56 protein-coding genes and 4 tRNA genes (2 of these 60 only partly in view) are annotated in these 56,044 nt (G+C 59.5%); 49 read left to right on the top strand and 11 right to left on the bottom strand.

Annotated elements, in window-relative coordinates; genetic code table 11:
* Positions 1-580 carry the 5' portion of a hypothetical protein gene (locus tag ACYZTY_RS20325; protein WP_461955205.1) on the bottom strand. 191 nt of this gene lie to the left of the window's left edge, so only the first 580 of its 771 coding nucleotides appear in the window; its start codon is at positions 578-580; the stop codon falls past the left edge of the window.
* Between the two features lie 378 nt (positions 581-958).
* On the opposite strand from ACYZTY_RS20325, the gene ACYZTY_RS20320 reads away from it, so the two are divergent.
* From ACYZTY_RS20320 to ACYZTY_RS20305, 4 genes are all read left to right on the top strand, one after another.
* Positions 959-1,034: transfer RNA gene (locus tag ACYZTY_RS20320), tRNA-Glu, on the top strand.
* Positions 1,035-1,037: 3 nt separating this feature from the next.
* Positions 1,038-1,113, top strand: a tRNA-Gly gene (locus ACYZTY_RS20315).
* A 105-nt stretch (positions 1,114-1,218) separates the two neighbouring features.
* Positions 1,219-1,294 (top strand) — tRNA-Glu (locus tag ACYZTY_RS20310).
* 3 nt (positions 1,295-1,297) lie between these two features.
* Positions 1,298-1,373: transfer RNA gene (locus ACYZTY_RS20305), tRNA-Gly, on the top strand.
* A 148-nt stretch (positions 1,374-1,521) separates the two neighbouring features.
* Here the strand turns inward: ACYZTY_RS20305 and ACYZTY_RS20300 are convergent.
* The 4 genes from ACYZTY_RS20300 to ACYZTY_RS20285 all read right to left on the bottom strand — a co-directional run bounded on the left by ACYZTY_RS20300 (position 1,522) and on the right by ACYZTY_RS20285 (position 5,581).
* Positions 1,522-3,261, bottom strand: a complete 1,740-nt coding sequence (locus tag ACYZTY_RS20300; RefSeq protein ID WP_461955204.1) for a dipeptidase — start codon at positions 3,259-3,261, stop codon at positions 1,522-1,524.
* 196 nt (positions 3,262-3,457) lie between these two features.
* The gene (locus ACYZTY_RS20295) at positions 3,458-4,096 is read right to left on the bottom strand and encodes a LysE family translocator (RefSeq protein WP_461955203.1); all 639 of its coding nucleotides are present in this window, start codon (positions 4,094-4,096) and stop codon (positions 3,458-3,460) included.
* 1 nt (position 4,097) lies between these two features.
* A complete protein-coding gene (locus tag ACYZTY_RS20290) occupies positions 4,098-4,868 on the bottom strand; it encodes a 2OG-Fe(II) oxygenase (RefSeq protein WP_461955202.1) in 771 nt (256 codons plus the stop codon).
* Positions 4,869-4,954: 86 nt separating this feature from the next.
* On the bottom strand, positions 4,955-5,581 hold the full coding sequence (locus ACYZTY_RS20285; protein ID WP_461955201.1) for an alanyl-tRNA editing protein: 627 nt from the start codon (positions 5,579-5,581) through the stop codon (positions 4,955-4,957).
* Positions 5,582-5,671: 90 nt separating this feature from the next.
* Between ACYZTY_RS20285 and ACYZTY_RS20280 the strand changes: the two genes are divergently transcribed.
* Positions 5,672-6,661: a LysR family transcriptional regulator gene (locus ACYZTY_RS20280; protein WP_461955200.1), complete on the top strand. Its 990-nt coding sequence runs from the start codon at positions 5,672-5,674 to the stop codon at positions 6,659-6,661.
* Between the two features lie 149 nt (positions 6,662-6,810).
* Here the strand turns inward: ACYZTY_RS20280 and ACYZTY_RS20275 are convergent, their stop codons facing one another.
* Both ACYZTY_RS20275 and ACYZTY_RS20270 read right to left on the bottom strand, forming a co-directional pair.
* Positions 6,811-7,218, bottom strand: coding sequence for a PA2817 family protein (locus ACYZTY_RS20275; RefSeq protein WP_008152400.1), 408 nt, complete (start codon positions 7,216-7,218; stop codon positions 6,811-6,813).
* 65 nt (positions 7,219-7,283) lie between these two features.
* A complete protein-coding gene (locus ACYZTY_RS20270) occupies positions 7,284-9,731 on the bottom strand; it encodes an acyl-CoA dehydrogenase (protein ID WP_461955199.1) in 2,448 nt (815 codons plus the stop codon).
* 248 nt (positions 9,732-9,979) lie between these two features.
* Between ACYZTY_RS20270 and ACYZTY_RS20265 the strand changes: the two genes are divergently transcribed.
* The 4 genes from ACYZTY_RS20265 to ACYZTY_RS20250 all read left to right on the top strand — a co-directional run bounded on the left by ACYZTY_RS20265 (position 9,980) and on the right by ACYZTY_RS20250 (position 13,148).
* The gene (locus ACYZTY_RS20265) at positions 9,980-10,639 is read left to right on the top strand and encodes a transglutaminase-like domain-containing protein (protein WP_461955198.1); all 660 of its coding nucleotides are present in this window, start codon (positions 9,980-9,982) and stop codon (positions 10,637-10,639) included.
* Between the two features lie 43 nt (positions 10,640-10,682).
* A complete protein-coding gene (locus tag ACYZTY_RS20260) occupies positions 10,683-11,306 on the top strand; it encodes a glutathione S-transferase family protein (protein ID WP_461955197.1) in 624 nt (207 codons plus the stop codon).
* A gap of 133 nt (positions 11,307-11,439) precedes the next feature.
* On the top strand, positions 11,440-12,372 hold the full coding sequence (locus tag ACYZTY_RS20255) for an ABC transporter ATP-binding protein (protein ID WP_461955196.1): 933 nt from the start codon (positions 11,440-11,442) through the stop codon (positions 12,370-12,372).
* On the top strand, positions 12,369-13,148 hold the full coding sequence (locus ACYZTY_RS20250; protein WP_461955195.1) for an ABC transporter permease: 780 nt from the start codon (positions 12,369-12,371) through the stop codon (positions 13,146-13,148). Before ACYZTY_RS20255 ends, ACYZTY_RS20250 begins: the two co-directional genes overlap by 4 nt.
* Positions 13,149-13,312: 164 nt before the next feature.
* Here the strand turns inward: ACYZTY_RS20250 and ACYZTY_RS20245 are convergent, their stop codons facing one another.
* Complete coding sequence (locus tag ACYZTY_RS20245; protein WP_131062744.1) at positions 13,313-13,831, bottom strand: DUF2062 domain-containing protein; 519 nt, start codon at positions 13,829-13,831, stop codon at positions 13,313-13,315.
* A gap of 135 nt (positions 13,832-13,966) precedes the next feature.
* On the opposite strand from ACYZTY_RS20245, the gene ACYZTY_RS20240 reads away from it, so the two are divergent.
* The 12 genes from ACYZTY_RS20240 (at position 13,967) to ACYZTY_RS20185 (ending at position 25,430) form a co-directional block, all read left to right on the top strand.
* On the top strand, positions 13,967-16,201 hold the full coding sequence (locus ACYZTY_RS20240; RefSeq protein ID WP_461955194.1) for a DNA internalization-related competence protein ComEC/Rec2: 2,235 nt from the start codon (positions 13,967-13,969) through the stop codon (positions 16,199-16,201).
* 98 nt (positions 16,202-16,299) lie between these two features.
* The gene (locus tag ACYZTY_RS20235; RefSeq protein ID WP_219097121.1) at positions 16,300-16,935 is read left to right on the top strand and encodes a MotA/TolQ/ExbB proton channel family protein; all 636 of its coding nucleotides are present in this window, start codon (positions 16,300-16,302) and stop codon (positions 16,933-16,935) included.
* Entirely contained in the window at positions 16,932-17,363 is a 432-nt protein-coding gene (locus tag ACYZTY_RS20230; protein ID WP_461955193.1) for an ExbD/TolR family protein, read from the top strand. Before ACYZTY_RS20235 ends, ACYZTY_RS20230 begins: the two co-directional genes overlap by 4 nt.
* Entirely contained in the window at positions 17,363-18,373 is a 1,011-nt protein-coding gene (lpxK, locus tag ACYZTY_RS20225; protein ID WP_461955192.1) for a tetraacyldisaccharide 4'-kinase, read from the top strand. The genes ACYZTY_RS20230 and lpxK overlap by 1 nt, the downstream gene beginning before the upstream one ends.
* 25 nt (positions 18,374-18,398) lie before the next feature.
* A complete protein-coding gene (locus ACYZTY_RS20220; protein ID WP_010461887.1) occupies positions 18,399-18,584 on the top strand; it encodes a Trm112 family protein in 186 nt (61 codons plus the stop codon).
* Entirely contained in the window at positions 18,581-19,345 is a 765-nt protein-coding gene (kdsB, locus tag ACYZTY_RS20215) for a 3-deoxy-manno-octulosonate cytidylyltransferase (protein WP_461955191.1), read from the top strand. The genes ACYZTY_RS20220 and kdsB overlap by 4 nt, the downstream gene beginning before the upstream one ends.
* The gene (locus tag ACYZTY_RS20210; RefSeq protein WP_461955190.1) at positions 19,345-19,809 is read left to right on the top strand and encodes a low molecular weight protein-tyrosine-phosphatase; all 465 of its coding nucleotides are present in this window, start codon (positions 19,345-19,347) and stop codon (positions 19,807-19,809) included. The genes kdsB and ACYZTY_RS20210 overlap by 1 nt, the downstream gene beginning before the upstream one ends.
* Positions 19,806-20,825: a UDP-N-acetylmuramate dehydrogenase gene (murB, locus tag ACYZTY_RS20205; protein WP_461955189.1), complete on the top strand. Its 1,020-nt coding sequence runs from the start codon at positions 19,806-19,808 to the stop codon at positions 20,823-20,825. Before ACYZTY_RS20210 ends, murB begins: the two co-directional genes overlap by 4 nt.
* A gap of 246 nt (positions 20,826-21,071) precedes the next feature.
* Positions 21,072-21,542 (top strand): (2Fe-2S)-binding protein, encoded by a 471-nt coding sequence (locus ACYZTY_RS20200; protein WP_008152370.1) that lies wholly within the window; start codon positions 21,072-21,074, stop codon positions 21,540-21,542.
* A complete protein-coding gene (locus ACYZTY_RS20195; protein ID WP_461955188.1) occupies positions 21,539-23,860 on the top strand; it encodes a xanthine dehydrogenase family protein molybdopterin-binding subunit in 2,322 nt (773 codons plus the stop codon). Before ACYZTY_RS20200 ends, ACYZTY_RS20195 begins: the two co-directional genes overlap by 4 nt.
* Complete coding sequence (locus tag ACYZTY_RS20190) at positions 23,860-24,843, top strand: XdhC family protein (RefSeq protein WP_461955187.1); 984 nt, start codon at positions 23,860-23,862, stop codon at positions 24,841-24,843. The genes ACYZTY_RS20195 and ACYZTY_RS20190 overlap by 1 nt, the downstream gene beginning before the upstream one ends.
* Entirely contained in the window at positions 24,840-25,430 is a 591-nt protein-coding gene (locus tag ACYZTY_RS20185) for a nucleotidyltransferase family protein (RefSeq protein ID WP_461955186.1), read from the top strand. The genes ACYZTY_RS20190 and ACYZTY_RS20185 overlap by 4 nt, the downstream gene beginning before the upstream one ends.
* A 380-nt stretch (positions 25,431-25,810) precedes the next feature.
* On the opposite strand, the gene rne is transcribed toward ACYZTY_RS20185, so the two are convergent.
* A complete protein-coding gene (gene rne / locus ACYZTY_RS20180; protein ID WP_461955185.1) occupies positions 25,811-29,038 on the bottom strand; it encodes a ribonuclease E in 3,228 nt (1,075 codons plus the stop codon).
* Between the two features lie 700 nt (positions 29,039-29,738).
* Here rne and rluC point away from each other — a divergent pair.
* The 3 genes from rluC to sppA are packed head-to-tail and all read left to right on the top strand — an operon-like array spanning position 29,739 to position 32,364.
* The gene (rluC, locus tag ACYZTY_RS20175) at positions 29,739-30,701 is read left to right on the top strand and encodes a 23S rRNA pseudouridine(955/2504/2580) synthase RluC (protein ID WP_461955184.1); all 963 of its coding nucleotides are present in this window, start codon (positions 29,739-29,741) and stop codon (positions 30,699-30,701) included.
* Positions 30,688-31,350, top strand: a complete 663-nt coding sequence (locus tag ACYZTY_RS20170) for an HAD-IA family hydrolase (protein WP_461955183.1) — start codon at positions 30,688-30,690, stop codon at positions 31,348-31,350. Before rluC ends, ACYZTY_RS20170 begins: the two co-directional genes overlap by 14 nt.
* 24 nt (positions 31,351-31,374) lie before the next feature.
* The gene (sppA, locus tag ACYZTY_RS20165; protein ID WP_461955182.1) at positions 31,375-32,364 is read left to right on the top strand and encodes a signal peptide peptidase SppA; all 990 of its coding nucleotides are present in this window, start codon (positions 31,375-31,377) and stop codon (positions 32,362-32,364) included.
* A 68-nt stretch (positions 32,365-32,432) separates the two neighbouring features.
* Here the strand turns inward: sppA and ACYZTY_RS20160 are convergent, their stop codons facing one another.
* Positions 32,433-33,011 carry a Maf family protein gene (locus ACYZTY_RS20160; protein WP_461955181.1) on the bottom strand — a complete coding sequence of 193 codons (579 nt, stop codon included), beginning with the start codon at positions 33,009-33,011 and terminating at the stop codon, positions 32,433-32,435.
* Between the two features lie 105 nt (positions 33,012-33,116).
* Between ACYZTY_RS20160 and ACYZTY_RS20155 the strand changes: the two genes are divergently transcribed.
* The 17 genes from ACYZTY_RS20155 to ACYZTY_RS20075 all read left to right on the top strand — a co-directional run bounded on the left by ACYZTY_RS20155 (position 33,117) and on the right by ACYZTY_RS20075 (position 46,757).
* Positions 33,117-33,644, top strand: a complete 528-nt coding sequence (locus ACYZTY_RS20155; RefSeq protein ID WP_004371317.1) for a YceD family protein — start codon at positions 33,117-33,119, stop codon at positions 33,642-33,644.
* Between the two features lie 13 nt (positions 33,645-33,657).
* Complete coding sequence (gene rpmF, locus ACYZTY_RS20150) at positions 33,658-33,840, top strand: 50S ribosomal protein L32 (protein ID WP_008152339.1); 183 nt, start codon at positions 33,658-33,660, stop codon at positions 33,838-33,840.
* Positions 33,841-33,844: 4 nt separating this feature from the next.
* Entirely contained in the window at positions 33,845-34,855 is a 1,011-nt protein-coding gene (plsX, locus tag ACYZTY_RS20145) for a phosphate acyltransferase PlsX (RefSeq protein ID WP_461955180.1), read from the top strand.
* A 125-nt stretch (positions 34,856-34,980) separates the two neighbouring features.
* A complete protein-coding gene (gene fabD / locus ACYZTY_RS20140; protein ID WP_008152335.1) occupies positions 34,981-35,919 on the top strand; it encodes an ACP S-malonyltransferase in 939 nt (312 codons plus the stop codon).
* 16 nt (positions 35,920-35,935) lie between these two features.
* Positions 35,936-36,679, top strand: coding sequence for a 3-oxoacyl-ACP reductase FabG (fabG, locus tag ACYZTY_RS20135; protein ID WP_461955179.1), 744 nt, complete (start codon positions 35,936-35,938; stop codon positions 36,677-36,679).
* A gap of 191 nt (positions 36,680-36,870) precedes the next feature.
* Positions 36,871-37,107 carry an acyl carrier protein gene (gene acpP / locus ACYZTY_RS20130; RefSeq protein ID WP_150713999.1) on the top strand — a complete coding sequence of 79 codons (237 nt, stop codon included), beginning with the start codon at positions 36,871-36,873 and terminating at the stop codon, positions 37,105-37,107.
* A 107-nt stretch (positions 37,108-37,214) separates the two neighbouring features.
* On the top strand, positions 37,215-38,459 hold the full coding sequence (gene fabF / locus ACYZTY_RS20125) for a beta-ketoacyl-ACP synthase II (protein ID WP_131062725.1): 1,245 nt from the start codon (positions 37,215-37,217) through the stop codon (positions 38,457-38,459).
* A complete protein-coding gene (gene pabC, locus ACYZTY_RS20120; RefSeq protein ID WP_461955178.1) occupies positions 38,459-39,274 on the top strand; it encodes an aminodeoxychorismate lyase in 816 nt (271 codons plus the stop codon). The genes fabF and pabC overlap by 1 nt, the downstream gene beginning before the upstream one ends.
* Before the next feature lie 3 nt (positions 39,275-39,277).
* Positions 39,278-40,507 carry an endolytic transglycosylase MltG gene (gene mltG / locus ACYZTY_RS20115; RefSeq protein WP_461955177.1) on the top strand — a complete coding sequence of 410 codons (1,230 nt, stop codon included), beginning with the start codon at positions 39,278-39,280 and terminating at the stop codon, positions 40,505-40,507.
* A 19-nt stretch (positions 40,508-40,526) separates the two neighbouring features.
* Complete coding sequence (gene tmk / locus ACYZTY_RS20110; RefSeq protein ID WP_008152325.1) at positions 40,527-41,159, top strand: dTMP kinase; 633 nt, start codon at positions 40,527-40,529, stop codon at positions 41,157-41,159.
* Complete coding sequence (locus ACYZTY_RS20105) at positions 41,152-42,138, top strand: DNA polymerase III subunit delta' (RefSeq protein WP_461955176.1); 987 nt, start codon at positions 41,152-41,154, stop codon at positions 42,136-42,138. The genes tmk and ACYZTY_RS20105 overlap by 8 nt, the downstream gene beginning before the upstream one ends.
* Before the next feature lie 42 nt (positions 42,139-42,180).
* Positions 42,181-42,537 (top strand): PilZ domain-containing protein, encoded by a 357-nt coding sequence (locus tag ACYZTY_RS20100; RefSeq protein WP_461955175.1) that lies wholly within the window; start codon positions 42,181-42,183, stop codon positions 42,535-42,537.
* Positions 42,538-42,551: 14 nt separating this feature from the next.
* On the top strand, positions 42,552-43,337 hold the full coding sequence (locus ACYZTY_RS20095; RefSeq protein ID WP_461955174.1) for a TatD family hydrolase: 786 nt from the start codon (positions 42,552-42,554) through the stop codon (positions 43,335-43,337).
* Positions 43,338-43,679: 342 nt separating this feature from the next.
* Complete coding sequence (locus ACYZTY_RS20090; protein WP_008152317.1) at positions 43,680-44,318, top strand: TetR/AcrR family transcriptional regulator; 639 nt, start codon at positions 43,680-43,682, stop codon at positions 44,316-44,318.
* Positions 44,319-44,456: 138 nt separating this feature from the next.
* A complete protein-coding gene (locus tag ACYZTY_RS20085) occupies positions 44,457-45,425 on the top strand; it encodes a GTP 3',8-cyclase MoaA (protein ID WP_403108147.1) in 969 nt (322 codons plus the stop codon).
* Positions 45,426-45,575: 150 nt separating this feature from the next.
* The gene (locus ACYZTY_RS20080) at positions 45,576-46,181 is read left to right on the top strand and encodes a DUF4823 domain-containing protein (protein ID WP_010461840.1); all 606 of its coding nucleotides are present in this window, start codon (positions 45,576-45,578) and stop codon (positions 46,179-46,181) included.
* A 15-nt stretch (positions 46,182-46,196) separates the two neighbouring features.
* Positions 46,197-46,757 (top strand): DUF1285 domain-containing protein, encoded by a 561-nt coding sequence (locus tag ACYZTY_RS20075; protein ID WP_461955173.1) that lies wholly within the window; start codon positions 46,197-46,199, stop codon positions 46,755-46,757.
* A gap of 60 nt (positions 46,758-46,817) precedes the next feature.
* On the opposite strand, the gene ACYZTY_RS20070 is transcribed toward ACYZTY_RS20075, so the two are convergent.
* Positions 46,818-47,690, bottom strand: a complete 873-nt coding sequence (locus ACYZTY_RS20070; protein ID WP_461955172.1) for an esterase/lipase family protein — start codon at positions 47,688-47,690, stop codon at positions 46,818-46,820.
* A gap of 208 nt (positions 47,691-47,898) precedes the next feature.
* Between ACYZTY_RS20070 and ACYZTY_RS20065 the strand changes: the two genes are divergently transcribed.
* The 8 genes from ACYZTY_RS20065 to ACYZTY_RS20030 form a co-directional block, all read left to right on the top strand.
* On the top strand, positions 47,899-48,615 hold the full coding sequence (locus ACYZTY_RS20065; RefSeq protein ID WP_461955171.1) for a FadR/GntR family transcriptional regulator: 717 nt from the start codon (positions 47,899-47,901) through the stop codon (positions 48,613-48,615).
* Between the two features lie 126 nt (positions 48,616-48,741).
* Complete coding sequence (locus ACYZTY_RS20060; RefSeq protein WP_461955170.1) at positions 48,742-49,617, top strand: SMP-30/gluconolactonase/LRE family protein; 876 nt, start codon at positions 48,742-48,744, stop codon at positions 49,615-49,617.
* Between the two features lie 196 nt (positions 49,618-49,813).
* On the top strand, positions 49,814-50,632 hold the full coding sequence (locus ACYZTY_RS20055; protein ID WP_461955169.1) for an SDR family oxidoreductase: 819 nt from the start codon (positions 49,814-49,816) through the stop codon (positions 50,630-50,632).
* Positions 50,633-50,746: 114 nt separating this feature from the next.
* A complete protein-coding gene (locus ACYZTY_RS20050) occupies positions 50,747-51,751 on the top strand; it encodes a substrate-binding domain-containing protein (protein WP_461955168.1) in 1,005 nt (334 codons plus the stop codon).
* Positions 51,752-51,817: 66 nt separating this feature from the next.
* A complete protein-coding gene (gene araG, locus ACYZTY_RS20045; protein WP_461955167.1) occupies positions 51,818-53,362 on the top strand; it encodes an L-arabinose ABC transporter ATP-binding protein AraG in 1,545 nt (514 codons plus the stop codon).
* 9 nt (positions 53,363-53,371) lie between these two features.
* Positions 53,372-54,340: an L-arabinose ABC transporter permease AraH gene (gene araH, locus ACYZTY_RS20040; RefSeq protein WP_461955166.1), complete on the top strand. Its 969-nt coding sequence runs from the start codon at positions 53,372-53,374 to the stop codon at positions 54,338-54,340.
* Positions 54,341-54,597: 257 nt separating this feature from the next.
* Positions 54,598-55,311, top strand: a complete 714-nt coding sequence (locus ACYZTY_RS20035; RefSeq protein ID WP_461955165.1) for a GntR family transcriptional regulator — start codon at positions 54,598-54,600, stop codon at positions 55,309-55,311.
* A protein-coding gene (locus tag ACYZTY_RS20030; RefSeq protein ID WP_461955164.1) for an ADP-ribosylglycohydrolase family protein crosses the window boundary here: on the top strand, positions 55,308-56,044 show its 5' portion. Its footprint extends 262 nt past the window's final position; 737 of the gene's 999 nt are visible here — the first part of the coding sequence; its start codon is at positions 55,308-55,310; the stop codon falls past the right edge of the window. The genes ACYZTY_RS20035 and ACYZTY_RS20030 overlap by 4 nt, the downstream gene beginning before the upstream one ends.

Below are 56,044 nucleotides of genomic sequence, written 5' to 3'. Positions count from 1 at the left end.
ATTGCACGCCTCGTTCGAAGGCGAGGCGGGCCTGGCCTGGCTGGTTTTGTTGCAGGTATTTCTGACCGAGGTTGTTGAAGAACTCAATGTGCAGCAGGACCAGAATGTGGCGCACTTCGCGGATCCAGTGCTTGGCTTCGTTGGTCGGCAGGAAGCCATCCTGTGCGGCGCGGGTGATTTGGCCGTGCAGGGCTTCGAGCAGGAAGCGCACGTCCTTGGCCTTGGCTTCGGTCTGGATCGGTGCCGGCGGGTTGTTGACCGGGATCGATTCGCCTTGAGCGGCCAGGGCTTCCAGTTCGGTAATCCGCGCCCTGAGGTTGGAACTGGTTTTTTCCAGGTTGAGCAAACGCTGACAGACGTTGAGCTCCAGACGGGTCAACAGCAGCTTGAGCCCGGGTGTCATCAGCTGACCGGGGAAGGTCTCGGTGATTTCGCCACAGCGACGCAGGCGGTCGTTGAGTTCAATCTTGGTGCGGGCCTTTTCCAGCTTGTTGTTTTCCACCACATGGTTCATGTAGCCAATGGCGATCAATAGTGCGATCCCGGCTACGACTAGCAGGGTGATCATGAGTGGTGTCACCGGTAAGACCTCTTTATAGGGTTTGCGATCGAGTGTAGTGGCTTGGCATTTGGGCGCATAGGACCACTCGACGAGTTGAATCGGTTATGGCTGTCTTTATATCGGCCGTCGTTCCACTTATATAAATGCTGGCAACTGTAAATCACATTGCCATCATCTTCGGCGGCGGACTATAACGTCTTGGTGGTTGCCAGAATATAGTCGCCAAAGGTCAGGAGGCGCAAAAGCCTGAAACGCACCTGAAAGCGGGGCGAAGTCATTGATTTAAATAAATTTATATCTGGGGGTTGACGACCCCTCAATCCATCCATAGAATGCGCGCCACTTACAGCGTAAAGCACACAGCGAAACGCGGTAGGGAGTGAATGTTGTACGTGTGTCCCCTTCGTCTAGTGGCCTAGGACACCGCCCTTTCACGGCGGTAACAGGGGTTCGAGTCCCCTAGGGGACGCCATATGCGGGAATAGCTCAGTTGGTAGAGCACGACCTTGCCAAGGTCGGGGTCGCGAGTTCGAGTCTCGTTTCCCGCTCCAATTTTAAGCAGCGTTGCTTTCGGGCAGCGCTGAGTGAAGCCAGAGCCGACATCTTCGGGTGCGGATTTGGGCACTGAAATACACACCATGTGTTTCAGTTAGCGTGTCCCCTTCGTCTAGTGGCCTAGGACACCGCCCTTTCACGGCGGTAACAGGGGTTCGAGTCCCCTAGGGGACGCCATTTGCGGGAATAGCTCAGTTGGTAGAGCACGACCTTGCCAAGGTCGGGGTCGCGAGTTCGAGTCTCGTTTCCCGCTCCATATTTAACGAAAACGCCGCTCAGCAATGAGCGGCGTTTTTGTTTGTGCGTCATTCATAAAAAAAGACCTCAAGGTCCTTTTTTTGTTTGTGTAGGAATCTAGACTTCAACGTGTCGGACCCGCCACAACAGCGGGCCCGAAAAAGCGATCAGAGTTTCGGCAACTGCCCGATGCGCCCCATCATTTCCGTCACGATCTGCAGGTCCAGCAGGAACTGGTCAACCGTCTTGAACTCGTTGTCGGTGTGGCCGGTGTACTTGACCTCGGGCCGGGCCAGACCGAATTGCACACCGTTGGGCAGTTCATGGACCGACGTGGCGCCGGCAGAGGTGCCGTACTTGTGTTCCATGCCCAGGTTTTCGCTGGCCACGGCGAGCAAGGCCTTGACCCATTCACCCTCAGGGTTGCGGTACATCGGTTCCGCGATTGAGTAGTTGAAGGCCACCGCAACGTGGGTCTTCTTGCTCCAGGCGCCTAGTTTTTCGGCGATTTGAGCCTTGAGCTCTTCGGGAGATCTGCCCTTCGGCACGCGCAGGTTGACCGCAAGCTTGAAGGCTTTGTCATCCATGGCGACATAGGTCAGGGAAGTGGTCAGCGGCCCCATGAAGTCATCGGAGAAACCGACTCCCAATTTGCCACCCAGGTAATCCAGTCCCCAGTTGTCCGCTACGTAGCGGGCGGCGTCGGTGATGTGGTTGTGCTTGTGCGCAATTTTGCCGTCGAGGCTGTTGATGAAGGCCAGCATTCTGGACACCGGGTTGACGCCGGATTCGGGCTCGGAGGAGTGGGCGGAAACGCCAGTCACGGTGAGTTTGACGTCTTTGCCGTCGACCTTGGCGTTCACTTCGAAGTCGCCGCCGTTGCGTTTGGCATATTCAGCGCCGGCCTTTTGCAGGCTTGCGGCTAATTCGGCGGGCTTGTCAGTCACCAATGTGACAACGGAAGCCGACGGGATCTGATTGGTGGCCAGGCCGCCAGTCATCGAGATGATTTCCGCGCCTTTGCCCTCAGCCTTGCGCTTGGGGAAATTCGCCATCACCGTGCCGTAACCTTTCTCCGCAATCACCACCGGGTAGCCGCCATCCAGCGCCAGGTTGTAGTTGGGTGTCGGGTTGTGTTCGAAGTAATAAGGAATGGCGTCGCCGGTGGTTTCTTCTGTGGTGTCGACCAGCAGCTTGAAATTGCGCGCCAGCGGCAGCTTCTCTTCCTTGATGATCTTCATGGCATAAAGCGCAACCACGATGCCGTTCTTGTCATCCTCGGTGCCCCGGCCATACATGCGGTCGCCGATCAGGGTGACCTTGAATGGATCGAGTTTGGTGCCGTCTTTCAGGACCCAGTTCTCCGGCGTCACCGGCACAACGTCGGCATGCGCGTGAATGCCCACGACTTCATCGCTGCTGCCCTCAAGGGAGATTTCGTAGACGCGATTGTCGATGTTGCGGAAGTTCAGGTTGAATGCCTGGGCCAGGCCCTTGATCTTGTCGGCGATCTTGATGAATTCAGGATTGTCGTGCTGGTCAACGCCATCGACACGGAAGGTCGGAATGGCCACCAACTCACGCAGGGTCTCGGTGGCAGCACTGCCATATTTCACTCGTGCGTAGAGGCCAAGTAGGCGATGGATTTCGTTCTGCTGTTCAGCGGAAAGGGTCTTGTTGTCGAGGAAGGCATTGATGGCCGGGTCGAGGTCGTCGGTTTTGGCGAGGTCGCTCTTGGCCAGGCCTCCCAGGAACTGCCTGAAATCCGTGACCGATGCGTCGCTGAAGGTCTTGAGGATGGCCGCGCTCTGTTGCGGGGTGATGTTAGCGTGCGCTGTCAGGGTGAACGACGAGAGGCTGGCCAGAATCAGGGTTGAGGCGGCCAGGTGCTTAAGTGTGAAATTCATTGCTGGGGGCATTCCTTTGCAGGCTGTTTGTGAGAAGTTTCTGATCGATGAGACAGAAACGTTTCCAACCTAACACTGTAACGGAGTGTTACGGGAGCCCTGAAGTGGGATCTGTCGCACAGAAATGCAAAAGCGGCGCAGAAACGAAAAAGGCCCGTCAGTCTGACTGAACGGGCCTTTTGCATGGGCGCAGGTTTTACATCGACAGAATCAGGCGCCCCGCGAACAGGATCAGAATCACCCCCATGGTGCGTTCGAACCAATGCCCCATGCGCATGAACAGCAATCGCACCCGGGCGCTGGAAAAGAACAGCGCGACGATCACGAACCACAGCGCGTTCACAAAACACATCCACACCCCATACAGCGCCTGGACCTTCAACGGTGTCGTGGCGCTGATGATCGTGGTGAAAATCGCCAGGAAAAACAGCGTCGCCTTGGGGTTGGTCGCGTTGGTCAGAAAACCGGTGGTGAACGCCTTCAGCAGCGTTTGCTCGACGACCGGCTCATCCGCAACTTTGTCACCTTCAAGCGCAGACTTGGGCTTGCTACGCAGCAGGCTGACACCGAGGTACAAAATGTAAGCGCCGCCCACCACCTTGGCCACGGTCAACAGCCATGGGGTCGTGTGCATCAACGCCCCAACCCCAAGCAGGGTGTAAAGCACGTGCACGGAAATTCCCGCGCCAATGCCCAGCGCCGTGCAAATCCCGACCAGTCGGCCGAAACGCACACTTTGACGGATGGTCACCGCGAAGTCCGGTCCGGGTGCGACCACTGCCAGAAAGTGAATGGTCGCCAGCGCCAGGAACTCGCCCAGGTAATTCGAAAACATCTCAACTCCAAAAAGTAAGGGGTGAAGCATTGCCGCGATAACCGACAAAGAACGACAAGCTCAGCCGCGGATCCGCCACGCCCGGCGTCACCGAGTGCATGCAGCGCGAATTGAACATGATGAAATCACCCGGCTCAGGACGAATCTCCAGGGTCGGAGTGCCGAGCAGGGCCGGGTCGATGCCGTAGCTGTCGCCACGCATTTCGTCGAATTGATCCGGGGAAATGTCGTGGTCCCACATCTGCAGCGCGCCGCCTTCGGTCGGCATGTTCAGGTAAACGTTGCAGGCGAATTGCGCCTCCAGGCTTTTGGCCTGGTAACTGTCCGGGGCGTCCTTGGCGAAAATGTCGTGATGGGCGAGGAAGCACACGCCGGGTTTAACCACGCGGGACAACCCGACATACATCTTGCGACCGTAGAGGTTTTCCAGATGCGCACCCGCCGGCCAGGACTCATCGAGCATGCAGCGCAGGGTGTCGACGGGGGACGAGTAGGGCGCGCAACGATTGCGCAACTCAGCAATGTTGCGGGTGGCGCGTTCGAAATAGTCTTCGATCAGCAGCGGCTGGTTTTCCGCTTCATAAAACGCCATGCCGATGCGACCGATGCTCGGTGCATTGATATAGCCTTCGAAGCCCGGGGCGAGGATCTTGTCGCCAATCTGAATCGCCAGCGGCCGGGGTAACAGGCCTTTGACGCGGATGGCGAGGACTTCTTCGTTGGCCAGTTTTTTTATGCACGTCTCATCGAGACGCTCGACGTCAAGCATCATGTATTAGGTCCATCTATCAGATAGTCAACAGAACCCGCGAGCGCAGGCTCCCCCGGCGTCAGGCGATGACGGCATCGCCCAAAAGCTCAATCCACGCTGTAGTGGACTGACAGCGTTCCCTTTTTCAGTGAAAGGGAAGCGATCGTGACCGTGCCCAAATCCTTCAGGCTACGCACATGGGTGCCGCCGCAGCCGTAGGCGGGCAGTTCACCGAAACCGATTTCCCGGGCGCCTTCGCGCATCGACGTCAGGCGTGGCAGATCATGGGCAACCCATTGCTCGATGCCCTGCTGAAGGATCTCGGCATCCACCTCTTTTGCCGACTCCGCGGGTTTGAACTGCACGCGTCCTTCGCCCGGCCAGTGATGAGCCTTGATCGGCATCCAGCCCAGCGCCTGGACAAAGTGGCCGATCAGGTGGCCGGCCGAATGCATGCGCGAATTGAACTGGCGGCGTTGCTCGTCAATACGGATCTGGGTCATGCCCGGTTTAACCGGGCGGTCGACGAAATGAATGATCCGGTCCAGGTCCTGGATCACGCGCAGCACCTGGCTTTCGCCGATCCAGCCGGTATCAAAAGGCTGACCGCCACCTTGGGGGTGAAACAACGTGGCGCGCAGCACCACTGCAAATTCGTGCTCCTGGGGCGTGCAATCCAGGACTTCCACGTTGGCCTTGAGGTCATCACTATGGAAAAAGAGGCGAAGCGTCATATTCCATGCCCTCATTAAAGTTTCTGTTTTTATTATATGAAGCGTGGAATTGCGTGATAATCCGTTCAAACATCAAAGGACTGTTGCGCTGTGAGCATAAATCTTCCGTTGCCGCTGCTGGGTGAAATGGCGATTTTCGTCAAGGTTGTCGAGACCGGCAGCTTTTCCGAAGCAGCTCGCCAATTGGGTTCTTCACCCTCGGCGGTGAGTCGCAGCATTTCGCGTCTGGAAAAGGCGCTGGCCACACGCCTGCTGCAGCGAACCACACGCAAACTGCGGTTGAGCGACGGTGGAGAAGAGGTGTTCAAGCGCTGCCAGGAAATGGTCAGTGCGGCCAAGTCAGTGATGGAAATCAGCGGACAGTTCACCCATGAAGCGGAGGGGCTGGTACGGGTCAGCGTCCCCAAGGCGGTCGGCCGATTTGTAATTCACCCGCATATGCCCGAATTTCTGCGCCGTTATCCCAAAGTGGATGTAGAGCTGTTGCTTGAGGATCGGCAGGTGGATCTGATCGACGACAATGTTGATCTGGCGATTCGCATTACCGATCGACCACCGGCCGGATTGGTAGGACGGCAGTTACTGACCATCGACCATTTGCTCTGCGCAACACCGCAGTACCTGGCCGAACATGGCACGCCGACGCATCCCCATGATTTGCTCAACCATAGCTGCATCTACTTGGGTGAAACCCCGAGCGATGCACGCTGGAAATTCAAGAAAGGCACCAAGGCTGTGACGGTCGGTGTACGCGGGCGGTATGCGGCGAATCACACGGGCGTGCGACTGGGGGCGGTGTTGCAGCACATCGGGATTGGCAGTCTGCCGTACTTCACGGCGCGTTATGCGCTGGAGCAAGGGTTGATCGTGCAAGTGCTGCCGGACTGGACGTTCCTCGCGTCCTACCACGGCGGCGCCTGGTTGCTGCATTCGCCGACGCGGTATTTGCCGCCGAAGTTGCGGGTGTTTATTGATTATCTGGTGGAGTGCCTGGAGAAGGAGCCGACTTTGGGCAAGCCGGGGAAGGCGGGTAGGGTCGCGGCGGAGTATGAGTTCCCCGAGAGTGATGGGTTGCTATAAGGGACGCCTTCGCGGGCAAGCCTCGCTCCTACAGGTTGTCCGCGAGCCGATGTAGGAGCGAGGCTTGCCCGCGAAGGCGTCCTCGGCAATGCCACAAAAAAAGGCCCGCATGAATAACCATGCGGGCCTTTTGCATTTCTGACCGGTGATCAGTGCTTGCTGTCGTCTTTCGACATCGCCAGCAGCTGTTTTTCCTGGTTCCAGTCGAACGGTTCGTCGTTCTGTTCGGCTTCGAAACGACGCTCTTCCAGGGCCTGGTACAAGTCGATCTCATCATCGGGCATGTAATGCAGGCAGTCACCGGCGAAGTACCACAGCAGGTCGCGCGGGACCAGGTGGGCAATTTGCGGATAGCGGGTGATCACCTGGCACAGAATGTCCTGGCCCAGGTATTGGCTTTCGATCGGGTCGACCGGCAGCAACGCACGCAGTTCGTCAAAGCGCTCCAGGAACAAGGCATGGCTTTCTTCGGGAACCTGTTCGGCCTCACCTACGGCGACCAGGATGCTGCGCAGGTGGTCGAGCAAGACAAGATGATCGGCAACGACGTTGGACACGAGATAAGTCCTCAAGAGCAAAACGGGCGCGGGAGTATAAAGCCCCTGCGCCCCTTTTTACAGGATCAGCGGACCTTTCCGTCGGCCAGCGCCAGTTCATCTTTGTCGAAATCATCGACATCGATCACCTTGCGCCGCGCCGCTTCCGCGTAACGCAGGGACTGCGCCTCACCAGGTTGCAACACCCCAGCCTCCAGCGCGGCATCGATGACATGTTCCCCGGCGGCTGGTTTGACTTGACCGCTTTTCAGCGCCACGTGCAGTTTTTTCTGCAACGGCTGCGCCGCGTTCAACAGGTTGCAGGCGTGTTGCAGGGCACCGACTGCGTCGTCCGCCGATTGCGGACGGTAGCAACCGCCGAGCAGTTCTTCGAGCGTCGGATCGCCCTTGGCTCGACCAATCACCGCGGCGACTTCAGCACCGAGTTTGTCCGACGGCCCTTTGTGGCGACGGCCGAACGGGAACACGATCACCCGCAACAGGCAACCCAGTACCTTGTTCGGGAAGTTGCTCAGCAGTTCATCCAGTGCACGTTCCGACTGACCAAGGCTTTCTTCCATGGCCCAGGTAAACAGTGGCGCCATGTGCTCCGGCGAATCGAGGTCGTGGTAACGCTTGAGTGCGGCAGAGGCGAGGTACATGTTGCTGAGCACATCCCCAAGACGCGCCGACAGACGCTCGCGACGTTTCAGTTCACCCCCCAGCAGCATCATGCTCAGGTCGGCGAGCATGGCGAACGCGGCGGCCTGACGATTCAGCGCGCGGAAATAACCCTGGCTGAGTTTGTTACCGGGCGCGTGTTCGAGGTGTCCAAAGCCAAGGTTCAGCACCAGCGTGCTGGCGGCGTTGCTCACGGCAAAACCGATGTGCTTGAGCAGCAGGCCATCGAACTCGGTGAGTGCCTGATCCTTGTCTTCACGACCGGCGAGGGCCATTTCTTTCAACACGAAGGGATGGCAGCGAATGGCGCCCTGGCCAAAGATCATCAGGTTGCGCGAGAGAATGTTCGCGCCTTCCACGGTGATGAAGATGGGTGCACCGTTCCAGCTGCGACCGAGGTAGTTGTTCGGCCCCATGATGATCGCCTTGCCGCCATGAACATCCATGGCGTGGCTGATGCACTCGCGGCCGCGTTCGGTGAGGTGGTACTTGAGAATCGCCGACAGCACCGACGGTTTCTCGCCAAGGTCCACCGCGTTGGCGGTCAGCATTCGGGCGGCGTCCATCATCCAGGCATTGCCACCGATGCGTGCCATGGCTTCCTGAATACCTTCGAATGCCGACAGTGGCACGTTGAATTGCTCACGCACCTGCGCGTACTGGCCGGTTACCAGGCTGGTGAACTTGGCCGCGCCGGTGCCGACCGCAGGCAGGGAGATCGAACGCCCGACCGACAGGCAGTTCATCAGCATCATCCAGCCTTTGCCGAGCATTTCCTGGCCGCCGATAAGGAAGTCCAGCGGCACGAATACGTCCTTGCCGGAGTTCGGGCCATTCATGAAGGCGGCACCCAATGGCAGGTGTCGGCGGCCGATTTCAACACCGGCGGTGTCGGTCGGGATCAGCGCCAGGCTGATGCCCAGGTCTTCCTTGTCACCCAGTAAATGGTCCGGGTCATAGGCCTTGAAGGCCAGGCCGAGGAGGGTGGCTACCGGGCCCAGCGTGATGTAACGCTTTTCCCAGTTAAGGCGCAGACCGAGTGTTTCCTTGCCTTCCCATTCACCTTTGCAGATGACCCCGGTGTCGGGCATGGCACCGGCGTCGGAGCCGGCCAGCGGACCGGTCAGTGCGAAGCACGGGATGTCGTCACCACGGGCCAGTCGTGGCAGGTAATGGTTGCGTTGTTCGTCGGTGCCGTAATGCAGCAGCAGTTCGGCGGGGCCGAGCGAGTTGGGGACCATCACGGTGGACGCGAGGTCGCCGCTGCGGGTCGCCAGCTTCATCGCGACCTGGGAGTGGGCATAGGCCGAGAAGCCCTTGCCGCCAAACTCCTTGGGAATGATCAGCGCAAAGAAGCCATTTTCCTTGATATGAGTCCAGGCTTCGGGCGGCAAGTCCATGTCTTGCCCGATCTGCCAGTCGGTGACCATCGCGCAGAGTTCTTCGGTCGGGCCGTCGATAAAGGCCTGTTCCTCTTCACTCAGCTGAGCTTTTGGATAGGAAAGCAGCTTGTTCCAGTCCGGGCGACCGCTGAACAGTTCACCGTCCCACCACACGGTCCCGGCATCGATCGCATCGCGTTCGGTCTGCGACATCGGCGGCAGGGTTTTCTGGAACCAGCTAAACAGCGGCGCGCTGAAGAATTTACGGCGCAGGTCGGGCAGCAACAAGGGCGCCGCGACGGCTGCGATCAACACCCAGAAAACCAGCAGCAGCCAACCTGGCGTGTGGCTGAAGGCACCCATCGCGACGATATAGACAGCGACGATGCACAGGGCGGGCAGGGGAGCGATACGACGGTGGGCTAAATAAGCTATCCCGACAATCAGAACCAGTATCCACAACAGCAGCATATTTAATCCTCCGTGAACCAGGGCAAAACCAACCTTCAGAGCTTAGACGGCATCCGCAAAACAGGGTGGTCGGAGCGAGGTGATTGAATTCGTGGGAAACCATCGATGAGATTTGTAGGTTGGGTTGGCAACACGCCAGGGAAATCGTTCGTTTCCTACGCGGCAATGCGCCCATGTTTGGCCGAAACGTCGTTATCTCTGTGCTGAAGGTGTCGCTAGACTCGTGGCTTCCCCAGGAGATTGTTCTCATGCACGAGTATCTGAGTCCCGGCCGCTTCATCGATAGTGACCACCCCTCGGTGGTGGAGTTCGCCGAAAAGCATCGGGGCGCCAGTCGCGACCCGCTTGAGCAGGCGATCAACCTCTATTACGCGGTGCGCGAGGCCGTGCGCTACAACCCCTACACGTTCAGTCGCGACCCGCAGACCTTGCGCGGCAGTTATGCATTGGCGACCGGGGAAAGTTACTGCGTGCCCAAGGCCACGCTCCTGGCCGGTGCCGCGCGACATTGCGGGATCCCGGCCCGCATCGGCCTGGCGGACGTGCGCAATCACTTGTCGACACCGCGTTTGCTCGAGTTGCTCAAGAGCGATGTATTCGCCATGCACGGCTATACGGAGCTGTTTCTGAACGATCGCTGGGTTAAGGCGACGCCGGCCTTCAACCAAAAACTCTGTGAGCTGTTCAATGTGGCGCCGCTGGAGTTCGACGGTATCAACGACAGTGTTTTTCATCCCTTCAACCGCGACGGCGAGCAGCTGATGGAATACCTGGTCGATCACGGCCAGTTCACCGACGTGCCCGAAACGTTCTTTTTCGAGCACCTGGAAAAGTGCTACCCGCACCTGTTCAGCGATAAATTACCTGCACAGTTGGGGGATATGCAGAGTGATTTGAGCCGCGTCTGATCCGGCGTATGCTGCCTGCGCATTCATCCATAAAGAGGCGGTCATGCTGAAGATTTGGGGTCGGAAAAATTCGTCGAATGTCAGAAAACCGTTGTGGGCCGCCGAGGAACTGGGTCTGGCCTATGAGGCTATCGATGCGGGCGGCGCCTTCGGTGTAGTCGATACGCCGCAGTACCGTGCGATGAATCCCAATGGCCGTGTGCCGGTGATCGAAGACGACGGCTTCGTGCTGTGGGAATCGAACGCCATCGTGCGTTACCTGATGGCCAGCCACGCCGAGGGCACGGCCTGGTATCCGGCGGAAATGAAAGCCCGCGCGACTGCTGACAAGTGGATGGACTGGACCACTTCAAGTTTTGCCGGCCCGTTCCGTACCGTGTTCTGGGGCGTGTTGCGCACCCCTGAAGACAAGCAGGACTGGCCCGCCATCAAGGCCGCGATCAAGGAATGCGATGACCTGCTGGCGATGGCCGACCAGGCGTTGGCGGCCAAGCCGTACCTGTCCGGCGACGAAATCGGCATGGGCGACATCCCCCTCGGCAGTTTCATTTATGCCTGGTTCGAGATGCCGATCGAGCGCGCACCACAGCCGCATCTCGAAGCCTGGTACGCACGACTGAAACAGCGTCCGGCGTATAAAAAAGCCGTTATGACCGCGTTGACTTAATACTCACTATCGACACACTTGACTGTACTTGTGTGGCAGCGACACGCACCATTGCGCTCACGCGCCGCGGTTGCATTGCTCGCCGCCCGCCCTTAGTTATCCCTTTCTTCCCTTCTTGGTGCGTAAATCCGATATGAGTTCCGCTCTGTCCATCCGGCAGCTAACCAAAACCTACGGCAACGGTTTCCAGGCCTTGAGTGGTATCGATCTGGACGTCGCCGAAGGTGACTTTTTCGCCTTGCTCGGCCCTAACGGTGCCGGCAAATCCACGACCATCGGCATTCTCTCGACCCTGGTGAACAAGACCAGCGGCACCGTGAATATCTTCGGTCACGACCTGGACAAGAATCCTGCACAGCTCAAGCGCTCCATCGGCGTGGTGCCCCAGGAATTCAACTTCAACCAGTTCGAAAAAACCTTCGACATCGTCGTGACCCAGGCCGGTTACTACGGCATCCCGCCGAAGATCGCCAAGGAACGCGCCGAGCAGTATCTGACTCAGCTCGGCCTCTGGGACAAGCGCGATGTGCCGTCGCGTTCGTTGTCCGGCGGCATGAAGCGTCGCCTGATGATCGCCCGCGCACTGGTTCACGAACCACGCCTGTTGATCCTCGATGAACCGACGGCGGGTGTGGACATCGAACTGCGTCGCTCGATGTGGAGCTTCCTCACCGAGCTGAACCAAAAAGGCATCACCATCATCCTCACCACCCATTACCTGGAAGAGGCTGAGCAGTTGTGCCGCAACATCGGCATCATCGACCACGGCACCATCGTCGAGAACACCAGCATGAAACAGCTGCTCGGCCAGCTGCACGTGGAAACCTTCCTACTCGACCTCAAGAACACGCTGAACGTCGCACCGCAGTTGCTCGGTTACCCGACCAAGCTGCTCGACAGCCACACCGTTGAAGTCCAGGTCGACAAGGCCATGGGCATCACCGCGCTGTTCACCCAGTTGGCGCAGCAGAACATCGAAGTGCTGAGCCTGCGCAACAAAACCAATCGCCTCGAGGAGTTGTTCGTGTCCCTGGTGGAGAAAAATCTGTCGAAGGTGGCGGTATGAGTTCCGAGCTGCAACCCAACCTCGTTGCCCTCAACACCATCGTTTACCGTGAGGTGAAGCGCTTTACCCGGATCTGGCCGCAGACCCTGCTGCCGCCGGCCATCACCATGGTTCTGTACTTCGTGATCTTCGGTAACCTGATCGGTAAGCAGATTGGTGGCATGGGTGGCTTCACCTACATGGAGTACATCGTGCCGGGGTTGATCATGATGTCGGTGATCACCAACTCTTACGGCAACGTGGTCTCGAGTTTCTTCGGCAGTAAGTTCCAGCGCTCCATCGAAGAATTGATGGTCTCGCCGGTTTCGCCGCATACGATTCTGATCGGCTACACCTTGGGCGGGGTGCTGCGCGGCTTGATGGTCGGGGTCATCGTGACGCTGCTGTCGCTGTTTTTCACCGATTTGCAGGTGCATCACTTGGGCGTGACCATTTTGGTGGTGGTGCTGACGGCGACGATCTTCTCGCTGCTGGGCTTCATCAATGCCGTGTTTGCACGCAACTTCGATGACATCTCGATCATCCCGACCTTCGTGCTGACACCGCTGACGTACTTGGGCGGGGTGTTCTACTCGATCAGCTTGCTGCCGCCGTTCTGGCAGACCGTGTCCCTGGCGAACCCGGTGCTGCACATGGTCAACGCCTTCCGATACGGCATTCTTGGCGTTTCGGACATCAAGATCAGCGTGGCGATCACCTTCATGCTGGTGGCGACGGTTGTGCTTTACATCGGCTGCGCACGGTTGCTGGTCAGTGGGCGCGGGATGCGTACCTGAGCAAGACCGAGTCGCCTGCTTCGCGGGCAAGCCTCGCTCCTACAGGATCGATGTCGATCAACAAACATTGGCACACCTCTACCCTGTAGGAGCGAGGCTTGCCCGCGAAGGCGTCAGCCCAGACACCACAAAAAAACGGCCTCCAATTGGAGGCCGTTTTGCATTTACTGCATCCGGCGTTGCTTACGCCGCTTCCACTGCCGGCTGACCCACCAGCGCCAATACATCATCACCAGGCAATAGGCGAGGGCACCCAGCACCAGCCCCATCACCACTGAACCCAGCAAAAACGGCTGCCACAACGTAGACAGCTCGCCGCTGATCCATTCCCAGGTCAGTTCGTCCGGCAAATGCCTGGCCGGCACATCCATCAACCACGCCCCCGTCTGATAAGTGCAGAAGAACACCGCTGGCATGGTGATCGGGTTGGTCAGCCAGACCAGGCTGACGGCAATGGGCATGTTGCCACGCACCACAATCGCAAGAATGGCCGCGACCAGCATCTGCAATGGAATGGGCAGGAATGCCGCGAACAGACCCACCGCCATGGCCCTTGCGACCGAGTGGCGGTTGAGGTGCCAGAGGTTTGGGTCATGCAGCAGGGTGCCGAGAAAGCGTAAGGATTTGTGTTCCCTGATGCTGGTCGGGTCTGGCATGTAACGTTTGAATAAGCGCCGGGGCATAAGGCTTCTCGGTCGGTTAAGGCGGCAAGTATGTCTGGATTCTATGAACCGCCCATTCAGACTTTGTGACAATTAATAACCGCGTGTGTGCGGTCGGCCAGCTATGCCTAGGGTGGGACTCTCAAGGACGGGCGTATGCGCACAGGGATGATGGCGCTGGCGTTGGGTCTGCTGGCCCTGCGTTTTTTACCGGTTTTACCGCCGGTCTGGTTATGGATGTTGCTGCCGGTTGTCGGTTTGATGTTGTTGCCGTTTCGGACTTACCCGTTGGCGTTTTTCCTGTTCGGCTTCAGTTGGGCGTGCGCGAGTGCGCAGTGGGCGCTGGATGATCGCCTGCCGCTGAAGCTCGATGGCGAGACTCGCTGGGTCGAAGGGCGGGTGACGGGGCTGCCGCAGAGTGCCGAAGGTGTCGTGCGTTTTGAACTGACGGACAGTCAGTCCCGAAGCACCCGGCTGCCCCGACATCTGCGTCTCGCCTGGTATGACGGACCGCCCGTCAACAGCGGCGAACGCTGGCGCCTGGCGGTCAAGCTGAAGCGTCCGGCCGGGCTGCTCAATCCGCATGCCTTCGACTACGACGCTTGGCTGCTGGCTCAACGCATCGGCGCTACCGGTACGGTCAAGGATGGCCAGCGGCTTGCCGCCGCCCAATGGGCCTGGCGCGACAGCATTCGCCAACGATTGCAGGCCGTAGATGCCCAAGGTCGGACGGGAGCGCTGACGGCCTTGGTATTGGGTGACGGCACCGGGCTGAGTCGCGAGGATTGGCAGGTGCTGCAAGACACTGGCACCGTGCATCTGCTGGTGATTTCCGGGCAGCACATCGGGCTGCTGGCGGGGCTGGTGTATCTGCTGATCGCCGGGCTGGCCCGCTATGGTCTGTGGCCAAGCCGATTGCACTGGCTGCCATGGGCGTGCGGACTGGCGTTTGCTGCGGCGCTAGGTTACGGACTGCTGGCCGGTTTCGAGGTGCCGGTGCGGCGGGCCTGCGTGATGATCGGGTTGGTGCTGTTGTGGCGACTGCGATTTCGTCACCTCGGTGCCTGGTGGCCGCTGTTGTTGGCGCTCAACGGCGTTTTACTGCTCGACCCGCTGGCGAGCCTGCAGCCGGGGTTCTGGTTGTCCTTCGCAGCGGTGGCGGTGTTGATCTTCACCTTTGGTGGACGGCTGGGCCCTTGGCGCTGGTGGCAAACCTGGACCCGTGCGCAATGGCTGATCGCGATCGGTCTGTGCCCATTGCTGTTGATACTCGGGTTGCCGATCAGCGTCAGCGGGCCGGTGGCCAATTTGCTGGCGGTGCCCTGGGTCAGTCTGGTGGTATTGCCACCAGCCTTGCTCGGGACCTTGTTGTTGCCCGTCCCTTATGTGGGCGAGGGATTGCTGTGGTTGGCGGGCGGTCTGGTCGACCTGTTGTTCAAGGGGCTGGCATTAATGGCCGGGCAATTGCCCGCCTGGGTGCCGGTCGCGGTGCCGTTGTGGATTTGGGCGCTCGGCATGCTGGGTGCCTTTCTTCTATTACTGCCTAAAGGTGTGCCGTTGCGCCCGTTGGGTTGGCCGTTGTTGCTGCTGCTGGTTTTTCCACCTCGTCCACTGCTTCCCGAAGGCATCGCCGAAGTCTGGCAACTGGATGTCGGCCAAGGCCTGGCCATCCTCGTGCGCACCCGTCATCACACTCTGTTGTATGACACAGGGCCGCGTTTCGGTGATTTTGACCTCGGCGAGCGGGTGGTCCTGCCGTCATTGCGCAAACTGGGCGTGGCCGGGATCGACCTGATGCTCATCAGCCACGCCGACGCCGATCACGCCGGAGGCGCACGAGCGGTTGCCAACGGATTGCCGGTGACGCGGGTCATAAGTGGCGATCCCGACGCGCTGCCAGCCGAATTGCGCGCCGAGGGCTGTGAAAGCGACCAGCAATGGACCTGGGACGGTGTGAACTTCCGGCTCTGGCAATGGACATCAGCCCGGGACAGCAATCAAAAATCCTGTGTCTTGCAGATCGAAGCCAATGGCGAGCGATTGCTGTTGAGCGGTGACATCGATGTCGCTGCCGAACGGGCACTGCTCGACAGTCCGCTCGCCGTGCCTACCGACTGGCTGCAATCGCCGCATCACGGTAGCCGCAGTTCTTCTTCGATGGCTCTGCTCGCTGCGTTACAACCCAAGGCTGTGCTGATTTCCCGTGGCCAGGGTAATTCCTTTGGTCACCCGCATCCAACGGTCGTGGCGCGCTACCAAAAGCGCGGCATGGCGATCTACGACAGCGCCACCCACGGCGCCATTCGTCTGCAACTGGGGCGCTTCCAGCCGCCGTGGACGATGTGTCTGGAACGGCGTTTCTGGCGCGATCCGCCACCGCCCGACCCATAACCGCGAGTTATGACAGCCCGACCGGATGCGACATCACAGTCTTCGGTGCATCCAGCCCCTATGTTAGAGTGGCGCACTTTTTCGAGGGGACTGTCACTGTGTGGGAATTGGTCAAATCCGGCGGCTGGATGATGCTGCCGATCATTTTGAGTTCCATCGCGGCCATGGCGATCACCGCCGAGCGTCTCTGGACCCTGCGAGCCAGCCGTGTGACCCCGGAGCATTTGCTCGGGCAGGTCTGGGTGTGGATCAAGGACAAACAGCTCAATAAAGAAAAACTCAAGGAATTGCGCGCCAACTCACCGTTGGGCGAGATCCTGGCGGCGGGGCTGGCTAACTCGAAGCATGGTCGCGAGATCATGAAAGAGTGCATTGAAGAAGCCGCCGCACGAGTGATTCACGAGCTCGAACGCTACATCAACGCGCTGGGCACCATCGCTGCGATGGCCCCGTTGTTGGGCCTTTTGGGCACGGTGCTGGGCATGATCGATATTTTCAGCGCGTTCATGGGCACGGGCATGGGTACCAATGCCGCGGTGCTGGCTGGCGGTATTTCCAAAGCACTGATCACCACGGCAGCCGGCCTGATGGTCGGTATCCCGGCAGTGTTCTTTCACCGATTCCTGCAACGCCGGATCGATGAGCTGGTGGTGGGTATGGAGCAGGAAGCGATCAAACTGGTCGAAGTGGTGCAGGGCGACCGTGATGTGGACCTGGCCGAGGGCAAAGCGTGAAATTCCGCCGCAAACCGCGGGAAACGGTAGACATCAACCTCGCGTCGCTGATCGACGTGGTGTTCATCCTGCTGCTGTTTTTCGTGGTCACCACTACATTTACCCGTGAAACCCAGTTGCGCGTCGATCTGCCGGAAGCGGTCAGCGGTTCGCCTGCCGAAGACCAGCAGGTCAAACACCTGGACGTGGCCATCAGTGCCGAAGGCGTGTTCTCGGTGAACAATCAATTGTTGCCGAAGAATGACCTGACCAGCCTGATGGAGGCGTTGCAGAAAGAATCCAACGGCGACACCAACCTGCCGCTGTCCATCAGCGCGGACGGCAAGACCCAGCATCAATCCGTCGTCATCGCCATGGACGCCGCCGGCAAACTGGGTTTCAGCCACTTGCGCATGACCACGGTCGAAGCGGCGCCGCCCGCGCCCTGATGGCCATGTCCGATCGCTTGCTTGCCGCGTGGTACCAGGGGCATCCGGCCCTGAAACTGTTGCAGCCACTGGAGTGGCTGTATCGGCGCGTGGTGATGAACAAGCGCAAGCGTTTTCTGGCGGGCGAGGGTGAGATCTATCAGCCGCCCGTGCCGCTGATTGTGGTCGGCAACATCACCGTCGGCGGCACCGGCAAGACACCGCTGATTCTGTGGATGATCCAGCATTGTCAGCGCAGCGGCCTGCGGGTCGGCGTGGTCAGCCGGGGTTACGGCGCCAAACCGCCGCAATTGCCGTGGCGCGTCGAGGCTGAGCAAAGTGCCGACATTGCCGGCGACGAGCCGCTGTTGATCGTCCAGCGCACCGGCGTGCCCTTGATGATCGACCCGGATCGCAGCCGTGCCGTCAAAGCGTTGCTGGCGAGTGAGCCGCTGGACCTGATCCTGTCTGATGACGGCATGCAGCATTACCGCTTGGCGCGGGACCTGGAACTGGTGCTGATCGACGCCGCCCGAGGCTTGGGCAACAAACGCTGCCTGCCGGCCGGCCCCTTGCGCGAACCGGTCGAACGCCTGCAAAGCGTCGACGCCGTGTTGTACAACGGCGCAGCCGATGATCGCGCAGACGGGTTTGCCTTCCAGTTGCAACCCACCGAACTGGTCAACCTGCAAAGCGGTGAGCGTCGTCCCCTCGACCACTTCCCCGCAGGCCAGGCGCTGCACGCCGTGGCCGGGATCGGCAATCCGCAGCGTTTCTTCACGACCCTCGAAACGCTACACTGGCGACCAGTGCCGCATGCATTTGCCGACCACGCCGAGTACAGCGTGCAGGCCTTGAATTTCACACCGTCATTGCCGTTGGTGATGACCGAAAAGGACGCGGTGAAGTGCCGTGCCTTCGCCGCCGCCGATTGGTGGTACCTGGCGGTCGATGCTGCACCATCGCCGGCCTTCGTGGCCTGGTTCGATACGCAGCTGATGCGCCTGTTGCCGGCTCGTCTTTTGCCTTAACTCCGTTCTAATCCAGGGAATGCTCATGGACACCAAATTGCTCGATATCCTCGCTTGCCCGGTCACCAAAGGCCCGCTCAAGCTCAGCGCCGACAAGACCGAGCTGATCAGCAAAGGCGCCGGCCTGGCTTACCCGATTCGCGACGGCATCCCGGTGATGCTCGAAACCGAAGCCCGCACCCTGACCACCGACGAGCGTCTGGATAAATGACCACAGCCTTTACCGTTGTCATTCCATCGCGGTATGCCTCCACTCGTCTGCCGGGCAAGCCGCTGCTGCTGATCGCCGGCAAGCCGATGATCCAGCACGTCTGGGAACAGGCGAGCAAAAGCAGCGCCGAACGTGTGGTGGTCGCCACTGACGACGCGCGCATCGTTGAGGCGTGCAAGGCGTTCGGTGCCGAAGTGGTGTTGACCCGCGAAGATCACAATTCCGGTACTGATCGTCTGGCTGAAGTCGCCGAGAAGCTGGGCCTGGCCGCCGACGCCATCGTGGTCAACGTCCAGGGTGACGAACCGCTGATCCCGCCGAGCGTGATCGATCAGGTTGCCGCCAACCTGGCCGCCCACACCGAAGCGCGCATGGCCACCCTGGCCGAGCCGATCGAAGACGTGGAAACCCTGTTCAATCCTAATGTGGTCAAGGTCGTCAGCGACCTCAATGGCCTGGCGCTAACCTTCAGTCGCGCCACGTTGCCCTGGGCCCGGGACGCATTCGCCAAAAGCTGCGAGCAATTGCCGGAAGGTGTGCCGTATCGCCGCCACATCGGCATTTATGCCTACCGCGCCGGTTTCCTGCATGACTTCGTCAGCTGGGGCCCGTGCTGGCTGGAAAACACCGAATCCCTGGAACAGCTGCGTGCCCTGTGGCACGGCGTGCGGATTCACGTTGCCGATGCGCTGATCGCGCCGCCCACCGGCGTCGACACCGTCGAAGACCTCGAGCGCGTTCGTCGCCTGCTGGAGGCCTGATGCGCGTTCTGTTCGTGTGCCTGGGCAACATCTGCCGTTCTCCGACGGCCGAAGGTGTGCTGCGGCATAAATTGCGCGAAGCGGGGCTGGCCGATCACATCGAAGTCGCCTCCGCTGGTACCGGTGACTGGCATGTCGGCAAGGCACCGGACAAACGCAGCCAGGCCGCCGCCAGACTGCGCGGTTATGACCTGTCCGCCCAACGCGCTCAGCAAGTGACCCGCGCCGATTTCGCCACCTACGACCTGATTCTGGCGATGGACAACAGCAACCTGCGCAACCTCAAAGCCCTGCAACCGGCCAAGGGCAAGGCCGAGCTGGACCTGTTCCTGCGTCGCTACGATTCGGAAATCGATGAAGTGCCGGACCCGTACTACGACGGCGACCAGGGTTTCGAGCAGGTGCTGGACCTGATCGAGCGCGCCAGTGATCGGCTGGTGATCGAATTGAAGGGACGGTTATGAGTTTGCAGGTTCAACCCCAGGTTTCGCTCAAGCCGTTCAATACGTTTGGTGTCGACGTCCAGGCCCGGTTGTTCGCCGAGGCCCACAGTGATGCCGATGTGCGTGAAGCCCTGGCGTATGCTTCGGCCCATGACGTGCCGTTGCTGGTGATTGGGGGTGGCAGCAACTTGCTGCTGACCGCAGATATCCAGGCGCTGGTGCTGCGCATGGCCACACGCGGGATTCGGATTCTCAGCGACGACGGTAGCAAAGTCGTGATCGAAGCCGAGGCAGGCGAGCCTTGGCATCCGTTTGTGCAGCACACCCTGGCGCAGGGGTTGTCGGGGCTGGAGAACCTCAGCCTGATCCCGGGCACGGTCGGTGCGGCGCCGATGCAGAACATCGGCGCCTATGGCGTCGAGATCAAGGACGTGTTCGCTGGCCTCACCGCGCTGGATCGTCAGACCGGCGAGCTGCGCGACTTCACGTTGGCGCAGTGCAACTTCGCTTATCGCGACAGCCTGTTCAAGCAGGAGCCGGGGCGCTGGTTGATCCTGCGCGTACGTTTCACCCTGGACCGTGCCGCGCCCCTGCACCTGGAATACGGTCCGGTGCGTCAGCGCCTGACCGAGCAAGGCATCGATCATCCGACCGCCACCGATGTCAGTGAGGCAATCTGCAGCATTCGTAACGAAAAGCTCCCGGACCCGGCCGTGCTTGGCAATGCCGGCAGCTTTTTCAAGAACCCTCTGGTGCCGGCCGCGCTGGTCGCACAGTTGAAAAGCCAATACCCGGACCTGGTGGCCTACGCGCAACCCGATGGTCAAATGAAACTGGCGGCAGGCTGGTTGATCGAGCGGGCCGGCTGGAAAGGCTTTCGAGACGGTGATGCCGGCGTGCACACGTTGCAGGCGCTGGTGCTGGTCAACTACGGCAGCGCCACTGGCCTGCAATTGCTGAACCTGGCGCAGCACATTCAGAAAGACATTTGCGAACGTTTCACGATCGACCTGGAAATGGAGCCAAATCAGTATTGAAGCTACGCTTTATTGACTGATTTTCAGAGCCCTGCACACCTACAACTGTGCAGGGCTTTTTTGTTAATGCTGGGTTAACTTAGCCCCCTAACGATGCATTCATTTGCTCCATCAAAGGCCCGATGCAGACGTTGCCGTTCGCATAAGAGAGCCTCATTAGCCTGAGCCGATCTGCGTGATGCCAACCGCCAACCCTCGGCGGCAGATTGCTCGACCCCATAACCCAACAAATATGCGGGCGTGCCCATGATTACCCTGAAGCTCAATGGTCAAGACCATCAACTCGACGTCACCGAGGACATGCCGCTGCTCTGGGCCATCCGCGACGTGGCCGGTTACAACGGCACCAAGTTCGGCTGCGGCATGGGCCTGTGTGGCGCCTGCACCATTCATATCGAAGGCGCTCCAGCGCGCAGTTGCATCACGCCGATCGGCTCGGTAGTCGGCCAGAACGTCACCACCATCGATAACCTGCACGCCGACCCGGTCGGGCAAGTCGTGCAGCAAGCCTGGCTCGACACCGCCGTGGCCCAATGTGGTTTCTGCCAGGGCGGGCAGATCATGTCGGCGACGGCGCTGCTCAAGACCAACCCCAACCCCAGTGATGAACAGATCGAAGAGGCGATGGTCGGCAATATTTGCCGTTGCGGCACCTACAACCGCATCAAGACCGCCATCCGCCAGGCATCCACTCACCTGAAGGAGGCCAAGGCATGAGCCAGTTACCGAATGACTTTGCGCTGAGCAACCTCAGCCGCCGTGGTTTCCTGAAAGGGGTCGGCGCCACCAGTGCGCTGGTACTGGTGGCCAGTTGGGGCTGGCAAGACGCTTTCGCCGCAGAAAAAGAGAAAAAGTTCGGCGCTGACGGCATGCCCAATGGCTGGATTGATGATCCCAAGGTCTACATCAGTATTGCCGCTGATGGCATGGTGACGGTGGTCTGCAACCGTTCGGAAATGGGCCAGGGTGTGCGCACAAGCCTGACGATGGTGGTGGCCGATGAACTGGACGCCGACTGGGCAATGATGAAAGTGCAGCAGGCGCCGGGTGACGAAATTCGCTTCGGCAACCAGGACACCGACGGTTCGCGCAGCATGCGTCACTGGTACGAACCGATGCGCCGTTGCGGTGCTGCCGCGCGGACCATGCTTGAACAGGCGGCTGCCGAGCAGTGGAAAGTGCCGGTCGGCGAGTGCCATGCGCAATTGCATAAAGTGGTTCACCAACCGACCGGTCGTGAACTGGGCTACGGTGCGCTGGCCGCCGCTGCGGGTGCGCTGGCAGTGCCGGCGCGCGACAGCCTGCGGCTCAAACAGCCGTCGGAATTTCGCTACATCGGCAAGGAAGGCAGCAAGGCGATCGACGGTGCCGACATCGTCAATGGCCGCGCCATTTACGGGGCCGATGTGCATTTCGACGGCATGCTCTATGCGGTGATTGCGCGTCCGGCGGTCTACGGCGGCAAGGTTAAATCCGTCGATTCCAGCGCCGCAATGAAAGTCCCGGGCGTGCTCAAAGTCATTCAAATCGAAGGCCGTCCGCTGCCGTCCGAGTTCCAGCCATTGGGTGGCGTGGCCGTGGTGGCCAGCAACACCTGGGCCGCGATCAAGGGCCGCGAGGCGCTGAAAATCGAGTGGGATGACGGCCCTCATGCCAGTTACGACTCGATCGCCTACCGCAAAGAGCTGGAAGCCTCGTCCCTCAATCCCGGTAAAGTGGTGCGCAATACCGGCAACATCGACGACGCCATGAAAGGGGCCGACAGCACCCTTGAAGCCTCTTATTACCTGCCGCACCTGACGCAGGCGCCAATGGAGCCGATGGTCGCCATCGCCCGCTTCAAGGACGGTGTGTGCGAAGCCTGGGCGCCGAGTCAGGCGCCACAAGTCAGTCGCGAACGGATTGGCGAACGCCTCGGCATTCCATTCGATAACGTCACCTTCAATGTCACCTTGCTGGGCGGCGGTTTCGGTCGCAAGTCCAAGCCGGACTTCATCATCGAAGCGGCAATCCTCGCCAAGGAATTCCCTGGCAAGGCAGTGCGGGTGCAATGGACCCGTGAAGACGACATCCACTGTTCCTACTTCCACACCGTGTCGGCTGAATACCTGAAGGCCAGCCTGGGCAAGGACGGTCTACCCTCCGGTTGGTTGCACCGCACCGTCGCCCCGAGCATCACCGCACTGTTCGCCCCGGGCATGAACCACGAGGCAGCTTTCGAGTTGGGCATGGGCTTCACCAACATGGCCTATGCGATTCCCAACGTGCGCCTGGAAAACCCGGAAGCGGCGATTCATACCCGGGTCGGCTGGTATCGCTCGGTGTCGAATATTCCCCACGGGTTTGCGATTCAGAGCTTTGTCGATGAATTGGCTTACAAGGCCAAGCAAGACCCGCTCAAGTACCAGATCAAATTGCTCGGCCCGGACCGCCAGATCGATCCGCGTACCTTGAGTGAAGAATGGAACTACGGCGAATCCCCCGAGCGTTACCCGATCGACACCGGGCGGATGCGCACGGTGTTGGAAACCGCTGCCAAAGCCGCCGGTTGGGGGCGTGAAATGCCCAAGGGCCGAGGCCTGGGCCTGGCGGTGCATTACAGCTTCGTCACTTATGTGGCGGCGGTGATCGAGGTCGAAGTCAAAGACGACGGCACGCTGATCGTGCACAAGGCCGACATCGCGGTGGATTGCGGTCCGCAGATCAACCCCGAGCGGATTCGCGCTCAGTTCGAAGGCGCCTGTGTCATGGGCCTGGGCAATGCGGTGGTCGGGGAAATCAGCTTCAAGGACGGCAAGGTGCAACAGGACAACTTCCACATGTACGAAGTGGCGCGCATGTCGCTGGCACCGAAGGAAGTGGCGGTGCATCTGGTCACGCCGCCGGGCGTTGTGCCGTTGGGTGGTGTCGGCGAGCCAGGCGTACCGCCGATTGCGCCGGCGTTGTGTAACGCGATCTTCGCTGCCACTGGTCAGCGCATCCGCAACTTGCCGGTTCGCTTTCAATTGCAAGGTTGGCAGAAGGCGCAGTCCTGATGGACAGCGCGGATCTGAACGTCTTGCGCAGCGTGCTGGAATGGCGCCGCGCCGGTCAGCGGGTGGTGTTGTACAGCGTGGTCCAGACCTGGGGCACTGCGCCTCGGGCGCCGGGCGCGATGCTGGCGTTGCGTGAAGATGGCGTGGTGATCGGCTCGGTGTCCGGTGGCTGTGTCGAGGATGATCTGATTGCTCGGTTACACGATGGCCGGATTGCGCCTGACGGGCCGCCGGTGCAGCTGATCACCTACGGCGTCACCCGTGAGGAGGCCGCACGGTTTGGTTTGCCGTGCGGCGGCACGTTGCGCCTGACCGAGGAGCGGGTCGGCGATCCAGAGTGGGTCGCCGAGTTGCTGGCGCGCTGCGAGGCCCATGAAATCGTGGCTCGCTCGCTGGATCTTGCGACCGGCGAAGTGGTTTTGCACGCGGCGAGCAAAAGCGACGTACTGAGTTTTGACGGCAACACACTGCGCGCTATCTACGGTCCGCGTTGGCGGCTGTTGCTGATCGGTGCGGGGCAACTGTCCCGGTATGTCGCCGAGATGGCGCGGCTGCTGGATTTCGAAGTGCTGATCTGCGATCCGCGCAGCGAGTTCGTCTATGGTTGGGAAGAGCAGCACGGCCGTTTCGTCTCGGGGATGCCGGATGAAGCGGTGCTGAGTATCCAGACTGACGAACGCACGGCGATTGTCGCCCTGACCCACGATCCGCGTCTGGATGATATGGCCTTGCTGACGGCTCTGGATTCCAGGGCTTTTTACGTCGGTGCCCTGGGTTCGCGGGTCAATAGCCAGAAGCGTCGGGAAAACCTGACTCAGCTAGGCTTGTCACAACAGGCCATCGAGCGGCTGCACGGCCCGATCGGTTTGCACATCGGCAGCCACAGTCCGGCGGAAATCGCTTTGTCGCTGCTGGCCGAGATTGTGGCGATCAAGAACGGCGTCGAACTGAAGCAGAAGAAACCGTTGCAGGAGGTTGTATGAGTGAGTCCATCGGCGTCATCGTGCTGGCGGCGGGGCAGGGCAGCCGTTTCAGGCAGGTCGCGGGAGAGGACAAGGACAAGCTGTTGGCGGACTGTGCCGGTCGCGATGGCGCCGTTCGTTCGGTGATCGAACAGGTGCTGGTGAATTTGCCGGAAAGCCTTGGGAGGCGTGTGCTGGTGACCACCGAAGATCGCCCGCAAGTGAAGCGCATGGCTCAAGCATATGGCTGCGAGATTGTATTGATCGAGTCGACCGGGATGGGCGATAGCATTGCGGCCGGCGTGGCGGTGTGTCCAGAGCTCAGTGGCTGGTTGATTGTGCTGGGGGATATGCCGTTTATCTTGCCGTCGAGTATTGAGCGGGTGGTGGCGGGGATTGCTGATGATTGCGTCAGTGTGCCGGTGCAGGCGGGTGAGTACGGGCATCCGGTCGGGTTCGGTCGCAGTTTTGGGCCGGGGTTGATGGCGTTATCGGGTGATCATGGGGCCAAGCCATTGTTTGCGCAGGGCCGGGTGGTTGAAGTGGTAGTGGAGGATGTCGGGGTGTTGTGGGATGTGGATACACCAGAGAGGCTGGTTTTCGCCTGATTTACCGTCATCGCGAGCAGGCTCGCTCCCACATTGGATCTACGGTGTGATCACTATTTTGTCATCACCGCCGACCCCTGTAGGAGTGAGCCAGCTCGCGATAGCGGTTTCACATTCGACATTGATGCAAGCTGATCCACTGCCATCGCGAGCAGGCCCGCTCCCACATTGGATCTGCGGTGTGATCACGGTTTTGTAGTCGCCGCCGACCCCTGTAGGAGTGAGCCTGCTCGCGATAGCGGTTTAACATTCACCATTGATGCAAGCTGATCCACCGTCATCGCGAGCAGGCTCGCTCCAACATTGATCGCGGTGAGACTAATGACCATAAAAAAGCCCCGCCTGGATCACCAGGCGGGGCTTTTTAGTGGCCGATGGAATCAGACGAGCGGTTTAGGCTCGTGTTCTTTTTCCAGGGCTTGCTCGTGTTGCTCTACCGCTTCCTGTACGGAGCGAGGCGCTTCTTCGATGACCGACTCGGCAGCAGGTGCCGCTTCGACCACTTCAGCAACAACCGGTGCAGGCTCGGCAGCGACAACCGCTTCAACCGGAGCAGCAGTGGCACCCAGTTCGGCTTCCTTCTGCAGACGCTCGGCTTCACGCTTGCGACGACGCACTTCACGCGGGTCGTTCGGCGCACGGCCATTTTCGGTCAGGGCGCTGACCGGAGCCGCTTCAACGACCGGTGCAGCCACTTCGGCAACAACCGGCGCTTCAACCACCGGAGCAGGCTCGGCAGCAGCAACCACTGGCTCGGAGACCACAGCTTCAGCCACTGGGGCTTCAGCAACCGGTGCAGGCGCTTCAACGGCAACCGGCTCGGCAACCCAGTTGAACGCGGTTTGTTCTTCACGAACTTCGCGGACAGCTTCGGTCACGGTTTCGCTGGAGGTTTCGACCGCTGGCTCGGCAGCAACCACTGGCTCGAAAACTGGAGCCGTTTCAACAACCGGCTCAGCTTCACGAACCGGAGCCACTTCGATTTTCGGAGCCGCAGTGGCTTCGACCGGAGTCGTCGCTTCTACCACTGGCGCTTCAACCGGAGCAGTTTCCAGGGTGGCGGCAGTCGCGCGTTCGGCTTGCTCGTTGGCTTGTGCTTCAGCCGGTGCGCTGATCACGGTGCTGGCAACGGCTGCGGTAACAGCCAGGCCGGCGGCCAGATCAGAAGTGCTTGGCGCTTCGTTGCTGTCGTCAGCTTCGCTGCCTTCGGCGGATTCGGATTCTTCCGAACCTTCGATCACGTTGCCGTTGGCATCGCGTTGACGCTCGCGACGGTTGCTGCGACGACGCTGGCCACGGGAGCGGCGGCGTGGACGATCGCCTTCGGCGCCTTCCTGACCATCTTCCTGCAGTTGCTCTTCGTTGGTCACCAGCTCTTCTTCGGCAACGGTAGCAGCAGCTTGCTCGGCACGTGGCTGACGTTCTTCACGCGGTGGGCGCGGAGCACGTTCTTCACGTGGCTGGCGAGCCGGACGCTCTTCAGCGGTCGCAGCAGCGCTAGTCGCCGCGGCTGGATCGGTGGCATCCAGAGGTTCGCGCAGTTCACGCACTCGTTCTTCACGCTCGCCACGTGGCTTGCGGTCTTCACGAGGCGCGCGCGGTGCACGTTCTTCACGAGGAGCGCGTGGTGCACGCTCTTCACGTGGAGCGCGTTCTTCGCGGGCTACTGCTGGGGTTTCTTCGCGGGCTTCGCGTGGTTGACGCTCTTCGCGTGGCTCACGTGGTGCGCGTTCTTCACGCGGTGCACGTTCCTCACGAGGCTTGCGCTCTTCATCGCGGCGACCGTTACGGTTGCGGCTCTGCTGACGACCATTGCGACGCTCTTCATTGCGTGCAGGGCGCTCGGTGGTCGCCGGTTTTTCAACAGCGGCCGGAGCAACAGGCTCTTCTTTGGACGCAAACAGGCCAACCAGCGACTTCACCAGGCCTTTGAACAGGCTTGGCTCTGGCACAACGGCCGGAGCAGCAACCGGTGCGGCAACGACTTCGGTCGGAACCGGAGCGTTGGCGCGAGCCGGTGCAGTCTTGACCGCGGCTTCCTGGCGAACCAGGGTGCGGGTCGCAGCGGCTGGCTGGACTTCTTCGACTTCGGCAGCGGCAGCAGCGATTTCGTAGCTGGACTGGCCGACCGCGGCTTCAGGGCTGTCATCGCGCAGACGCTGAACTTCGAAGTGCGGCGTTTCGAGGTGATCGTTCGGCAGAATGACGATGCGGGCACGGGTGCGCAGTTCGATCTTGGTGATCGAGTTGCGTTTTTCGTTGAGCAGGAAGGCTGCGACCGGAATTGGCACTTGTGCGCGAACTTCGGCGGTGCGGTCTTTCAGGGCTTCTTCTTCGATCAGGCGCAGGATCGCCAGGGACAGCGATTCAACGTCACGGATGATGCCGGTGCCGTTGCAGCGAGGGCAAACGATGCCGCTGCTTTCGCCAAGCGATGGACGCAGGCGTTGACGGGACATTTCCAGCAGGCCGAAGCGCGAGATGCGACCGACTTGCACGCGAGCGCGGTCGGCTTCCAGGCATTCGCGGACTTTCTCTTCCACGGCGCGCTGGTTCTTGGCAGGGGTCATGTCGATGAAGTCGATGACGATCAGGCCGCCGATGTCGCGCAAGCGCAACTGACGGGCGATTTCTTCGGCGGCTTCAAGGTTGGTCTGCAGTGCGGTTTCTTCGATGTCGCTGCCTTTGGTGGCGCGCGCCGAGTTGATGTCGATGGACACCAGGGCTTCGGTCGGATCGATAACGATGGAGCCGCCGGAAGGGAGTTCAACGACGCGCTGGAAGGCGGTCTCGATCTGGCTTTCGATCTGGAAACGGTTGAACAGCGGAACGCTGTCTTCGTACAGCTTGATCTTGCTGGCGTACTGCGGCATCACCTGGCGAATGAAGGTCAGGGCTTCGTCCTGGGCTTCAACGCTGTCGATCAACACTTCGCCGATGTCCTGGCGCAGGTAATCGCGGATGGCGCGAATGATCACGTTGCTTTCCTGGTAGATCAGGAATGGCGCGGAGCGATCCAGCGAGGCTTCTTTGATGGCGGTCCAGAGTTGCAGCAGGTAATCGAGGTCCCACTGCATTTCTTCGCTGCTGCGGCCAAGGCCTGCAGTGCGCACGATCAGACCCATGTCGGCCGGGGCAACCAGGCCGTTCAGGGCTTCACGCAGTTCGTTGCGCTCTTCACCTTCGATGCGACGGGAGATACCGCCGGCACGCGGGTTGTTCGGCATCAGCACCAGGTAACGACCGGCCAGGCTGATGAACGTGGTCAGGGCCGCGCCCTTGTTGCCACGTTCTTCTTTTTCCACCTGAACGATGACTTCCTGGCCTTCGCTCAGGACGTCCTTGATGTTGACGCGGCCTTCGGGGGCTTTCTTGAAGTATTCGCGGGAGATTTCTTTGAGGGGCAGGAAGCCGTGGCGCTCGGAGCCGAAATCGACAAAGGCAGCCTCAAGGCTTGGTTCGATGCGAGTAATCCGGCCTTTATAGATGTTGGCCTTCTTCTGCTCGCGTGCACCGGATTCGATGTCCAGGTCGTAGAGGCGTTGGCCATCTACCAGTGCAACACGCAACTCTTCGGGTTGAGTTGCGTTAATCAGCATTCTTTTCATGTAGTACCGTCGGTTTCCGGGCTGCCGGAAACGGCGTTCGGCACACACGACTTCTCACGGTCGGTGTCAGGTGCGTCGGGAGTGGTTGGCCATTCCCGTGTCCAGCGATGTCCGGCCAATTGGGCCGTTATCGCGACGTACGCGTCCTGCTTGCTGTGGCTACTTAAGCACTCAGTCAGGAGGAGGAATCAACCAGCGGCTGTGGACGAGATGAAGCGTCTTGATAAAGCCTAATGCTACACAGTCCAGCGGTTGTGCATCTCCACCCTACACGTATCCCTGATAATTCGGGTGCTGCCGCGCGCAGAATCCGCAGCGGGTTGGCATTTACCGTGAGCTCCGAAGGGGGAGGTCACGCATCATGGCTAATTTAGGCGTTGTTTCCGAAGCGTTCGCTCGGGGTCGTCCGTAGCCGACTGCACTTTGTGAACTGGCCGTGAATATTGGCTCGAAAGGCGAGTGAAAACTCTGCTTTGCGGCTTGATTCAGGCCTCATGTCACCTGCGCTCGTTACAGCTGCAAACTCCACCGTTACGTAGCGAAAACCCCGTAGGACGGCCTCGCGCCCTGGTGAATTGCGTTGGTCAGGGCCGGTTTTTGACCGTTAGTCCGCTGTCCAGGCCGCTTTTGGCGGCGTTCGCGACTATAGCAGCAATGATTAAGTGCTTCAATTCCATAAAAAATTGTTATCATCCGCGGCATGACGACTACTGCCCCTTCGACCCCAGCCGTACAACTGCTGGAGGTCTCGCCGGAATATGCCGGCCAACGTATTGATAACTTCCTCCTCGCTCGGCTCAAAGGCGTGCCCAAGACCTTGATTTACCGCATTTTGCGCAAAGGCGAAGTGCGAGTGAACAAAGGCCGGATCAAGCCCGAATACAAGCTGCAGGCGGGCGATATCGTGCGCGTGCCGCCGGTTCGCGTGCCTGAGCGCGACGAGCCGGTGCCGCTGGCCCAAGGCCTGCTGCAGCGCCTTGAAGCCTCGATTGTGTTCGAGGACAAGGCGTTGATCGTGATCAACAAGCCTTGCGGCATCGCGGTTCATGGCGGCAGCGGACTGACTTACGGGGTGATCGAAGCCTTTCGTCAGTTGCGCCCGGATTGCAAGGAGCTCGAACTGGTTCACCGTCTCGACCGTGACACCTCCGGTCTGCTGATGATCGCCAAGAAGCGCAGCATGCTGCGTCACTTGCACACGGCATTGCGCGGCGATGGCGTCGATAAACGCTATATGGCGCTGGTCCGCGGTAACTGGGCGGCCTCGATCAAGCAAGTTCGTGCGTCGCTCGGCAAGAGCAACCTGCGCTCCGGCGAGCGCATGGTCGAGGTCGATGAGGAAGAGGGCAAGGAGTCTGTGACCGTGTTCAAGGTCCTGCGTCGTTTCGGCGACTTTGCCACCCTGATCGAAGCCAAGCCAATCACCGGCCGGACCCACCAGATCCGCGTCCATACCCTGCACGCCGGGCATTGCATCGCTGGCGATACCAAGTATGGCGATGAAGGTTTCAGCAAGGAAATTCGTGACCTGGGCGGCAAGCGCCTGTTCCTGCACGCCTACATGCTGACCGTGCCGCTGCCGGATGGTGGTGAGCTGAAGTTGCAGGCGCCAGTGGACGAAATGTGGGCCAAGACCGTGGAGCGCCTGAGTGCACCCCTCTGATTACAAACTGCTGATCTTCGATTGGGACGGCACGCTGGCTGACTCCATTGGTCGGATTGTCGAGGCGATGCACGTCGCGTCCGAACGGTCGGGGTTTCAGTTGCGTGATGATTTTGCGGTCAAAGGCATTATCGGTCTGGGCTTGCCTGAGGCTATTCGCACGTTGTACCCCGACATTGGCGATGCCGAACTGGTAGCGTTCCGGCAATACTATGCGGATCACTATATTGCCGCCGAAGCCGTGCCTTCGCCGCTGTTCGAGGGTGTGCTTGAGTCGATGGAGGCGTTTCGCGCCGAGGGTTATCATCTGGCTGTGGCGACGGGCAAGGCTCGTCGCGGGCTCGACAGGGTGCTGAAAGCTCACGGCTGGGAAGATTATTTCGATATCACCCGCGCCGCCGATGAAACCGCCAGCAAGCCCCATCCGCTGATGCTTGAGCAGATTCTCGCCCATTGCGAGGTTCGCCCGGAGCAGGCGCTGATGGTTGGAGATTCGTCCTTTGACTTGCAGATGGCGCGTAACGCCGGCATGGATTCGGTGGCGGTCAGTTATGGCGCTCAATCGATCGATGCGCTGAAGTTGTTCGAGCCGCGACTGGCCATTGATCGTTTTTCAGAATTGCATGCCTGGCTGAGTCAGCGGGCTTAACAGGTTTTTGCTGGGGTAGATGTCATGACCGACGAATGGAAAGCGCCCGCCAAGGCGAGCGGAGAAAACGGTGACGAAAAAAGCTGGAAGCTGCTGGAAAAGACCCTGCTGGCCAGTGTCCAGGAGCAGCGCCGATCTCGTCGCTGGGGTATTTTCTTCAAGCTGCTGACCTTTGTGTACCTGTTTGGTGCGTTGATTCTGTTCACGCCGCTGATGGACATGGAAAAAGGCGCGACCCGCGGTTCCCACTACACGGCGTTGATCGACGTGACTGGTGTGATCGCCGACAAGGAACCGGCCAGCGCTGACAACATCGTCGGCAGTCTGCGTGCGGCTTTCGAGGACGAGAAGGTCAAGGGTGTGATCCTGCGCATCAACAGCCCTGGCGGCAGTCCGGTGCAATCGGGTTATGTGTATGACGAGATTGCTCGTCTGCGCGGCTTGCACCCGAACACCAAGGTGTACGCGGTGATCTCCGACCTGGGTGCTTCCGGTGCTTACTATATCGCCAGCGCAGCCGATCAGATTTACGCCGACAAGGCGAGCCTGGTCGGTTCCATTGGTGTGACGGCGGCCGGTTACGGTTTTGTCGGCACCATGGAGAAGCTCGGTGTCGAGCGTCGGACCTACACGTCGGGCGAGCACAAGTCGTTCCTCGACCCGTTCCAGCCGCAGAAGCCTGAGGAGACTCAGTTCTGGCAGGGCGTGCTGGATACCACGCACCAGCAGTTCATCAACAGTGTGAAAAAGGGCCGTGGCGACCGTCTCAAGGACAAAGAGCATCCGGAGTTGTTCTCCGGGTTGGTCTGGAACGGCGAGCAAGCGTTGCCGCTGGGTCTGATTGATGGTCTGGGGAATGCCAGTTCGGTGGCGCGTGATGTGATTGGCGAGAAAGAATTGGTGGACTTCACTGTTCAGGAGTCGCCGTTCGATCGCTTCTCGAAAAAACTCGGTGCCAGCGTGGCTGAGCATCTGGCGATGTGGATGGGCTTTAACGGTCCGTCGATGCGCTGAGTTCTCCTGCGGCATGAAAAAACCGGCCCGCGTGGCCGGTTTTTTACGTCTGCACGGCTATGTGGGGTTCAAGGGATTTGCACGCCTTCGGCCAACAGCATGTCGATCAGGCGAATCAGCGGCAGGCCGATCAGGCTGGTGGCGTCAGGGCCTTCGGTGCTTTGAAACAGGCTGACCCCCAATCCTTCGGCCTTGAAGCTGCCAGCGCAGTCGTAGGGTTGTTCGGCGCGCAGGTAGCGTTCAATGCGTGCCGGGTCCAGCGTGCGCATGTGCACGGTGAACGGCACGCAGTCGACCTGGTAGTCGCCGGTCTCGCTGTTGAGCAGCGCCAGGCCCGTCAGGAAGGTCACGCTGGCGCCGCTCGAAGCCAGCAGTTGTTCACGGGCTTTTTCGAAGGTGTGAGGTTTGCCGATAATCCGCTCGCCGAGTACCGCCACTTGATCTGAGCCGATGATCAGATGAGCGGGGTGGGTGCCGGCAAGCGCCCGGGCTTTTTCTGCGGCGAGGCGTTTTACCAGCTCAATGGCGGACTCGCCCGGGCGATGGCTTTCATCGATATCCGGTGAGCTGCAGGTGAATGGCAGCTGCAAGCGGGCCAGCAATTCCCGGCGATAAACCGAGCTTGAAGCGAGTAATAAAGGCAGCATGCGCATCTCCGAAAGACAGGCGTGAATTCTACCGAGGCTTCCAAGTGACGGACAGGGCTGAATTTCCTTTGACATGGCTGGGTGCATCCCTATAATGCTGCGCCTATGTTGAATGACCCGATTCCACCTCACGTTGACCCGCGCAAATTGGCTGACCGTGGCACCACCCTTCAAGGTGAACTGCTGCTGGCCGATTTGGAGAGACTCTGCGACCCGCTTTCCGACACTGTCGGTACGGTGCAGGCTAAATTCGTTTTTGAACGAGATGAACGTAAGTCTGTGGTAATCCACAGCTTTATCGACACCGAAGTCAAAATGGTTTGCCAGCGTTGTCTTGAGCTGGTCACCCTGCCGATCCATAGCGAATGCAGTTATGCTGTGGTGAAGGAGGGTGCGAATACCCAGTCGTTGCCGAAAGGTTATGACGTGCTGGAACTGGGCGAAGATCCTTTGGATCTGCAGTCACTGATCGAGGAGGAGCTTCTGCTCGCCTTGCCCATTGTGCCTGCTCATCATCCGGAAGAATGCCAGCAGCCGGCGGGTCTCGATGAGCCCGAACCGAGCGAGGACGAGGTAACGCGGTCCAACCCGTTCAGTGTATTGGCGCAGTTAAAGCGTGACCCAAACGTTTAGGAGTTAATCAATTATGGCTGTTCAGCAGAACAAAAAATCCCGCTCTGCCCGTGACATGCGTCGTTCGCACGACGCCCTGACGGCAAGCACTCTGTCTGTAGAAAAAACCACCGGTGAAATTCACCTGCGTCACCACGTATCGCCAGAAGGCGTATACCGTGGCCGTAAAGTGATCGACAAGGGCGCTGACGAGTAATCACTTGTCTGCTCAAGTCATCGCGATTGACGCAATGGGCGGGGACTTCGGTCCCCGCAGCATTGTTCAGGCCAGCCTTGCTTGCCTGTCTGCTACACCCTCGCTGCACCTGACCCTCGTCGGTCAACCCTCCCTTCTTGAAGAATTGCTCTCTGGCGAATCAGCTGCGGATCGCTCGCGCCTGTCGATTGCTCCGGCATCCGAAGTTATCACCATGGACGAAAAACCTGCCCAGGCCTTGCGCGGCAAGCCTGACTCGTCGATGCGTGTGGCACTCGAGTTGTTGCGTGATGGCAAGGCTCAGGCGTGTGTCAGTGCCGGCAATACCGGTGCGCTGATGGCGTTGTCGCGATTTGTGCTGAAGACGCTGCCGGGCATTGACCGACCAGCGATGGTGGCGGCGATTCCGACACAGAAGGGGTATTGCCAGTTACTCGATCTCGGCGCCAATGTCGATTGCAGTGCCGAACACCTGTTGCAGTTCGCAATCATGGGGTCGGTGGCGGCGGAGGCTTTGGGTGTCGTTCGCCCGCGTGTGGCGTTGCTGAACATCGGCACCGAAGACATCAAGGGCAATCAGCAGGTCAAGCTGGCTGCAACCTTGTTGCAAAGTGCCCGTGGTATCAATTACATCGGCTTTGTCGAAGGTGACGGTTTGTACCGTGGCGAGGCGGACGTGGTGGTGTGTGACGGCTTTGTCGGCAACATCTTGCTCAAGTCCAGCGAAGGCCTGGCGACCATGATTGCCGGGCGAATCGAAGCCTTGTTCAAGAAAAACCTCGCCTCGAAAATGGTCGGCGCACTGGCGCTGCCGTTGATGAAGCGCCTGCAAGCCGAGCTGGCACCTGCGCGGCATAACGGCGCAAGCTTCCTGGGTTTGCAGGGGATTGTGGTGAAAAGCCACGGCTCGGCGGGGGTTCAGGGTTTCCAGAGTGCGATTTCCCGTGCGCTGATCGAGATCCAGGAAAACCTGCCGGAACGCATTCACGGTCGTCTGGAGGATTTGTTGCTTTAGGCGTTTTCGTCGGACAATGCTTAAATGTGACCGCTCAGTTCAATTGGCCATCCAACTGTCAGTTTCTTGCGTCCCCCGAGTGGGACGTCAATTCTTCGACGACAAGATCATTAGGGGCTCGTTACATGTCTGCTTCCCTCGCATTCGTCTTTCCAGGACAGGGTTCGCAGTCCCTCGGCATGCTGGCCGAGTTGGGCGCGCAACATCCTGTTGTCCTCGAAACATTCAAAGAAGCTTCCGATGCTCTGGGTTACGACCTGTGGGCACTGACCCAGCAAGGGCCGGAAGAGCAACTCAATCAAACCGATAAAACCCAACCGGCCATTCTGACCGCCTCGATCGCCTTGTGGCGTCTGTGGCTGGCTGAAGGCGGCGCGCGTCCGGCTTACGTTGCCGGTCACAGCCTGGGCGAGTACAGCGCGCTGGTCGCTGCTGGCAGCCTGAGCCTGGGCGACGCCGTCAAGCTGGTTGAGCGCCGTGGTCAGCTGATGCAAGAAGCCGTTCCAGCCGGGCAGGGCGGCATGGCCGCGATCCTCGGTCTGGACGATGCTGATGTGTTGGCAGCCTGTGCCGAAGCGGCGCAAGGCGAAGTGGTCAGTGCGGTCAACTTCAACTCCCCGGGCCAGGTGGTTATCGCCGGTGCCAAGGCTGCGGTCGAGCGCGCCATCGAAGGCTGCAAGGCGCGGGGTGCCAAGCGCGCCATGCCACTGCCGGTCAGTGTGCCGTCCCACTGCGAGCTGATGCGTCCGGCGGCCGAGCGTTTCGCCGAGTCGATCGCTGCGATCGACTGGCAAGCGCCGCAGATCCCGGTTGTACAGAACGTCAGCGCTACCGTGCCGGCCGATCTGGAAACCCTCAAGCGCGATCTGCTTGAACAACTCTACAAGCCTGTGCGTTGGGTCGAATCGGTCCAGGCGCTGGCCGCCAAGGGCGCGACCCAGTTGGTCGAATGCGGTCCTGGCAAAGTGCTGGCCGGCTTGAACAAGCGTTGCGCCGAAGGCGTGTCGACATCCAACCTCAATACCCCAGACGCTTTCGCTGCCGCCCGTGCAGCGCTGGCCTGAATCAGGAGAAACTTGCATGAGTCTGCAAGGTAAAGTTGCACTGGTCACCGGTGCGAGCCGCGGTATCGGCCAGGCCATCGCCCTGGAACTGGGTCGTCAGGGCGCCATCGTTGTGGGCACCGCGACGTCCGCTTCCGGCGCCGAGAAAATTGCCGCTACCCTGAAGGAAAACGGTATTCAAGGCACTGGCCTGGAACTCAACGTCACCAGCGACGAGTCCGTTGCTGCAGTACTGGCGAGCATCACTTCGCAATTCGGTGCGCCGGCGATCCTGGTCAATAATGCCGGCATCACCCGCGATAATCTGATGATGCGCATGAAAGATGACGAATGGCATGATGTCGTCGATACCAACCTGAACAGTCTGTTCCGCCTGTCCAAGGGCGTTTTGCGCGGTATGACCAAAGCCCGTTGGGGACGAATTATCAGTATTGGCTCTGTTGTGGGTGCCATGGGCAACGCAGGCCAAGTAAACTACGCAGCCGCCAAGGCCGGTCTGGAAGGTTTCAGTCGTGCACTGGCGCGTGAAGTCGGTTCGCGTTCGATTACGGTAAACTCGGTGGCCCCTGGGTTCATCGACACCGATATGACCCGCGAACTGCCCGAGGCACAGCGTGAAGCCTTGCAGACGCAGATTCCGTTGGGCCGTCTGGGGCAAGCTCAAGAGATCGCGTCTGTGGTCGCTTTTCTTGCATCCGACGGTGCGGCTTACGTTACTGGGGCTACAATCCCGGTGAACGGCGGGATGTACATGAGTTAAATGTGACGGATTGCTTCAAAAAAATGTCATACGAGCTGTCTAAAATCCGTTATAAAGCTGCAATCTATTTATAGGCAGGGGGTCGTCGGGTTTGAGGAGTGAAGCTTTCAGTTGAAAAACTGAAAAGTCTTTCTATACACTTACCCACTGGCCAGCTGCCTGAATTTGTCCATTAGGAGTGAAAACAAGGTATGAGCACCATCGAAGAGCGCGTCAAGAAAATCGTTGCTGAGCAACTGGGCGTTAAAGAAGAAGAAGTGATTAACTCCGCTTCCTTCGTTGAAGACCTGGGTGCCGACTCCCTTGACACCGTTGAGCTGGTGATGGCTCTGGAAGAGGAATTCGAGACCGAAATCCCTGACGAAGAAGCTGAGAAGATCACTACTGTACAAGCTGCAATCGATTACGTTACAAACCACCAGGCTTAATAGCTTGTAATCGTTGCTTGCTGTCATGGAAAAACCGCACTGCCTCATGGCGTGCGGTTTTTTCTTTAGGCCTGATGCAAAGTCGTCATTTGAAAAAGGAGAGTGCTGTGTCGCGTAGACGCGTCGTAGTCACCGGTATGGGTATGTTGTCGCCACTGGGCACGGATGTGCCAAGCAGTTGGCAGGGCATTCTGGCTGGCCGCAGTGGCATTGGTCTGATCGAACACACCGACCTTTCTGCCTATTCCACCCGTTTTGGCGGCTCGGTAAAGGGCTTCAATGTCGAGGAATACCTGTCGGTCAAGGAAGCTCGCAAGCTCGACCTGTTCATTCAGTACGGTCTGGCCGCAGGTTTTCAGGCGGTACGTAACGCAGGCCTTGAGGTCACCGACGCCAACCGTGAGCGCATCGGCGTGGCTATGGGTTCGGGTATTGGCGGTCTGACCAATATCGAAGAAACCAGCCGCACCCTGCATGATTCCGGCCCACGACGGATTTCTCCGTTTTTCGTGCCTGGCTCGATCATCAATATGATTTCCGGCTTCCTGTCCATCCACTTGGGTGCACAGGGACCTAACTACGCCATCGCCACCGCGTGCACGACCGGTACGCACTGCATTGGCATGGCAGCCCGCAACATCATGTACGATGAAGCCGACGTGATGATTGCCGGCGGCGCCGAGATGGCGGCGTGCGGTCTGGGCATGGGCGGCTTCGGTGCCTCCCGCGCACTGTCGACCCGCAACGACGAGCCAACCCGCGCCAGCCGTCCATGGGACAAGGGCCGTGATGGCTTCGTGTTGTCCGACGGTGCCGGCGCGCTGGTTCTCGAAGAACTGGAACACGCCAAGGCGCGTGGCGCGACTATCTATGCCGAGCTGATCGGTTTCGGCACCAGTGGCGATGCGTTCCACATGACTTCGCCTCCGGCAGACGGTGCCGGTGCTGCGCGTTGCATTACCAACGCCCTGCGTGATGCGAAAATCAATAGCGACCAGGTCCAGTACATCAACGCCCACGGCACCTCGACGTCGGCCGGCGACCTCGCCGAAGCCTGTGCGATCAAGTCGGTGTTTGGCGATCACGCCTACAAACTGGCCGTCAGTTCGACCAAGTCCATGACCGGTCACTTGCTGGGTGCAGCGGGCGCGGTCGAGGCGATCTTCAGCGTGCTGGCGATCAACAGTCAGGTGGCGCCACCGACCATCAACCTCGATGAGCCGGACGAAGGTTGCGACCTCGACTTCGTACCGCACACTGCGCGCAACATGGACATCGATGTGGTGCTGTCCAACTCCTTCGGGTTTGGCGGTACCAACGGCTCGCTGGTGTTCCGCCGGTTCGCTGACTGATGGACAGCTGGGTCGACGGTCAGCCGGCTGACGCTTTGTCGCTGAAAGATCGCGGCCTGGCTTACGGTGATGGTCTGTTCGAGACCATCGCCGTGCGTGGTGGGCAACCGTTGCTGCTGGACCGGCATCTGGCGCGTCTGGTCGATGGCTGCTCGCGCCTGGCGATCGCTGCCGATCATGAGTTGATCCGCAGTGAGCTGCTGGCCTATGCCGGTGCACTGGATGAGGGTGTGCTCAAACTCATCATCACCCGCGGCGACAGTCTGCGAGGTTATGCTCCCGATCCTTCGGCTCAGGCCCGACGCATTCTGCAAGGCAATCCACCCGCTGCTTATCCTGCCGTTCATGGCGAGCAGGGCGTTCGCCTGTTCCCCTGCGCGACACGATTGTCCAGGCAACCACTGCTTGCCGGCCTCAAACACCTTAACCGCCTTGAGCAAGTGATTGCTCGCGCTGAATGGCAAGATACGGAGCACGCCGAAGGCTTGATGCTCGATCAGGCGGGGCGCGTGATCGAAGGTGTGTTCAGCAACCTGTTCCTGATCCGCGATGGCGTGTTGATCACGGCTGATTTGAAACGCTGTGGTGTGGCCGGTGTGATGCGTGCCGAGTTATTGTTTCAAGCCGCGTCATTGGGGATCCCCACGCAAATCACCGACATCAGCCTGGATCAGCTGCAATGGGCCGATGAAGTCTTTGTCTGCAACAGCGTGTATGGCGTTTGGCCGGTGCGCGCCTATGCTGCGCTGAGCTGGTCGGTTGGGCCGCTCACCCGTAAACTCCAAACCATTGCCCGCGCGCTACTGGATGCTTGATACGTGAGACGTAAATTCTTGCTGCTGCTGGAAACCGGATTGGTTCTGGCAGGGCTGTGTCTGGGCGCCACCGCCTGGAAAATTCATTCGGCGCTCGAACAGCCACTGAACATCACCCAGGAAGAACTGCTGGAAGTGCCCAAAGGCACGACACCCACCCGCACCTTCTATCGACTCGAAGCTGATGGCGTCATCAAGGACGCTTTCTGGTTGCGAGTGTATTGGCGTTTCAACCTGGCGGGACAACCCTTGCACAAGGGCGAATACCGTATGCAGCCCGGCATGACTGTCGAAGGGCTGATCGACTTGTGGAAGCGTGGGGACATCGTTCAGTACAGCCTGACGCTGGTCGAAGGCTGGAATTTTCATCAGGTCCGGGCGGCATTGGCCAAGGATGAAAAACTCGAGCAGACCCTGAACGGCTTGAGCGATAGCGAAGTGATGACAAAGCTCGGCCACGCCGGGATCTTTCCCGAAGGTCGATTCTTCCCCGACACGTACCGCTTCGTGCGCGGCATGACCGACGTCGATCTGCTGAAAAAAGCCTACGATCGCCTCGACGAAGTCCTCGCCAAGGAGTGGGAACAGCGCGCTGCTGATGTGCCCTACACCGAACCCTATCAGGCGCTGATCATGGCCTCGCTGGTGGAAAAGGAAACCGGTGTGCCGCAGGAGCGCGGGCAGATCGCTGGCGTGTTTGTGCGGCGGATGGCGATTGGCATGCTGCTGCAGACCGATCCGACGGTGATCTACGGTCTGGGTGATCGCTACAGCGGCAAATTGACCCGTGCCCACCTCAAGGAGGCCACACCGTATAACACCTACATGATTTCGGGCCTGCCGCCGACCCCGATTGCCATGGTCGGCCGCGAAGCGATCCATGCCGCGTTGAATCCGGTGGCGGGCAACAGTCTCTACTTCGTCGCTCGCGGTGATGGCAGCCACGTGTTTTCCGATGATCTGGACGCCCACAATAATGCGGTGCGAGAGTTCCAGCTCAAGCGTCGTGCCGACTACCGTTCCAGCCCGGCACCGGCCTCGTCGCCCGACATCCAGAATGGCGAAACGCCGGACGCCGAGGCGCCGATTCCGGTCGCGTCTCCCAACCCCGAAGCCGAGGCTGTGCCGCCCGTAGCGCCTCAAGAACCTGCTGCTGAAGCCGTTCGGGAGCCTGCTCCGCAGCCAGACTCCGTGCCCGAGCCGGACGCAGCCGCGCCGCAAAACCCGCAATGACCCTGATTAAGGACTGCCTGTGACTGGCTTGTTTATTACCCTGGAAGGCCCGGAAGGCGCCGGCAAAAGCACGAATCGCGAATACCTGGCCGAGCGTCTGCGCGCCGCCGGTATCGAGGTGGTGCTGACCCGCGAACCGGGTGGTACGCCGTTGGCCGAGCGGATTCGCGAAGTGTTGTTGGCGCCGGTTGATGAAGTCATGAACCCCGACACCGAGTTGTTGCTGGTATTCGCCGCGCGGGCCCAGCATCTGGCCGAGGTGATTCGCCCCGCGCTCGCCCGCGGTGCGGTGGTCTTGTGTGATCGTTTTACCGATTCGACCTATGCCTATCAGGGCGGCGGTCGCGGTTTGTCGCTGGAGCGCATTGCGACTCTGGAGACGTTTGTCCAGGGCGATTTGCGTCCTGACCTGACGCTGATCTTTGATTTGCCGGTGGAAGTGGGGCTGGCCCGCGCCAGTGCTCGCGGTCGCCTGGACCGTTTCGAACTCGAAGGCCGGACCTTTTTCGATGCCGTGCGCAGTGCGTTCCTCAAACGCGCTGAAGCTGACCCGGCGCGTTATGTGTTGGTCGATGCCGCTCAGCCGCTGGCGCAGGTTCAACAGTCGCTGGACGCCTTGCTGCCACGTCTGCTGGAGTTGACCCGTGGCTGAAGCCTATCCGTGGCAGGACAGCCTCTGGCAACAGTTGGCCGGTCGCAAGCAACATGCGCACGCCTATCTGCTGCATGGCCCGGCCGGGATCGGCAAGCGTGCGCTGGCCGAGCGGTTGATGGCCAGTCTGCTGTGCCAGCGTCCGACCGCGCAGGACGCCTGCGGCGAATGCAAATCCTGCCTGCTGCTCAAGGCCGGCAGCCACCCTGACAATTACATCCTGGAACCGGAAGAAGCCGACAAGGCGATCAAGGTCGATCAGGTGCGTGATCTGGTCAGTTTCGTGGTGCAGACCGCACAAATGGGCGGGCGCAAGGTGGTGTTGATCGAGCCGGTCGAGTCGATGAACGTCAACGCCGCGAACGCCTTGCTTAAAAGTCTTGAAGAGCCTTCCGGCGATACCGTTTTGCTGTTGGTCAGCCACCAGACCAGCCGACTGCTGCCGACCATCAAGAGTCGCTGTGTGCAGCAGGCCTGCCCGCTGCCGAGCGAAGCGATGAGTCTTGCCTGGCTGGTCAAGGCCTTGCCGGACAGCTCGGAAGAAGAGCGTGTCGAACTGCTGACCCTGGCGGCCGGTTCGCCGCTCGCCGCAGTCAAGTTGCAGGCCCAGGGCGTACGCGAGCAGCGGGCGCTGGTGGTCGAAGGCGTGAAGAAGTTGCTCAAACAGCAGCAATCGCCGACGCAGTTGGCCGAAGAATGGAAAACCGTCCCGCAGTTGCTGTTGTTCGACTGGTTCTGCGACTGGTCGAGTCTGATCCTGCGCTATCAGTTGACCCAGGATGAAGAAGGGTTGGGATTGACGGACATGCGCAAGGTCATTCAATACCTGGCGCAGAAAACCGCTCAGGATAAAGTCTTGAGTATCCAGGACTGGATCCTCGCCCAGCGCCAGAAGGTCATGAGCAAAGCCAACCTCAATCCGGCCTTGTTGCTCGAAGCGCTGCTGGTGCAATGGGCATCCTTGCCTACCCAGAAGTGATCGTCTGGGCCTAGACTCTGATCATCAGCAATGGAGGTCAGCATGAATGAAGCCGTCAATCCGGGGCCACGCAACGGTATTCTGTCCCTGACCATCAAGGACAACTCTGTGCTTTACGCGGCCTACATGCCATTCATCAAGAACGGTGGCCTGTTTATCCCGACCAACAAGAGCTACAAGTTGGGCGATGAGGTCTTCATGCTGCTGAATCTGATGGATGAGGCCGAGAAGATTCCGGTCGCCGGCAAGGTTGCCTGGATTACCCCTAAAGGCGCGCAGGGCAACCGTGCCGCCGGGGTCGGCGTACAATTCAATGACGGCGACAACACCGCGCGCAGTCGAATCGAAACCCATCTGGCCGGAGCCATGAAGTCCGACCGTCCCACTCATACGATGTAAGTTGCAGCCCCTTTATGCTCGTAGATTCTCATTGTCACCTTGACCGTCTTGACCTCGCCGCCCACGACGGCTCCCTGGATGCCGCGCTCGATGCGGCCCGCCAGCGCGGAGTAGGGCACTTTCTGTGTATCGGCGTCAGCGTCGAGAACGCCGCGGACGTCAAAGCCCTGGCCGAACGTTATGACGACGTCGACTGTTCAGTGGGTGTGCATCCGCTGGATGTACAACCGGGTGCCGCGCCAGCGCTGGATTGGCTGTTGCGTGAGCTCAATCATCCGCGAGTGGTAGCGATCGGTGAAACCGGTCTGGATTATCACTACGAGCCGGAAGCGGCCGAGTTGCAGCAGGAATCGTTTCGCTTGCACCTGCAGGCCGCTCAGCAAACCGGCAAACCGGTGATCATCCACACCCGAGGCGCCCGCGAAGATACGTTGAGTTTGCTGCGCGAGGCCGCGTTGCCTCAGGCAGGCGTGTTGCATTGCTTCACTGAAGACTGGGACATGGCCAAGGCTGCGCTGGATATGGGTTATTACATTTCCCTGTCCGGCATTGTCACTTTTCGCAATGCCGATGCGTTGCGTGACGTCGCCAGTAAAGTGCCAGCTGATCGATTGCTGGTGGAAACCGACTCGCCTTATCTCGCGCCGATCCCTTATCGCGGTAAACCAAACCTGCCGCAGTACGTACGCGAGGTTGCGGAATTTCTGGCAATGTTGCGTGGTGAGTCCTATGAGCGATTTGCCGAGCAGACCACTGAAAACTTCAAGCGGCTGTTCCCGCTGGCGCATGTGAAAGGCTAAATCGCAGGCAAAAAAAACCCGGGTTCTGGGGGGTGAATCCGGGTTAAGACCATTAGGAGTAAAACAAAGGCACGCGGTCCGTTGGTACCTATATCGACGCGACACTTGGGGGAGATGCCCCGCCGACAGTTCAAGTATTGATCAGTATCGCGCCGAGTCCAGTTTACCGACCCAGGTTTTTAAACAATTTTGGAATACGCCCGCTTCGGAAGTGTTCTCATCAACTGGCGAACCTGTGTGAAATGATCAAGAAACACAGATATGGTCGGATGATCCGTGCATTTTGGCGCAAGTTAGGCATAATACGCGGCTTCGAATTTTGACCCCAACAGACCTTTTCTTATGCATAAAGAACCTCGTAAGGTCCGTGAGTTTCGTCGCCGCGAGCAAGAAATTCTCGATACCGCGCTCAAGCTGTTCCTCGACCAAGGTGAAGACAGTGTCACCGTCGAGATGATTGCTGATGCCGTCGGTATCGGCAAAGGCACGATCTACAAGCACTTCAAATCCAAGGCGGAGATCTATCTGCGCCTGATGCTCGATTACGAGCGTGATTTGAACGAGCTGTTGCATTCGGCTGATGTCGACAAGGACAAGGAAGCCCTGTCCCGGGCCTACTTCGAATTCCGCATGCGCGATCCGCAACGCTATCGCTTGTTCGATCGCCTGGAAGAGAAGGTGGTCAAGGGCAACCAGGTGCCGGAGATGGTCGAGGAGCTGCACAAGATCCGCGCCTCGAACTTCGAACGCCTGACCTTGCTGATCAAGGGCCGGATCAGCGAAGGCAAGCTCGAAGACGTTCCGCCTTATTTCCATTACTGCGCGTCCTGGGCGCTGGTGCACGGCGCGGTTGCGCTGTATCACTCGCCGTTCTGGAGCAACGTGCTGGAAGATCAGGAAGGTTTCTTCCAGTTCCTGATGGATATCGGCGTGCGCATGGGCAACAAGCGCAAACGTGATACCGACACGCCGAGCAGCTGAACCATTCAGTTGCCTTATCGCGCCATGATTTCGCTATATGGCGCAGTACCTCAGGAATATACTCAGGCATAGGACTTGCTAAAACTTGAGTTGTGAGTCAAGTTTTGCGCGTTCGAATTTCTTTTGCCGGAGTGATCCATGATCGTTGACCGTCAAGGCAGGCGTTTCCGCAATTTGCGGATCAGCCTCACCTCAGCCTGCAATTACGCGTGTACTTACTGCGTGCCTAATGGCAAGCGGCTGGTGGCTGCGCAGGATGAATTGTCGGCCGAGGCCATGGCCCGTGGCGTGGCGTATCTGATCGAAGCGGCGGGCATTGAGCGTTTACGCATCACCGGCGGCGAGCCGCTGGTCAGCCCTAAACTCGAAGCTTTCATGACCGCCGTCGGCAAGATGGGCCTGGAAGACATCAGCCTGACCACCAATGGTCAGCTGCTGGCAAAGAAACTGCCATTGCTGGTGGACGCCGGCATCCGTCGCATCAACGTTTCCCTCGATACCCTGGATGCCAGCGCATTCCGCAGCATTGCCCGTGGCGGAGATCTGGCGACCGTGCTCGACGGGATGGATCAGGCCAAGGCCGCCGGCTTGAAGATCAAGGTCAACATGGTGCCCCTGCGCGGGCAAAACCTCGATCAGGTGATGCCGTTGCTCGATTACTGCCTGGAGCGTGGCTATGAGTTGCGCTTCATCGAGCTGATGCGCATGGGCCACCTGGCCAGCGACAACAACGCCTTCCTGCAACAGTTCGTCAGCCTTCAGCAGTTGTTGAGCCTGATCGGCGAGCGCTACGAATACCTGCAAGCCGATGCGCCAGTAGACGCCACTGCAGTGCGCTACGAAATACCTGGGTTGGGCCACTTTGGCGTGATTGCCAACGAAAGCGTTCCCTTCTGCCGGACCTGCTCGCGACTGCGATTGTCATCCACCGGTTGGCTGCATGGTTGTTTGTCGTCGAGCAATCGTCACTATGTCGGCGATCTGTTGGACAAGCCGCGCCATCAGGCATTGCCGGCGTTGCAGCGGCTTCTGGTGAAAGCCTTGGGGGACAAGCAGGAAGTGGCGTTTTCGGGTGGTGCGACGGTCATGAAGATTATTGGCGGCTGATCGGGCCTCTTCGCGGGCAAGCCTCGCTCCTACAGGAGCGTGGCTTGCCCGCGATTGCTTTCGAACATACGACAATGCTCTTAAGCTGGCGCGGAAGCTGCATCCCATGGCCATTCGCCGGTTTTCCGTCACCGGCCTCTGGAGGGTAGGATGCGTAGCCTGGTTTTGCTGCTGGCCGTTTTGGCGCTTGGTGGCTGCATGAATGTCAGCGATATGGCTGAAGGAACTCGCTACCACATGAGCGATGCAGGGCTGCTGGATCACAGCGACAGCCGTCGGGTGAATAACCTGCGCATCCAGCCGGACTCGTTCATCTACATCGCCCAAGGTGCCTTCGCACCGCCGGGCAGTGCCTATCCGCGACCGAACGTGGTCGCTGAAGAAGCCTTCAATGGCTTCATCGAATACTTTCCGATGGTCCGCCGCGCGCGCGCCCCCGAAGGCCTCGACCAGGCCATGGGTGAAGCCCGCGCCGCCGGCGCCCATTACCTGCTTTACACGCGGTTCGCCAAAGCTGATGACCGTATTGGCAACTCGGACGAATGGCTCGATCAGGAATACGTGGATCGCCTCGGCATCGACAGCGGCGTGATTCAGATCATGTTGATTGAGACCAGCACCCAGTATTTGATTGATACTGCACGTATCAAGAGTCGTGGCGGTTTACTGACGTTCCACGATAACAAGCCACAAGACCTGATTGGCCCGCCGCTGGAGCAGTACGCGCGCAGCCTGATCGGGCTCAGCGACCAGTAATTCAAGGAGAACGCCATGAGTGGCCCGCAAAAAGCCAACGATTTGTTGGGGCAAATCCCCAAAACCAAAGGCTTGCCGCCGGTCCACCTGTGGAACCCTGACTTCTGTGGCGACATCGACATGCGCATCGCCCGTGACGGCACCTGGTTCTACTTGGGGACGCCGATCGGACGCAAACCGATGGTCAAGCTGTTCTCCACCATCATTCGTCGCGATGGTGATGATTACTTCCTGATCACCCCGGTCGAGAAGGTTGGCATCAAGGTCGACGACGCGCCGTTTGTGGCGATTGCCGTGGACGTGGAGGGCGAGGGCGAAGCTCAGCTGCTGCGCTTCACCACCAACGTCGACGAGACCGCGGACGCCGGCACTGAACACCCGATCCGCGTGGTGATCGATCCGGTCACGCAAGAGCCTGCGCCGTATGTGCATGTGCGCACCAACCTCGAAGCCCTGATCCATCGCAACGTGTTCTACCAACTGGTGGAACTGGCTGTTACCCGAGAAATCGACGGGCAACGCTGGCTTGGCGTGTGGAGCGGCGGCGAATTCTTCCCGATCGGTCTCGAGCCGTGAGACCGCTGAGTTGCTCTGTCCTGGAAAGCGGCCCGCGATAAGCGGGCCGTTTTATTGAGGTTACAAACCTTTGCTCTTGAGCAGAGCAGCATGGTCAAGGTAGAGCTTGACCGGGTTCACATTCCAGCTGTCGACCCCTGCAATCTGATTGACTGCGTCAAAGTGGTCCATCGGGTAATCCGAACTAATCACTTTCCCCAGGTGAGAACTGTATTGACCGACCAACCCGTCGTTAGCGTTCTTCTCTTTATAAAATAACTTCGATAGCGCAATACAGTTCAGGTGGGACGGATCGAGAGGTTGCAGGCTTTGAAAGTTTTGAACGATCCCGCTCCAGGAGTAGTAATACACGCCGTTTTCAATTTCTTTGCCTTCCCCGCCCCAATGTTCCGGTACCCCTTGTGGGTACTTACGATTGAAAGCGGCCAATCCGGCACTGGTCAGGGATTCGAAAGCTGCTTGAGCGTCCTGAGGGTTTTCCGGATGGCCGCTGATCAACGAAATGAAGGTGCCGACTGCTTTGAACAGGGCAAGTACGAGCGCTTCGGGCAACTCTCCAGGCGTCAGCGCCTTATGTAATTGGTCGGCAATCTCGGAGCCATGATTGGGGCAACTGACAGAAGTGACTGAAGCGACCTTTTCCGGATGTCGCGCCGCTACGTAGCGTGCGGCCAGTGGACCTTGGCTGTGGCCGATCAGATTGACCTTGGCGGTTCCCGTTTTCTGCAAAATGCGGTTGACGTGTTCGAGCAGTTTTTCACCGCGCTCCTCGTTACCGTTGACGGCTGGAATGTTAACGGCAAACACCTTGGCACCCGCGCGTTCCAACGCTTCCTTGATCCCGAAGAAGTAGGGATAACCGGCGATCTTGTCGAAGCCGAAAAGACCGTGGACCAACACAATCGGGTATTTCGTAGACGCATCCATGTTCATGCTTATACCTGTCGATAGCGGACTCAAGTGGAACAGATGCTATTGACTGCTTGATCTGTCGCGGCTAACCGTAGGTCACAAAGTGAGATCCTTCAAATCCTCGCCGGATGCCGTCAGACTCGAAAAATCAAATTGACACCCAATTGTATGATGATTAGCTTGAACACCCTTGCGAACGGCTTTGTGCCGTTCCTGCATCGAGGTGCCCATGTCCAGCAGTTTTCATGCGTCGACCGTCGATTGGCTGGGTTGCTGGATAGCCGCAGGCCAGGTCAAGCCTGGTGAAACCATCAAGGTCGAAGCCGACCTGGGCGAACAGCTGGGAGTCAGTCGCACGGTCATCCGCGAAGCCATCAAAACCCTGGTCGCCAAAGGCATGCTCGAAGTCGGGCCAAAGGTCGGCACGCGGGTGTTGCCGGTGCGACGCTGGAATCTCTTCGACCCGCAAGTCGTGGGGTGGCTGTCGCGCAGTGGCTTGCCGGAAAACTTCGTCGACGACTTGCTCGATCTGCGCCGCACCATCGAACCGATGGCGGTGCGCTGGGCGTGCGAGCGCGCTACGGTGGAACAGGTTCAAGCAATCTTGCAGGCCTACAACGCGTTGGAACGGGCGGTGGACAGCGGCATCGATTACAACCACGCCGACCGGTTTTTCCACGAATGCATTCTCGCCGCCAGCCACAACCAGTTCATCGAACAAATGGTCCCGGCCCTCGGTGCGCTGCTGGCGGTGTCTTTCGAAGTGTCCGCCGCCGACCCGGACGAACTGCGCCGCACGCTGCCGATTCACAAAGACATGGCCGACGCCATCGCCGCCCGGGATGCCGCGCGGGGTGTCTGGGCCTGCATGACCCTGATCGATAACGCTGACCTCGCGATCAAACGCTTCTACCCCAAAGTGATGGCCGACAAAAAAGCCAGCTAAAAACAAAGACCCCCTGTGGGAGTGAGCCTGCTCGCGATGAGGCCGGCCCATTCAATATTGATGTCGACTGACACACAGCTTCGCGAGCAGGCTCACTCCCACAAAAAAACAACAGCAGGAGGTTTCATGACGTGGAATGCGGTTACCGGACACCGTGCACAACTCGGTGAAGGCCCGTTCTGGGATGTGCCAACCCAGGCGCTGTACTGGGTGGACATCGCCGGCAAGCAAGCCCTGCGGCTGATCGGCGCCAACGTGCAGATCTGGGAAATGCCGGAACACGTGTCTGCGTTCATCCCCTGCGAAAGCGGCGATGCGCTGGTGACGTTAAGCAGCGGCGTCTATCGGCTGGACCTGGATTCACCAGGGCTTGAACCTAGATTGACCTTGCTCTGCGTCGCCGACCCGCAACCCGGCAATCGCGCCAACGAAGCCCGCTGCGATGCGCAGGGCCGGTTGTGGCTCGGCACCATGCAAAACAACATCGGCGAAAACGGTGAAGACCTGCCCATCGTGCGTCGCTCCGGTGGCCTGTTTCGCATCGACCGCGATGCCCGGGTCACGCCGCTGCTTCGCGGGCTGGGCATTCCCAACACATTGTTGTGGAGCGAGGACGAGACCACGCTGTTCTTCGCCGACAGCATGGACAAAACGTTGTACCGCTATTTCGTCCACACCGACGGTAACCTGGACACGGCGTACGTCTGGTTCGGTCCCCATGAGCGAGGCGGCCCGGACGGCTCGGCGATGGATGCCGAGGGTTTCATCTGGAATGCTCGCTGGGACGGCAGCTGCCTGATCAGGCTGACGCCGGACGGCTATGTCGACCGGGTGATCGAGCTGCCGGTCAGTCGCCCCACCAGTTGTGTCTTCGGCGGCGAAGATTTGAAAACCCTGTACATCACCAGCGCGGCGAGCCCGCTCAACCATCCGCTGGACGGTGCGCTGCTGTCGATTCGAGTCGACGTGCCAGGAAAACCCTGCACTCGCTTTGCTGGGTAGATCCCAAAATATGGGATGTAAAATTATATATTGAGATTATTTGGTGGTCGGGTTTATAGTCGGCCATCAGTTACACGCACTCACACTTAAAAAAACAAAACAGGTGAAGTGATGCAGCGATTTTCCAAACAGTTTTTTGACCGGACATCGACAGATGCCCGGTTTTTGTCGTGCCTGAAAAAGGGAGCCCTGATTCATGGCTGAACGTCTCTCCCTGCCGCCAATGATCGAACCGCCGAAGGGCAAGCGCCTGAAAGACAAGGTCGTGCTGGTCACCGGCGCCGCTCAGGGCATCGGCGAGGCGATCGTCGCGGCCTTCGTCAATCAACAGGCCAAAATAATCATCAGCGACATCCAGGGCGACAAAGTTGAAAAAGTCGCGGCTCGGTGGCGTGATCAAGGTTTCAATGTTCATGCGATCACGGCTGACGTATCTCGTCAGCAGGATCTGCACGCGATGGCTGAACTGGCCATCGAGCGACATGGCCGGATCGACGTGCTGGTCAACTGCGCCGGGGTCAACGTGTTCCGCGATCCACTGAAAATGACCGAAGAAGACTGGCATCGCTGCTTCGCCATCGACCTCGACGGCGCCTGGTATGGCTGTAAAGCCGTGCTGCCGCAAATGATCGAGCAGGGCATCGGCAGCATCATCAACATTGCCTCGACCCATTCCACGCACATCATCCCGGGCTGCTTCCCATACCCGGTGGCCAAGCACGGCTTGCTTGGGTTGACCCGCGCGCTGGGCATCGAATACGCACCCAAGGGCATTCGTGTAAATGCGATCGCCCCGGGCTACATCGAAACTCAATTGAACGTCGATTACTGGAACGGTTTTGCCGACCCCCACGCCGAACGTCAGCGGGCCTTCGATCTGCATCCGCCACGCCGTATAGGGCAACCGATAGAAGTGGCAATGACCGCCGTATTCCTGGCCAGCGACGAAGCGCCGTTCATCAATGCCTCATGCATCACCATCGATGGTGGTCGCTCGGTCATGTATCACGACTGAATAACACCGGATTCAGACGCGCAACTCCGTCTGAAATCCAATCATCATACGATATGACTATTTGCGGTACCGGCTTTCAAAATAACGCTCAAAAAAAATAACAAGGAGTCAGCTATGAATCGTCGTCGTGGGATCCGTTCCCTGTGCTGTGCCGCTTTGGCGGTCACTGCGGTCAGCTTGAGCAGCACGTTGCTGGCAGCCGAGGAAGTGAAAATCGGCTTCCTGGTCAAGCAGGCGGAAGAGCCCTGGTTCCAGACCGAATGGGCATTCGCCGAAAAGGCCGGGAAAGAGAAGGGCTTCACCGTGATCAAGATCGCCGTGCCGGACGGTGAGAAAACCCTCTCGGCCATCGACAGTCTCGCGGCCAACGGCGCCAAGGGCTTTGTGATCTGCCCGCCGGACGTCTCCCTCGGCCCGGCCATCATGGCCAAAGCCAAGCTCAATGGTTTGAAAGTCATCGCCGTCGATGATCGTTTCGTCGATGCCAATGGCAAGTTCATGGAAGACGTTCCGTACCTGGGCATGGCCGCGTTCGAAGTCGGCCAGAAACAAGGCAGCGCCATGGCCGCCGAAGCGAAAAAACGCGGCTGGGACTGGAAAGACACCTACGCGGTCATCAACACCTTCAATGAGCTCGACACCGGCAAGAAGCGCACCGACGGTTCGGTCAAAGCCCTGGAAGATGCCGGGATGCCGAAAGACCATATCCTGTTCTCGGCCCTGAAAACCCTCGACGTACCCGGCAGCATGGACGCCACCAACTCGGCCCTGGTGAAACTGCCCGGCGGCGCGAAAAACCTGATCATCGGCGGCATGAATGACAACACCGTGCTGGGCGGCGTGCGCGCCACCGAAAGCGCCGGTTTTGCTGCGGCCAACGTGATCGGCATCGGCATCAACGGCACTGACGCCATTGGTGAGCTGAAGAAGGCCAACAGCGGTTTCTTCGGTTCGATGCTGCCAAGCCCGCACATCGAGGGCTACAACACCGCGAGCATGATGTTCGAGTGGGTCACCACCGGCAAAGAACCACCGAAATACACCGCGATGGACGACGTGACACTGATCACCCGCGAGAACTTCAAGCAGGAACTGGAAAAGATCGGCCTGTGGAACTGAGGGCTGGTTGATTTCATCGGCGGCCCTGGCGACAGGGCTGCCTGATCTGTGTGATGAGGTGGTTTTATGCACGCGCAATTACAGACACATGAGCACAGCGTCAGCGGCAGCTTGCGCTTCAACGGGATCGGCAAAGCCTTTCCCGGGGTGAAGGCGCTGGACAACATCAGCTTCGTCGCTCATCCGGGGCAGGTTCACGCCTTGATGGGCGAGAACGGCGCCGGCAAATCGACCCTGCTGAAAATCCTCGGCGGTGCCTACACGCCGAGCAGCGGCGACCTGCAAATCGGCGAGCAGACCATGGTCTTCAAGTCCACCGCCGACAGCATCGCCAGCCGGGTGGCGGTGATCCATCAGGAACTGCACCTGGTCCCGGAAATGACCGTGGCGGAGAACCTGTTCCTCGGTCATCTGCCGGCCAGTTTTGGCCTGATCAATCGCGGTGCGCTGCGACAGCAAGCGCTGGCCTGCCTCAAAGGCCTGGCCGACGAAATCGATCCGCAAGAGAAAGTAGGGCGCCTGTCCCTCGGCCAGCGGCAACTGGTGGAAATTGCCAAGGCGTTGTCCCGTGGCGCGCATGTGATTGCCTTCGACGAACCCACCAGCAGCCTGTCGGCGCGGGAGATCGATCGCTTGATGGCGATCATCGGGCGACTGCGCGACGAAGGCAAAGTGGTGCTTTACGTGTCCCATCGCATGGAAGAAGTATTCCGCATCTGCAACGCGGTGACGGTGTTCAAGGATGGCCGCTACGTGCGCACCTTCGAGGACATGAGCGAACTGACCCACGATCAGTTGGTGACGTGCATGGTCGGTCGCGACATTCAGGACATTTACGATTACCGCAATCGCCAGCGTGGCGCCGTGGCGCTCAAGGTCGACGGTCTGCTGGGGCCGGGCTTGCGTGAGCCGGTGAGTTTTGAGGTACACAAGGGCGAGATTCTCGGCCTGTTCGGTCTGGTCGGCGCCGGTCGTACCGAGCTGTTCCGGATGCTCAGCGGGCTGACGCGCAATACCGCCGGACGCCTGGAGCTGCGTGGTCATGAGGTGAAACTGCGTTCCCCCCGCGACGCCATCGCTGCCGGCATTCTGCTGTGCCCCGAAGACCGCAAGAAGGAGGGCATCATTCCGCTCGCCAGCGTCGCCGAGAACATCAACATCAGCGCACGCGGGGCCCATTCCACCTTTGGTTGCCTGTTGCGCGGCCTGTGGGAGAAGGGCAACGCCGACAAGCAGATCAAGGCGCTGAAAGTGAAGACGCCCAACGCGGCGCAGAAAATCATGTACCTGTCCGGCGGCAATCAGCAGAAGGCGATTCTCGGTCGCTGGCTGTCAATGCCGATGAAAGTCCTGCTGCTGGACGAGCCCACTCGCGGCATCGACATCGGGGCGAAAGCCGAGATTTACCAGATCATCCATAACCTGGCCGCCAGCGGCATTGCGGTGATCGTGGTGTCCAGCGACCTGATGGAAGTGATGGGCATTTCCGACCGCATCCTGGTGCTCTGCGAAGGCGCGATGCGCGGCGAGTTGTCTCGCGCAGAGGCCAATGAATCCAACTTGCTGCAACTGGCTTTGCCGCGCCAACGCGCTGACGGCGTGGCGAACTGAGAGGTGACTATGACAATCCAAAACAACGCTCTGCCGACCCAGCGCAAACCTCTGGACTTGCGGCGTTTTCTCGATGACTGGGTGATGCTGCTGGCGGCCGTCGGGATCTTCGTGGCCTGCACGCTGCTGATCGACAACTTCCTGTCGCCGCTGAACATGCGCGGTCTGGGCCTGGCGATTTCGACGACCGGGATCGCGGCCTGCACCATGTTGTATTGCCTGGCGTCCGGGCACTTCGACTTGTCGGTGGGGTCGGTGATTGCCTGTGCCGGCGTGGTTGCGGCGGTGGTGATGCGCGACACCGACAGCGTGTTTCTCGGCGTCAGTGCCGCGCTGGTGATGGGGCTGGTTGTCGGGTTGATCAACGGCATTGTGATCGCCAAGCTTCGGGTCAACGCGTTGATTACCACCTTGGCGACCATGCAGATTGTTCGGGGTCTGGCTTACATTTTTGCCAATGGCAAAGCGGTCGGCGTGTCGCAGGAGTCGTTCTTCGTCTTCGGTAACGGCCAGTTGTTTGGCGTGCCGGTGCCGATCCTGATCACCATCGTGTGCTTCCTGTTTTTTGGCTGGCTGCTGAATTACACCACTTACGGGCGCAACACCATGGCCATCGGTGGCAACCAGGAAGCGGCGTTGTTAGCCGGGGTAAACGTTGACCGGACCAAGATCATTATCTTTGCCGTGCACGGTGTGATCGGGGCGTTGGCCGGGGTGATTCTGGCGTCGCGCATGACGTCCGGGCAGCCGATGATTGGCCAGGGTTTCGAGCTGACGGTGATTTCGGCTTGTGTGCTGGGCGGGGTGTCGCTGAGCGGCGGCATCGGCATGATCCGGCATGTGATTGCCGGGGTGTTGATTCTGGCGATTATCGAGAATGCGATGAACCTGAAGAATATCGACACTTTCTACCAGTATGTGATTCGCGGTTCGATCCTATTGTTGGCCGTCGTCATCGACCGCCTCAAACAACGCTGACACCCATTACCTGTGGGAGTGAGCCTGCTCGCGATGGCGTTGGTACATCCAGCATCAATGTGTCAGACCTGCCGCTAATCGCGAGCAGGCTCACTCCTACAGTTGATTTGTGTTACGCACAAATTTTGTATTCGCCTCAAATCCCCTGTGAGAGTGAGCCTGCTCGCGATTGACAGCGCAGCGGTCGCTTCTCCATCCGTCACTTCCCCTTAAATAATCCTTGCCCGTCCCAGCCCGTTTCGGTTATCAATTTGTACATGATTAGACAGGTACGATTTGACAAGAAACAACGGGTGGTCGACGAACTCATCCGGCGCATCGAAAGCGGCCTCATGGAGGACGGCTTTCTGTTGCCGGGCGAGCATCAGTTGGCTCTAGAATTCAAAGTCAGCCGCGGCACGCTGCGTGAGGCCCTGGCCGAGTTGAAACGACGCAACTACATCGCGACCCAAAGCGGCGTGGGCTCCATCGTCACCTTCGACGGTGTGGTGCTCGATCAGCGCAGCGGCTGGGCGCAGGCGCTGGCTGACAGCGGGGCGCTGATCAATACCGAAGTGCTGCGACTGGAAGCGGTGACGCGTCCTGACCTGCTGCCGCGCTTCGGCACCGACCAGTTCATTACCCTCGACCGGCGCCGCCGCTCCACCGACGGCAAGCTGGTTTCCCTCGAACGCTCATTGATGCCCGCCACCGGAGGCCTGGAAAGCCTGCCGCGCGTCGGTCTGATCGACAACTCCCTGACCATCACCCTGGCCGCTTACGGCTACATCGGCGAACGCGGCGATCAATGGATCGGCGCAGAACCCTTGAGTGCCGAAGACGCCGAGTTGCTAGGGCGCCCGGTCGGCACCGTCTTCCTCAAAGCCTTGCGCACCACGTACGACCGCCAAAACCGCTTCATGGAACAGGTCGAAAGCTTGCTCGACCCGGTGCACTTTCGCCTGCACCTGCAATTTGGAGAGTCAAAATGACCGTGCTCGACCGTGCACTGGGCGCGTTCTACGGACTGGCCTTGGGCGATGCGCTGGGCATGCCGACGCAATCCCTGAGCCGCGCCGACATCAAGGCGCGCTTCGGTGCGATCACCAATCTGCAAGACGCCGGCCCCGATCAACCGATTGCCGCCAACATGCCCAAGGGCTCGATCACAGACGACACCGAACAGGCGATTCTGGTCGGTCAGTTGCTGGTGGACGGTGAAGGCCGGATTGAACCGGCCGTGCTCGCTCAACGGCTGATCGAATGGGAGGCCGAGATGCAGGCCAAGGGCTCGCAGGATTTACTCGGGCCTTCGACCAAACGCGCGATTGAGATGATCCTCGCCGGCCATTCGCCGGAAGAAGCGGGGCGCTACGGAACCACTAATGGCGCGGCGATGCGCATCACGCCGGTGGGCATCGCGGCGGATGTCGCCAACCCTGAGCGGTTCATCAGCGCCGTGGTGCAAGCCTGTCAGGTCACCCACAACACCACGCTGGGGATTTCCAGCGCGGCGGCGGTGGCGGCGGTGGTCTCGGCCGGCATCAACGGCATGGACCTGGGCGAAGCCTTGAACCTCGGCCAGCAAATCGCCCAGCAAGCTGAAAGCCATGGCCACTGGGTGGCGGGTGGACGGATTGCCTCGCGCATCAGCTGGGCGCGGACCATCAGCGTCGACAGCGACAAAGCGTTGCTGGCGGATTTGATGTACGACGTGATCGGCAC

Source organism: Pseudomonas sp. LB1P83, from assembly GCF_054897885.1.
The sequence above is the reverse complement of the archived record's forward strand: the minus strand, read 5'-3'. Positions and strand labels throughout refer to the sequence as shown.

What these genes read in the sequence shown, in the direction of transcription:
- ACYZTY_RS20300 (WP_461955204.1), bottom strand. Translation starts at nt 3,261, where the DNA reads ATGAATTTCACACTTAAGCACCTGGCCGCCTCAACCCTGATTCTGGCC.
- ACYZTY_RS20295 (WP_461955203.1), bottom strand. Translation starts at nt 4,096, where the DNA reads ATGTTTTCGAATTACCTGGGCGAGTTCCTGGCGCTGGCGACCATTCAC.
- ACYZTY_RS20290 (WP_461955202.1), bottom strand. Translation starts at nt 4,868, where the DNA reads ATGATGCTTGACGTCGAGCGTCTCGATGAGACGTGCATAAAAAAACTG.
- ACYZTY_RS20285 (WP_461955201.1), bottom strand. Translation starts at nt 5,581, where the DNA reads ATGACGCTTCGCCTCTTTTTCCATAGTGATGACCTCAAGGCCAACGTG.
- ACYZTY_RS20270 (WP_461955199.1), bottom strand. Translation starts at nt 9,731, where the DNA reads ATGCTGCTGTTGTGGATACTGGTTCTGATTGTCGGGATAGCTTATTTA.
- ACYZTY_RS20265 (WP_461955198.1), top strand. Translation starts at nt 9,980, where the DNA reads ATGCACGAGTATCTGAGTCCCGGCCGCTTCATCGATAGTGACCACCCC.
- ACYZTY_RS20260 (WP_461955197.1), top strand. Translation starts at nt 10,683, where the DNA reads ATGCTGAAGATTTGGGGTCGGAAAAATTCGTCGAATGTCAGAAAACCG.
- ACYZTY_RS20255 (WP_461955196.1), top strand. Translation starts at nt 11,440, where the DNA reads ATGAGTTCCGCTCTGTCCATCCGGCAGCTAACCAAAACCTACGGCAAC.
- ACYZTY_RS20250 (WP_461955195.1), top strand. Translation starts at nt 12,369, where the DNA reads ATGAGTTCCGAGCTGCAACCCAACCTCGTTGCCCTCAACACCATCGTT.
- ACYZTY_RS20245 (WP_131062744.1), bottom strand. Translation starts at nt 13,831, where the DNA reads ATGCCCCGGCGCTTATTCAAACGTTACATGCCAGACCCGACCAGCATC.
- ACYZTY_RS20240 (WP_461955194.1), top strand. Translation starts at nt 13,967, where the DNA reads ATGCGCACAGGGATGATGGCGCTGGCGTTGGGTCTGCTGGCCCTGCGT.
- lpxK (WP_461955192.1), top strand. Translation starts at nt 17,363, where the DNA reads ATGGCCATGTCCGATCGCTTGCTTGCCGCGTGGTACCAGGGGCATCCG.
- ACYZTY_RS20220 (WP_010461887.1), top strand. Translation starts at nt 18,399, where the DNA reads ATGGACACCAAATTGCTCGATATCCTCGCTTGCCCGGTCACCAAAGGC.
- kdsB (WP_461955191.1), top strand. Translation starts at nt 18,581, where the DNA reads ATGACCACAGCCTTTACCGTTGTCATTCCATCGCGGTATGCCTCCACT.
- ACYZTY_RS20210 (WP_461955190.1), top strand. Translation starts at nt 19,345, where the DNA reads ATGCGCGTTCTGTTCGTGTGCCTGGGCAACATCTGCCGTTCTCCGACG.
- murB (WP_461955189.1), top strand. Translation starts at nt 19,806, where the DNA reads ATGAGTTTGCAGGTTCAACCCCAGGTTTCGCTCAAGCCGTTCAATACG.
- ACYZTY_RS20200 (WP_008152370.1), top strand. Translation starts at nt 21,072, where the DNA reads ATGATTACCCTGAAGCTCAATGGTCAAGACCATCAACTCGACGTCACC.
- ACYZTY_RS20195 (WP_461955188.1), top strand. Translation starts at nt 21,539, where the DNA reads ATGAGCCAGTTACCGAATGACTTTGCGCTGAGCAACCTCAGCCGCCGT.
- ACYZTY_RS20190 (WP_461955187.1), top strand. Translation starts at nt 23,860, where the DNA reads ATGGACAGCGCGGATCTGAACGTCTTGCGCAGCGTGCTGGAATGGCGC.
- ACYZTY_RS20185 (WP_461955186.1), top strand. Translation starts at nt 24,840, where the DNA reads ATGAGTGAGTCCATCGGCGTCATCGTGCTGGCGGCGGGGCAGGGCAGC.
- rne (WP_461955185.1), bottom strand. Translation starts at nt 29,038, where the DNA reads ATGAAAAGAATGCTGATTAACGCAACTCAACCCGAAGAGTTGCGTGTT.
- rluC (WP_461955184.1), top strand. Translation starts at nt 29,739, where the DNA reads ATGACGACTACTGCCCCTTCGACCCCAGCCGTACAACTGCTGGAGGTC.
- sppA (WP_461955182.1), top strand. Translation starts at nt 31,375, where the DNA reads ATGACCGACGAATGGAAAGCGCCCGCCAAGGCGAGCGGAGAAAACGGT.
- ACYZTY_RS20160 (WP_461955181.1), bottom strand. Translation starts at nt 33,011, where the DNA reads ATGCTGCCTTTATTACTCGCTTCAAGCTCGGTTTATCGCCGGGAATTG.
- ACYZTY_RS20155 (WP_004371317.1), top strand. Translation starts at nt 33,117, where the DNA reads ATGTTGAATGACCCGATTCCACCTCACGTTGACCCGCGCAAATTGGCT.
- rpmF (WP_008152339.1), top strand. Translation starts at nt 33,658, where the DNA reads ATGGCTGTTCAGCAGAACAAAAAATCCCGCTCTGCCCGTGACATGCGT.
- fabD (WP_008152335.1), top strand. Translation starts at nt 34,981, where the DNA reads ATGTCTGCTTCCCTCGCATTCGTCTTTCCAGGACAGGGTTCGCAGTCC.
- fabG (WP_461955179.1), top strand. Translation starts at nt 35,936, where the DNA reads ATGAGTCTGCAAGGTAAAGTTGCACTGGTCACCGGTGCGAGCCGCGGT.
- acpP (WP_150713999.1), top strand. Translation starts at nt 36,871, where the DNA reads ATGAGCACCATCGAAGAGCGCGTCAAGAAAATCGTTGCTGAGCAACTG.
- pabC (WP_461955178.1), top strand. Translation starts at nt 38,459, where the DNA reads ATGGACAGCTGGGTCGACGGTCAGCCGGCTGACGCTTTGTCGCTGAAA.
- ACYZTY_RS20100 (WP_461955175.1), top strand. Translation starts at nt 42,181, where the DNA reads ATGAATGAAGCCGTCAATCCGGGGCCACGCAACGGTATTCTGTCCCTG.
- ACYZTY_RS20095 (WP_461955174.1), top strand. Translation starts at nt 42,552, where the DNA reads ATGCTCGTAGATTCTCATTGTCACCTTGACCGTCTTGACCTCGCCGCC.
- ACYZTY_RS20090 (WP_008152317.1), top strand. Translation starts at nt 43,680, where the DNA reads ATGCATAAAGAACCTCGTAAGGTCCGTGAGTTTCGTCGCCGCGAGCAA.
- ACYZTY_RS20085 (WP_403108147.1), top strand. Translation starts at nt 44,457, where the DNA reads ATGATCGTTGACCGTCAAGGCAGGCGTTTCCGCAATTTGCGGATCAGC.
- ACYZTY_RS20080 (WP_010461840.1), top strand. Translation starts at nt 45,576, where the DNA reads ATGCGTAGCCTGGTTTTGCTGCTGGCCGTTTTGGCGCTTGGTGGCTGC.
- ACYZTY_RS20075 (WP_461955173.1), top strand. Translation starts at nt 46,197, where the DNA reads ATGAGTGGCCCGCAAAAAGCCAACGATTTGTTGGGGCAAATCCCCAAA.
- ACYZTY_RS20070 (WP_461955172.1), bottom strand. Translation starts at nt 47,690, where the DNA reads ATGAACATGGATGCGTCTACGAAATACCCGATTGTGTTGGTCCACGGT.
- ACYZTY_RS20065 (WP_461955171.1), top strand. Translation starts at nt 47,899, where the DNA reads ATGTCCAGCAGTTTTCATGCGTCGACCGTCGATTGGCTGGGTTGCTGG.
- ACYZTY_RS20060 (WP_461955170.1), top strand. Translation starts at nt 48,742, where the DNA reads ATGACGTGGAATGCGGTTACCGGACACCGTGCACAACTCGGTGAAGGC.
- ACYZTY_RS20055 (WP_461955169.1), top strand. Translation starts at nt 49,814, where the DNA reads ATGGCTGAACGTCTCTCCCTGCCGCCAATGATCGAACCGCCGAAGGGC.
- ACYZTY_RS20050 (WP_461955168.1), top strand. Translation starts at nt 50,747, where the DNA reads ATGAATCGTCGTCGTGGGATCCGTTCCCTGTGCTGTGCCGCTTTGGCG.
- araG (WP_461955167.1), top strand. Translation starts at nt 51,818, where the DNA reads ATGCACGCGCAATTACAGACACATGAGCACAGCGTCAGCGGCAGCTTG.
- araH (WP_461955166.1), top strand. Translation starts at nt 53,372, where the DNA reads ATGACAATCCAAAACAACGCTCTGCCGACCCAGCGCAAACCTCTGGAC.
- ACYZTY_RS20035 (WP_461955165.1), top strand. Translation starts at nt 54,598, where the DNA reads ATGATTAGACAGGTACGATTTGACAAGAAACAACGGGTGGTCGACGAA.